The sequence below is a fragment of the Mycobacterium sp. 852014-52450_SCH5900713 genome, assembly GCF_001667075.1.
In the GTDB taxonomy this organism is placed as follows: domain Bacteria; phylum Actinomycetota; class Actinomycetes; order Mycobacteriales; family Mycobacteriaceae; genus Mycobacterium.
On record NZ_LZIL01000005.1, the window covers coordinates 112,824 to 155,282 of the forward strand.

45 protein-coding genes, 1 other RNA gene and 3 pseudogenes (1 of these 49 cut by a window edge) are annotated in these 42,459 nt (G+C 66.3%); 22 read left to right on the top strand and 27 right to left on the bottom strand.

Annotated features, from left to right (window positions below; all coding sequences use genetic code 11):
- Window positions 1-252, top strand: partial view of an HNH endonuclease signature motif containing protein gene (locus A5773_RS01410; RefSeq protein WP_067789068.1) — the 3' portion only. It extends 1,023 nt beyond the left edge of the window; 252 of the gene's 1,275 nt are visible here — the last part of the coding sequence; the start codon falls outside the window, past its left edge; it ends in the stop codon at window positions 250-252.
- Here A5773_RS01410 and A5773_RS01415 read toward each other — a convergent pair.
- The 3 genes from A5773_RS01415 to A5773_RS01425 form a co-directional block, all read right to left on the bottom strand.
- Window positions 249-947: a DsbA family protein gene (locus A5773_RS01415; protein WP_066952231.1), complete on the bottom strand. Its 699-nt coding sequence runs from the start codon at window positions 945-947 to the stop codon at window positions 249-251. The genes A5773_RS01410 and A5773_RS01415 overlap by 4 nt on opposite strands.
- 19 nt (window positions 948-966) lie before the next feature.
- Window positions 967-1,890, bottom strand: a complete 924-nt coding sequence (locus A5773_RS01420) for a CoA ester lyase (protein ID WP_066952229.1) — start codon at window positions 1,888-1,890, stop codon at window positions 967-969.
- A gap of 242 nt (window positions 1,891-2,132) precedes the next feature.
- A complete protein-coding gene (locus tag A5773_RS01425; RefSeq protein ID WP_066952228.1) occupies window positions 2,133-3,095 on the bottom strand; it encodes a hypothetical protein in 963 nt (320 codons plus the stop codon).
- 316 nt (window positions 3,096-3,411) lie between these two features.
- On the opposite strand from A5773_RS01425, the gene A5773_RS01430 reads away from it, so the two are divergent.
- The 3 genes from A5773_RS01430 (at window position 3,412) to A5773_RS01440 (ending at window position 5,957) form a co-directional block, all read left to right on the top strand.
- On the top strand, window positions 3,412-3,693 hold the full coding sequence (locus tag A5773_RS01430; RefSeq protein WP_066952226.1) for a WGxxGxxG family protein: 282 nt from the start codon (window positions 3,412-3,414) through the stop codon (window positions 3,691-3,693).
- Between the two features lie 209 nt (window positions 3,694-3,902).
- The gene (locus tag A5773_RS01435) at window positions 3,903-4,472 is read left to right on the top strand and encodes a hemerythrin domain-containing protein (protein WP_066952645.1); all 570 of its coding nucleotides are present in this window, start codon (window positions 3,903-3,905) and stop codon (window positions 4,470-4,472) included.
- Window positions 4,473-4,511: 39 nt separating this feature from the next.
- A complete protein-coding gene (locus A5773_RS01440; RefSeq protein WP_197507837.1) occupies window positions 4,512-5,957 on the top strand; it encodes a YdiU family protein in 1,446 nt (481 codons plus the stop codon).
- A 2-nt stretch (window positions 5,958-5,959) separates the two neighbouring features.
- Here the strand turns inward: A5773_RS01440 and A5773_RS01445 are convergent, their stop codons facing one another.
- From A5773_RS01445 to A5773_RS01465, 5 genes are read right to left on the bottom strand one after another with little or no spacing between them, the layout of a single operon-like run.
- Window positions 5,960-6,787 carry an LLM class F420-dependent oxidoreductase gene (locus tag A5773_RS01445; RefSeq protein WP_066952222.1) on the bottom strand — a complete coding sequence of 276 codons (828 nt, stop codon included), beginning with the start codon at window positions 6,785-6,787 and terminating at the stop codon, window positions 5,960-5,962.
- Between the two features lie 4 nt (window positions 6,788-6,791).
- Window positions 6,792-7,196: a DUF4267 domain-containing protein gene (locus A5773_RS01450; RefSeq protein WP_066952220.1), complete on the bottom strand. Its 405-nt coding sequence runs from the start codon at window positions 7,194-7,196 to the stop codon at window positions 6,792-6,794.
- A 57-nt stretch (window positions 7,197-7,253) separates the two neighbouring features.
- Entirely contained in the window at window positions 7,254-7,505 is a 252-nt protein-coding gene (locus A5773_RS01455) for a hypothetical protein (protein WP_066952218.1), read from the bottom strand.
- Between the two features lie 28 nt (window positions 7,506-7,533).
- Complete coding sequence (locus A5773_RS01460) at window positions 7,534-7,953, bottom strand: YkvA family protein (RefSeq protein WP_066952643.1); 420 nt, start codon at window positions 7,951-7,953, stop codon at window positions 7,534-7,536.
- A 51-nt stretch (window positions 7,954-8,004) separates the two neighbouring features.
- Complete coding sequence (locus A5773_RS01465) at window positions 8,005-8,388, bottom strand: DUF732 domain-containing protein (protein WP_082948034.1); 384 nt, start codon at window positions 8,386-8,388, stop codon at window positions 8,005-8,007.
- 96 nt (window positions 8,389-8,484) lie between these two features.
- On the opposite strand from A5773_RS01465, the gene A5773_RS01470 reads away from it, so the two are divergent.
- Window positions 8,485-9,342: a phytanoyl-CoA dioxygenase family protein gene (locus A5773_RS01470; protein ID WP_066952214.1), complete on the top strand. Its 858-nt coding sequence runs from the start codon at window positions 8,485-8,487 to the stop codon at window positions 9,340-9,342.
- A gap of 142 nt (window positions 9,343-9,484) precedes the next feature.
- Here A5773_RS01470 and A5773_RS25310 read toward each other — a convergent pair.
- Window positions 9,485-10,378 (bottom strand): annotated as a pseudogene (locus A5773_RS25310) (DMT family transporter); the annotation flags it as partial.
- A gap of 45 nt (window positions 10,379-10,423) precedes the next feature.
- Here A5773_RS25310 and A5773_RS01480 point away from each other — a divergent pair.
- Window positions 10,424-10,639, top strand: coding sequence for a hypothetical protein (locus tag A5773_RS01480; RefSeq protein WP_066952210.1), 216 nt, complete (start codon window positions 10,424-10,426; stop codon window positions 10,637-10,639).
- Between the two features lie 184 nt (window positions 10,640-10,823).
- Here the strand turns inward: A5773_RS01480 and A5773_RS01485 are convergent, their stop codons facing one another.
- The gene (locus tag A5773_RS01485; protein ID WP_231989280.1) at window positions 10,824-11,168 is read right to left on the bottom strand and encodes a hypothetical protein; all 345 of its coding nucleotides are present in this window, start codon (window positions 11,166-11,168) and stop codon (window positions 10,824-10,826) included.
- Between the two features lie 251 nt (window positions 11,169-11,419).
- On the opposite strand from A5773_RS01485, the gene A5773_RS01490 reads away from it, so the two are divergent.
- Together A5773_RS01490 and A5773_RS01495 are read left to right on the top strand one after the other, a co-directional pair.
- Window positions 11,420-12,391 carry a UDP-glucuronic acid decarboxylase family protein gene (locus A5773_RS01490; protein WP_066952208.1) on the top strand — a complete coding sequence of 324 codons (972 nt, stop codon included), beginning with the start codon at window positions 11,420-11,422 and terminating at the stop codon, window positions 12,389-12,391.
- Window positions 12,392-12,606: 215 nt separating this feature from the next.
- Window positions 12,607-13,836 carry a glycosyltransferase gene (locus A5773_RS01495; RefSeq protein ID WP_082948035.1) on the top strand — a complete coding sequence of 410 codons (1,230 nt, stop codon included), beginning with the start codon at window positions 12,607-12,609 and terminating at the stop codon, window positions 13,834-13,836.
- A gap of 57 nt (window positions 13,837-13,893) precedes the next feature.
- On the opposite strand, the pseudogene A5773_RS01500 reads toward A5773_RS01495, so the two are convergent.
- Window positions 13,894-14,665: pseudogene (locus A5773_RS01500) on the bottom strand (class I SAM-dependent methyltransferase).
- Window positions 14,666-14,851: 186 nt separating this feature from the next.
- Between A5773_RS01500 and A5773_RS01505 the strand changes: the two are divergent.
- Window positions 14,852-15,742, top strand: a complete 891-nt coding sequence (locus tag A5773_RS01505) for a universal stress protein (RefSeq protein ID WP_067789129.1) — start codon at window positions 14,852-14,854, stop codon at window positions 15,740-15,742.
- A 96-nt stretch (window positions 15,743-15,838) separates the two neighbouring features.
- On the top strand, window positions 15,839-16,519 hold the full coding sequence (locus A5773_RS01510; protein ID WP_082948036.1) for a M15 family metallopeptidase: 681 nt from the start codon (window positions 15,839-15,841) through the stop codon (window positions 16,517-16,519).
- Here A5773_RS01510 and A5773_RS01515 read toward each other — a convergent pair.
- On the bottom strand, window positions 16,516-18,066 hold the full coding sequence (locus A5773_RS01515; RefSeq protein ID WP_231989279.1) for a serine hydrolase: 1,551 nt from the start codon (window positions 18,064-18,066) through the stop codon (window positions 16,516-16,518). The genes A5773_RS01510 and A5773_RS01515 overlap by 4 nt on opposite strands.
- Window positions 18,067-18,347: 281 nt before the next feature.
- On the opposite strand from A5773_RS01515, the gene A5773_RS01520 reads away from it, so the two are divergent.
- Window positions 18,348-18,923 (top strand): N-acetylmuramoyl-L-alanine amidase, encoded by a 576-nt coding sequence (locus A5773_RS01520; RefSeq protein WP_255377445.1) that lies wholly within the window; start codon window positions 18,348-18,350, stop codon window positions 18,921-18,923.
- A gap of 334 nt (window positions 18,924-19,257) precedes the next feature.
- On the top strand, window positions 19,258-19,827 hold the full coding sequence (locus A5773_RS01525; RefSeq protein ID WP_231989278.1) for a C39 family peptidase: 570 nt from the start codon (window positions 19,258-19,260) through the stop codon (window positions 19,825-19,827).
- Here the strand turns inward: A5773_RS01525 and A5773_RS25880 are convergent.
- From A5773_RS25880 to prfB, 11 genes are all read right to left on the bottom strand, one after another.
- Window positions 19,824-20,063, bottom strand: a complete 240-nt coding sequence (locus tag A5773_RS25880) for a hypothetical protein (RefSeq protein ID WP_067265760.1) — start codon at window positions 20,061-20,063, stop codon at window positions 19,824-19,826. The two genes, A5773_RS01525 and A5773_RS25880, sit on opposite strands and share 4 nt — an antisense overlap.
- Before the next feature lie 305 nt (window positions 20,064-20,368).
- Entirely contained in the window at window positions 20,369-21,013 is a 645-nt protein-coding gene (locus tag A5773_RS01535) for a cutinase family protein (protein WP_066952637.1), read from the bottom strand.
- A gap of 348 nt (window positions 21,014-21,361) precedes the next feature.
- Window positions 21,362-21,729, bottom strand: a transfer-messenger RNA (tmRNA) gene (gene ssrA, locus A5773_RS01540).
- Window positions 21,730-21,819: 90 nt separating this feature from the next.
- The gene (locus A5773_RS01545; RefSeq protein WP_067789081.1) at window positions 21,820-22,665 is read right to left on the bottom strand and encodes a maleylpyruvate isomerase family mycothiol-dependent enzyme; all 846 of its coding nucleotides are present in this window, start codon (window positions 22,663-22,665) and stop codon (window positions 21,820-21,822) included.
- A 45-nt stretch (window positions 22,666-22,710) separates the two neighbouring features.
- Window positions 22,711-23,556: an EamA family transporter gene (locus A5773_RS01550; RefSeq protein ID WP_156664386.1), complete on the bottom strand. Its 846-nt coding sequence runs from the start codon at window positions 23,554-23,556 to the stop codon at window positions 22,711-22,713.
- Window positions 23,553-24,062 carry an SsrA-binding protein SmpB gene (gene smpB / locus A5773_RS01555; protein WP_066952192.1) on the bottom strand — a complete coding sequence of 170 codons (510 nt, stop codon included), beginning with the start codon at window positions 24,060-24,062 and terminating at the stop codon, window positions 23,553-23,555. The genes A5773_RS01550 and smpB overlap by 4 nt, the downstream gene beginning before the upstream one ends.
- 2 nt (window positions 24,063-24,064) lie before the next feature.
- Entirely contained in the window at window positions 24,065-24,958 is an 894-nt protein-coding gene (ftsX, locus tag A5773_RS01560; protein ID WP_066952190.1) for a permease-like cell division protein FtsX, read from the bottom strand.
- Window positions 24,959-25,648 carry a cell division ATP-binding protein FtsE gene (gene ftsE / locus A5773_RS01565; protein ID WP_066952188.1) on the bottom strand — a complete coding sequence of 230 codons (690 nt, stop codon included), beginning with the start codon at window positions 25,646-25,648 and terminating at the stop codon, window positions 24,959-24,961.
- A 43-nt stretch (window positions 25,649-25,691) separates the two neighbouring features.
- Window positions 25,692-26,177, bottom strand: a complete 486-nt coding sequence (locus tag A5773_RS01570) for a hypothetical protein (RefSeq protein ID WP_067789084.1) — start codon at window positions 26,175-26,177, stop codon at window positions 25,692-25,694.
- Window positions 26,174-27,169 (bottom strand): mechanosensitive ion channel family protein, encoded by a 996-nt coding sequence (locus A5773_RS01575; RefSeq protein ID WP_066946526.1) that lies wholly within the window; start codon window positions 27,167-27,169, stop codon window positions 26,174-26,176. Before A5773_RS01575 ends, A5773_RS01570 begins: the two co-directional genes overlap by 4 nt.
- Window positions 27,159-28,265, bottom strand: a complete 1,107-nt coding sequence (gene prfB / locus A5773_RS01580) for a peptide chain release factor 2 (protein ID WP_066946531.1) — start codon at window positions 28,263-28,265, stop codon at window positions 27,159-27,161. The genes A5773_RS01575 and prfB overlap by 11 nt, the downstream gene beginning before the upstream one ends.
- 163 nt (window positions 28,266-28,428) lie before the next feature.
- Here prfB and A5773_RS01585 point away from each other — a divergent pair, with 163 nt between their 5' ends.
- A complete protein-coding gene (locus A5773_RS01585; protein WP_066946534.1) occupies window positions 28,429-29,796 on the top strand; it encodes an FAD-dependent oxidoreductase in 1,368 nt (455 codons plus the stop codon).
- On the opposite strand, the gene A5773_RS01590 is transcribed toward A5773_RS01585, so the two are convergent.
- Together A5773_RS01590 and A5773_RS01595 are read right to left on the bottom strand one after the other, a co-directional pair.
- The gene (locus A5773_RS01590; RefSeq protein ID WP_066946538.1) at window positions 29,797-30,213 is read right to left on the bottom strand and encodes a group III truncated hemoglobin; all 417 of its coding nucleotides are present in this window, start codon (window positions 30,211-30,213) and stop codon (window positions 29,797-29,799) included. It lies immediately after the preceding gene.
- An 18-nt stretch (window positions 30,214-30,231) separates the two neighbouring features.
- Window positions 30,232-31,029: a universal stress protein gene (locus A5773_RS01595; RefSeq protein ID WP_066946779.1), complete on the bottom strand. Its 798-nt coding sequence runs from the start codon at window positions 31,027-31,029 to the stop codon at window positions 30,232-30,234.
- Window positions 31,030-31,224: 195 nt separating this feature from the next.
- Between A5773_RS01595 and A5773_RS01600 the strand changes: the two genes are divergently transcribed.
- Genes A5773_RS01600 through A5773_RS01610 form a run of 3 tightly spaced genes read left to right on the top strand, consistent with a single transcriptional unit; the run spans window position 31,225 to window position 34,970 of the window.
- Window positions 31,225-33,549, top strand: coding sequence for a nitric-oxide reductase large subunit (locus tag A5773_RS01600; RefSeq protein ID WP_067789087.1), 2,325 nt, complete (start codon window positions 31,225-31,227; stop codon window positions 33,547-33,549).
- A gap of 3 nt (window positions 33,550-33,552) precedes the next feature.
- Window positions 33,553-34,179: a hypothetical protein gene (locus tag A5773_RS01605; protein WP_067789090.1), complete on the top strand. Its 627-nt coding sequence runs from the start codon at window positions 33,553-33,555 to the stop codon at window positions 34,177-34,179.
- Window positions 34,176-34,970, top strand: a complete 795-nt coding sequence (locus A5773_RS01610; RefSeq protein ID WP_067789093.1) for a slipin family protein — start codon at window positions 34,176-34,178, stop codon at window positions 34,968-34,970. Before A5773_RS01605 ends, A5773_RS01610 begins: the two co-directional genes overlap by 4 nt.
- An 81-nt stretch (window positions 34,971-35,051) precedes the next feature.
- On the opposite strand, the gene A5773_RS01615 is transcribed toward A5773_RS01610, so the two are convergent.
- On the bottom strand, window positions 35,052-35,381 hold the full coding sequence (locus A5773_RS01615; RefSeq protein ID WP_066946551.1) for a hypothetical protein: 330 nt from the start codon (window positions 35,379-35,381) through the stop codon (window positions 35,052-35,054).
- 33 nt (window positions 35,382-35,414) lie between these two features.
- Here A5773_RS01615 and hisN point away from each other — a divergent pair, with 33 nt between their 5' ends.
- The 3 genes from hisN (at window position 35,415) to A5773_RS01630 (ending at window position 38,923) form a co-directional block, all read left to right on the top strand.
- The gene (gene hisN, locus A5773_RS01620) at window positions 35,415-36,203 is read left to right on the top strand and encodes a histidinol-phosphatase (RefSeq protein WP_067789096.1); all 789 of its coding nucleotides are present in this window, start codon (window positions 35,415-35,417) and stop codon (window positions 36,201-36,203) included.
- Between the two features lie 84 nt (window positions 36,204-36,287).
- A complete protein-coding gene (locus A5773_RS01625) occupies window positions 36,288-37,697 on the top strand; it encodes an acyl-CoA dehydrogenase family protein (RefSeq protein ID WP_067265741.1) in 1,410 nt (469 codons plus the stop codon).
- 20 nt (window positions 37,698-37,717) lie between these two features.
- Window positions 37,718-38,923 carry an acyl-CoA dehydrogenase family protein gene (locus A5773_RS01630; RefSeq protein ID WP_067789099.1) on the top strand — a complete coding sequence of 402 codons (1,206 nt, stop codon included), beginning with the start codon at window positions 37,718-37,720 and terminating at the stop codon, window positions 38,921-38,923.
- Here A5773_RS01630 and A5773_RS01635 read toward each other — a convergent pair.
- The gene (locus A5773_RS01635) at window positions 38,916-39,773 is read right to left on the bottom strand and encodes an oxidoreductase (RefSeq protein WP_067265735.1); all 858 of its coding nucleotides are present in this window, start codon (window positions 39,771-39,773) and stop codon (window positions 38,916-38,918) included. The genes A5773_RS01630 and A5773_RS01635 overlap by 8 nt on opposite strands.
- Before the next feature lie 22 nt (window positions 39,774-39,795).
- On the opposite strand from A5773_RS01635, the gene A5773_RS01640 reads away from it, so the two are divergent.
- The 3 genes and pseudogenes from A5773_RS01640 to A5773_RS01650 all read left to right on the top strand — a co-directional run.
- Window positions 39,796-40,794, top strand: coding sequence for an acryloyl-CoA reductase (locus tag A5773_RS01640; RefSeq protein WP_066946568.1), 999 nt, complete (start codon window positions 39,796-39,798; stop codon window positions 40,792-40,794).
- 22 nt (window positions 40,795-40,816) lie between these two features.
- A complete protein-coding gene (locus A5773_RS01645; RefSeq protein WP_066946571.1) occupies window positions 40,817-41,788 on the top strand; it encodes an NADPH:quinone oxidoreductase family protein in 972 nt (323 codons plus the stop codon).
- 162 nt (window positions 41,789-41,950) lie between these two features.
- Window positions 41,951-42,459 (top strand): annotated as a pseudogene (locus A5773_RS01650) (hypothetical protein); the annotation flags it as partial.

A 42,459-nucleotide genomic window follows, 5' to 3' on the forward strand; every position in this document is an offset into this window, starting at 1 on the left:
CAGCCGTGGGCCGACGGCGGCCCGACCACCGCGGACAACGGTCTGGGTCTGTGCGAAAGCTGCAACTACACAAAGGAAGCCGCGGGCTGGCGGGTCAGCACCGGTGTCGACGAAAACCACACCCATAGAGCACTATTCACGACGCCGACCGGCAAGAGCTACCGATCGACGGCCCCGCCGCGCGCCCCCGCGATCACGGTCAGCAAGGTGGAAATCCGCATCGGAGTGTCACTCGCGCGGCATGCGGCCTAGGTCCCTTGGTCGGTGAACCGCGAGACGTCGACGACTTCACCGCGATTGATGCTGACCCAGTCGCGCCCATCGAGGTAGGGACGCAGACTTCGACCGATCAGGTCGACATCGGCCGCGGACTTGGGCCGCTGCAGCTCGTAGACGTGGGGCAACTCGGCCATGCCGGTGACGACATTCCACAGCGTCAGGGCTTTCGGCCCGGTTGGCGGATCCACCAGGACCGGACCAAAGAGGCACTGTCCCAACAGGAACAGGGTCGGCACCCCGTAGCCGCCGGCATCGATCACCCGTTGATGGTCGCGGTGTATCTCGTCGTGGGTTGTCGGATCGCTCAACGCCGCATCGAAAACCGACGCCTCGGCGCCGATGTCACTCAGCAAGCGCCGGGCAACCGCGGGATCGTGCGGCTTGCCGCCTAGCGTGTGCAGTTCATGTCCGATGGCGGCGTACCAGCGATCCAGCAGCGACATGTCCGTTCGGCGCAGTAGCGCCCCGATGCGCATCAAAGACCATCCATACGACCACTCCCGCTCCCACGGGTGCTTCTGGCCCTCTGACCGGTTGACCTCCTCGAGGCTGAAGAATCGCCAGTCGACGGTGATGCCCAGTTGCTCGCGAACGTCGCGGATCCACAACGAGGTCTGGTAGGCGAAAGGGCACATCGGGTCGAAATGGAAGTCCACCACAATGCTCATCTCGGACCCGTTCCGCCGCTCAGTAGTGATAGGTGTCCGACGGCGCGGGGGAATGATCCCGTTCTTCGTCGTCGAATTCCGACGATTCTATGTCGTAGGCGCGAGCCAGCTCGAGGATCTTGGTGGCCCTGGCAATCCGCGGCAGGTCGGAGCCGTTGCGGATCTCTCCCCCATCGCGTTCGAATTCGGCGAAAAACTCCTTGGCCCAAGAGATTTCGTCCTGCGACGGCGACAGGCCCTCGTTCACCACGGCGCATTGATCCGGGGTCAGGCAGATTTTGCCCGTCATCCCGAACTCCACGGAGACGGCGGTGGCTTCGATGAGTTTCAAAGCGTTGGAGCCGATCGTGGGTCCGTCGATTGCGCTCGGCAGGCTGGCCGCCTTGGCGGCGATGGTGAAGCGCGACCGGGCGTAGGCCAGCGTGCTCGGGTCTTCCCCGAAACCGGTATCGCGGCGGAAATCGCCGATGCCGAAGGCGAGCCGGAAGGTGCCCTTCGCCGCGGCTATTTCGGTGATGCGTTCCAGCCCGCGGGCCGTTTCCACCAGCGCCACGATCGGCACGTTCGGCAGCCGTTGCGCGGTCTCGGTGACGTGGTCCACCGATTCGACCATCGCCAGCATCACCCCGCCCACCGGAGTGCCGGCCAGCGCGGCGAGGTCGTCCGCCCACCACGGGGTGCCGAAGCCGTTGACGCGGACCCAGTCGGTGTTGCCGGCGCCCAGCCAACTCACCACGTTGTCGCGGGCGGTGTGCTTGTCTTTCGGCGCGACGGCGTCCTCGATGTCGAGTACGACGATGTCGGCCCGGGAATGTGCCGCGGACTGGAACCGGTCGGCGTGGGCACCGTTCACCAGGAGCCAACTCCGGGCCAACACGGGATCGATGCGGTAGCCGATGACGTCGTCGGGCTCCGTCGCGCTGCTATTGACCTGGTCGTACATCTTTAGCTGATCAGCCGTCTTTCGTAATCGCCAACGTGGGGTTAGTGCCTTAACCGTAGCGATATCTCCAAACGGGCGGTCGGGCATGCCCCGGGAAAGCCAAGACGCCCGGGGCGCGCGGCACGCCCGACGACGCCCCGCGGCGGGGAACCCTTTGCTTTACTGCATCTTCGCCTCGACCGACGAAGGCCGCCCGGGCGGAGGGAACTCGCCCGGGCGGCCTTGCAGATTCGCCTGATCGACTAGTTGATGCCGACGACCTCTTGCGCGATCGCGGCGACACGCGTCTGTGCGGCCGACACGACCCGCTGGCGGTTCTTGTTCGCCTCTTCGTAGGCGATGATCGCCCGCACGTCGCTCGGGTTGGTGAGGTCCTTCACCTCGGCGACGGCCTCGCTGACGTTGAGCTCGTCGTAGTTGGCGATGGGCAGCTCGTCGGCGTCGAGCACCCCTACTGCGGCGCGTGCCGCGTGCAGCGCATCGGCCGTCTGCCGGGCCCCCTCGTTGCGGGTGACCCTTTCGGCCGCCTCGAGAGCGGCGTTCCGCGACGCCGCGAGGGCGCGGGTCGCCACGTCACCGGCGTAGGCGCCCCGGCTCACCAGCTCGTTGAAGGTCGGCCTGGCCGAACGCAGCGCGTCCGCGGCCCTGTCCACACCCCGGACCGACCACTCGACCGGCAGGTTCACCAGTTTGACCGCCGTACCGGCCGCCGCCTGCAGCGGTGTCCGGCGCAACGCGGCGGGGCCACCAAGCGCATCCTCGGCAAGCACGGTCGTCAGCCAATCGACGGTCGCCGAATGCGCCGTGATCAGCCGCGTCGCCAGGCTCTCGATTTCGGGAAGCTGCGCCGCGACGGCCAGGGCTTTGAGGTAGCGGGCGCGGTCCAGCAACTGGTCCTCCAGCGCCAGGTCACCCAGAAGCGCCTCGTCGAACGGCTGGGCCTGTTCGGTCAGTGCTTTGACCGCAGCGGCGGCGCGGCCCAGGAAGGGGCCGACGATGTCCGGGACACCGCCGAGCTCACGGATCGCCTTCTCTATGGCCTCGGAGCGCTCGCGCCCGTTCGACGCGTTCTGCGTCAGCTCGCGCTCGACCGCCTCGGTACGCGCTTGTGCGATGCGCGTTTCGGCGACCTGGATCTCCGTGTTGGTCAGCTGGTGAAGCGCACGCAACTGCGCCAGCACCGTCGTCTTGTCCGATGAAGTCATCAAAAATTCGCCTCCTGCGTTGATTGTTGGATCGGCACGAAAGCGCCTCTGTTGGGGCTACCCATTCCGGCGGCGGCAAATAACATGGCCTCCGCCATGTGATCCAGATCGCTTTTACGGCGAGGGCATCCCGGCGGAGCAAACAAGTCGATGCCCCTGCGAGAGTTTCACGCCTGCCCTCCGGGGTAGCCATGCTTTGCCACGCCGCCGCTTCGGTGGAGCGTCGCTTTCCGCGAGGACTAGAGCACCCTGGTCCTTCAAATGTGTCTCGGCACCCTTCAGGGCTTCGACCGAGGCAAACCCGCTAGGAGTACACATGCGTAGGACCATTGCGATCGTTTCGGCCACCGGGGCGCTGTTGTTCGGTGGGGCAGGCGTCGCCAACGCCGCCAGCTCAACCACTCCCGCACCGACGTCCACCACAACGACGTTGGCGGACAACGACAACAACAACAACGGCCAACACAACGACAACACCGGGCTGTGGGGCCTGCTCGGCCTCCTCGGCTTGGGCGGACTCGCCGGACTGAAGCGCCGCAAGGACGCCGTCACCGGCACCGGCGTCGGACCAGCCGCCACCGGCGACCGTCGCGTCTAGTTCCTCCGCTCGGCTTCAGATCCCCGTCAGGCGCCGCGCCTGGCGGGGATCTGGCTCGGCGCCCGAACAGAAATTGCTTGTGCTTCAAACGATTCCGCCCGCGCCCGCGAGGCCTCGTTTAGGGGTTTGTACAGCGGGTATGCCTCGTCAAGCCGCACACAGCCCATAGTGCGAGTCCCAATTCCCCGAGAGAACAGCGAGGTATGGCGATGGCCGACATGATTGTCCAATCGCCCGACGAAGTCGTCGCATTTCTGAAAGCGCAGCACAACCTCATCGAGGACATGTTCGACGAGGTGCTGCACGCGTCAGATCCGCAGGCGCGCGAGAAGCCGTTCTCGACGCTGCGTCAGCTGCTGGCCGTCCACGAGACAGCCGAAGAAATGGTGGTGCACCCGCGCGTGCGCCGCGAGGCCGACGCCGGTGACGAGATCGTCGACGCCCGGCTCAAGGAGGAGCACGACGCCAAAGAGCTGCTGTCGAGCATCGAGAAGCTCGACGTCACCTCGAAGGAGTTCATCGACGAGGTCACCAAGCTCCGGGAGGCCGTGCTCGACCACGCCAAGCAGGAGGAGAGCGAAGAGTTCCCCGTGCTGCAACGCGAGGTCGACGACGCCGACCTCAAGCGGATGGGTGCGGCGGTGCGGGCGGCCCAGGCCATCGCGCCTACCCACCCGCATCCCGGCGTGGAATCGGCCAAGCTGAACTTCGCTCTGGGCCCGTTCGCGTCGATGCTCGACCGCGCCCGCGACCTCATCGGACAGGCCCTGGGCTCGTAGGACTTCCGTAGGCTTGTTGAGGTGAGTGTCGCCCCGGATATGACCGTCGCTCTACAGGACCGGTTTTTCCGCGAATTGCCGGAGATGGCCGTCCGCTGGAAAGCTGAGGCGCCCGCCGACTTGCGGCTGCTTGCCCTCAACGAGCGGCTTGCCGCCGAACTCGGCCTGGACGCCGGCTGGCTGCGAAGTCCGGATGGGATGCGCTTCTTGGTGGGCGACCTGGTCCCCAGCACCGCCGTTCCGGTGGCCCAGGCCTATGCAGGGCATCAGTTCGGCGGCTTCGTCCCCCGGCTTGGTGACGGACGCGCGCTGCTGCTCGGCGAGCTCGTCGACGGCGACGGGCGGCTGCGCGACATCCACCTGAAAGGCTCGGGGCCGACGCCGTTCGCCCGCGGCGGGGACGGCCTGGCGGCCGTTGGGCCCATGCTGCGCGAGTACATCGTCAGCGAGGCGATGCATGCGCTCGGGGTGCCGACGACGCGATCGCTGGCCGTCGTGGGGACCGGCCGCCCGGTGCTGCGTGAGGCGGAGCTGCCCGGGGCCGTGCTGGCCCGCGTGGCCAGCAGCCACCTGCGGGTGGGCAGCTTTCAGTTCGCCGCGTCCACCGGTGACGCCGACCTGCTGCGCCGCCTCGCCGACCATGCGATCGCCCGCCACTACCCCGGCGCCGCGGACGCCGAACGCCCCTACCTCGCGTTGTTCGAAGGGGTGGTCGCCGTGCAGGCAGCGCTCATCGCGCGCTGGATGCTGGCCGGATTCGTCCACGGGGTGATGAATACCGACAACATGACGATCTCCGGCGAAACGATCGACTACGGACCGTGCGCCTTCATGGACGCCTACGACCCCGACACCGTCTTCAGCTCGATCGACTTCTGGGGGCGCTACGCGTACGGCAACCAGCCCCTCGTCGCCGGCTGGAATCTCGCCCGATTCGCCGAGACGCTGCTCCCGCTGGTGTCCGACGATGTCGAGGAGGGGGTCGCGCTCGTGGAGAATTCGTTCGGGGTCTTCCAGCGCGAATACGACGCCGTGTGGTCGTCCGGAATGCGTGCCAAATTGGGTTTGTCCGCGGACGTCGACGCCCAAGAGCTGAAGGCGCTTTGCGACGAGTTGCTCGCCCTGCTCAAGGCCAGCCACGTCGACTACACCTCGTTCTTCCGCCACCTCGGCCGCGCGGCACGAGGCGATGCCGAACCCGCGCGCGGCTTGTTCATCGACCTCGCCGGGTTCGACGCGTGGCTGTCGCGGTGGCACACCCTGCGCCCCGACGCCGACGCCATGGATCGGGTCAACCCGATCTACATTCCGCGCAACCATCTGGTCGAGGAAGCCCTGGCGGCCGCCACGGCGGGCGACCTCGGTCCACTTGACCAGCTCCTCACCGCGGTCACCGCACCCTATGAAGAGCGAGTGGGGCTGGAACGTTACGCCAATCCGGCCCCCGAGGACTTCGGTAAGTATCAAACGTTCTGCGGCACTTAGCGTTACGTGAGTTTCGCGAATTCAGCCTGCAGCTCATCGAGGCGGAGAAGGGTTTCGTCGCGAGGCTCGGTGGGCAGTTCAACCAGCAGGTGCTGCAACCCGAGAGCGCGGTAGCCCTCAAGCTCTTCCGCCGTCGGCGCGCCGCCGTGAAAGCTGATCACCGGCACGTCCCGACCGGCCATGTCGCGCAGTTGCTCCAATTGCGGCGCCAAAACCTGCGCCGATGGTGTCATCGACAGCCAGCCGGCATGCAGCCTGGCGATGCGTTTGAACCCCGCGGGTCCGCCGCCGAAGTACAGCGGCGGGTAGGGCTTCTGCACCGGCTTGGGCCAACTGTAGATCGGGTCGAAGTTTACGAATTCGCCGTGAAATTCCGCTTTTTCGTGCGTCCAAATCTCGACCATCGCGTCCAGTCGTTCGTCAACCACTCGTCCTCGGACCCCGGGATCGACGCCGTGGTTGGCGATCTCTTCGCGCAACCAGCCCACACCGACACCGAATCGGAACCGTCCTCGCGACACCAGATCCAGCGACGCCACTTCTTTGGCCGTGTGAATCGGATCGCGCTGGGGCACCAGCGCGATGCCGGTGCCCAGGACCAGCCGCTCGGTGACGGCGGCCGCGGCGGTCAACGCCACAAACGGATCCAGGGTGCGGTAGTACTTCGGCGGGATGGGACCGCCGGCCGGGTACGGGGTTACGTCGCCCGCCGGAATGTGGGTGTGCTCGGCGAGGAACAGCGACTCGAATCCACGCTGCTCGAGCGCCTGCCCCAGCTCCATCGGGCCAATGCCCTCATCGGTTACGAATGTCAGTACGCCTACGCCCATGGTCTCAGTCAACCGCATCGGGCGCGTTCCGGCGAACGCGTGACTGCGGTCGGGCCGCGCCCCAGAGCCCCACACCGATGCCGATGACGGCGCCGCCCAAGCCGATGATCCGTTGCGAGGGCTTCAGCTCGTCATGGACGCTGATGCCGCCGAGCAGGTCGGCCGCGTCGGCACCGCCGGATGCCAGGAACCAGCCGCGGGTGTTCTTGCCGCGCGACGCCGCCATCGCGAGCATGCCACCGATCAAGGCGTCGCGATATCCCATGGATCGCAACAACAGTCGCGCCGTCGGCGCCGGCTCGCCGGGATCTCCCCAGAACCGGTTCGCGGTCAAGGGGTCGACGAGGAACCAGACGCCGGAGGTGAGTCGGATGCTGCCCGCGAGAAGTGCCGCTCGGTCGATTGACATGCTCGGCAGCCTAGGAGCAAAACGCGCTCCCGCGCACGGCTTCGCCCCAGAAGCCCGTCAAGGCGCGGGGCACGCGTGGGCGATTTGTATGGAGGCCGGCCACAACGCCGTGGTCAGGCCGAATGCCACGGCGTCGGCTCCGGTGGGGAAGACGGCCTCCACCCGAGTCTGGATCAGTCGAGCCTCGTCGGCGTGAAAAAGGGTCCACACGAACCCGATACACAGGTATGGGATCGCCAGCCACAACGCCAGCTCGATCAGTGCGCCGACCCTGACCTGGTAGCGCATGGTGCGCCGAATTACGTCCATCACCGCACGCTCCTAGGTTCCGGTCCGGTCAGTCCAGCGCGGGGTCGGGCAGCCCGCACAGCTTGCACAGGGTGGCGAGGCCGTCGGGCGTCCCCGGCCAGTGCCTGGCAAGCACACCGGGTCCCGCCGTGCGGCTGATCCAGCGCAGCACCAGACCGACGATGATCACGTCGTCGGCGAATCCGATGACCGGGATGGCGTCGGGTATCAGGTCGATGGGCGACACGACAAAGGCGATCAGTGCGACCAACGCAACCCGGATCCGCCGCGGCAGCTCGGTATCGGCGGCGAGCCGTTTCAGCAGGCGGAGCACGTCGGGCAGGAGGCGCACGAGGTCCTGCATTTTGGCCTCGGGTCGCATCAGCCAGAAGGTGACAGCGAGGATCAGCCAGATCACCGCGAACGCAACCAGGATGCCCAACGCAACCATCCACCAGTCGGGCCACATCAGGTACATCTTGGTTGGTGGGGCGCAGGCACGCCAGCGCCGGCGGGTTTTCTAAGCGGCCCCCGGCGGCGGGAACGGAATCCAGGGGATCATCCCGGTGTCGGTCGGACGTGGCGGTGGCTCGGTGTTTGGTTCCCCAATGTGTTGGGGGCAGAAGGCATTCACCGCACTGGTCGCGAAACTCGTAGCTTCCGACACGGTGAATCCCGCGTTTTCCGAGGACACACTCTGGATGACCGCGGCTTTGGAGTGACCCTGGTCCATCAGCTCGCAGGCCTTCTTGCCGACCTGAATGGCAACGGCCCCGTTCTTGTAGGGAACGCCGGCCTGATCGAGGGCCGACAAGAAATTCGCATCGGGGTTGCCGGCCGGGTCGGCGTGCGCGGGCGCGGCCGCGCCAATGGCGGCGGCGAAGCTCGCAAGCACGAGAAGCATCCGCACCGCTTCATCCTTGTACAGATGACGCGAATTGTCCTGTCGGCCCCCGCGAACTCGGCTTAGTGTGGTTGGCGGGATGAAGGACAAGTGCCAATGAACATCGACGAAGAGTCCGTCACGACGCTGGAAGACCTCAGGGGCGATCTGGCGCAGCGGTACAAGCGAACGGCGAGCGGTGGAAGCTCCGTCGACAGCGCGGTCGTCAACGCCGACATGGCGGCCCTCGACCGCGACGGCTACGTCATTTGGAAGGACCTGCTCACACCGGAGCAGTGCCAGCAGATCCGCGAGGTCGTACGCCCGTGGCTCGGGCACACCGGACGCAACTCGTTCGAGGGGCGGCGCACCCAGCGCATCTACAGCCTGCTGAGCCGGACGCGGGTATGCGACGGCGTCGTCGACCATCCTCGGGTACTTGCGGTGCTCGATCGGCTGCTGATGCCCAACTACCTGCTTTCGGCGTTGCAGGCCATCAACATTCAGCCCGGAGAGGCCGCCCAGCTGGCTCACCACGACGACGGGTTCTACCCGGTCCCGCGGCCGCGAGAACCCTTGGCGGCGGCGACGATCTGGGCCATCGACGACTTCACCGCCGACAATGGGGCCACCGTCCTCTACCCCGGCAGCCACCGCTGGGGCAAGCGCCGGCCGGGTCCCGACGATCAGGCCATGCCGGTCGTCATGCCCGCCGGCTCGTGCGTCTTCTTCGTGGGCACCCTGTGGCACGGCGGGGGCGCCAACAACACCGGCCACGACCGCCTTGCCGTCACCGCCCAGTACTGCCAACCGTGGCTGCGGCCGATGGAAGCCTTCACGTTGTCGATATCGCGCGACATCGCCCGCTCGGTATCCGACGACATTCGCCGCATGCTCGGCTACAGCATCCACCCGCCGTTCGTCGGCGCGGTCGACGGCCTGCACCCGCTCCGGCTGTTGGAAGCCGATTCGTAGGTCCTACTCGCGTCTTCCGCTGACACCCGCCAACCGCGCGGCGTCGACCGGGCGTGGGCTGTTGCGGGCTGCCCACTTCGATCGCCTGGCTGCGGCTCAGCGCGACAGCGGCGGCCACCATGCCCCATACGGCCACTGCCAACGCCAGCGCCGCCGAGCGGCCCACGGCCAGGTGCTCACCCAGCACGCCAACGCCGAGCACGACCGCGACAACCGGCTCGCCGACCAACATGATCGGGACCGACGCCTGCAACGCGCCGGCATGAAAGGCCGAGTTCTGCACCAGCGTCACCGCGACCGCCAGGCCGACCAACAGGTACGGAGCGGGGACGGTGAGGAGCGCGTGCCAGCCGCCGGCGGCGTAGCGGTGCGTGCAGATCTTCGTCAGGACGGCGATCATGCCGAGCAGGACCGCCACGGCCACGCCCAGCAGCATGGCGCGCACACGACCAGCGGCGCGGCCGGCCGCCGTCACACACACCACCAGCAACGGCACCATCACCAACAACGCCAGTGTCCACGCCGGGACCGCAGGGCGGACACGGCCTTCGCGCGGCTGGCCGACAAGCACGAAGACCGTCAGTGCGCCCGTCAACAGCGTCGCCCAGCCCCACTGGACTGCACTGATGCGCTGGTGGCAGAGCCGCGCGCTCAAGGGCAACGCGAACAACAGCGACGAGACCAGCAGCGGCTGGATGAGCAGCAGGGATCCGTGCGCCAGCGCCACGGCCTGAAACACGTAGCCGGCGACGGCGGCGACGGTGCCCGCCCACCACAGCGGTCGCGTCGCCAGGGTCGTCACCATCGTTCCCGACATGCCCTCATCGGCCGGAACGTCCTGGGCGGCTCGCTGCCGAACGACGATGCCCACCGCGGCCCAGAACGCCGAGAGCAATGCCGAAAAGATTGCGACCGCGTGCGATTCCACCCACCCCATGACCGTGCGGATACCCGGGACGTCCGCATGGCTAACTGGGCTCCGCGCGAACGCGTGCAGCGGCGCAGCGCGGGAATTTGTTTGTGACTCACCGCACATTTATGCTGACGGTGTATTCCAGGTCACAACTCGGTAGGAGCTTGAATGGCCGCAGCCCATGGCTCGAGCAAGCACGTTGTCGTCGCGCCGCGTCCCAGCGGAGCGATCCATTCGCACCGGATACTGCTGGCCGTATTCGTGGTCATGGCCCTCATCGCGGCGATCACAGGCATCGTCGTCGCCGCGTCGACGGGGCACACCACCGCCGCGCTCGTCATCGCCCTGGTGGCGGGCGGGTGGTTTTCCGCCGCCCTCTGCTAGGGGTTGCACCGCCGGCAAGGAAGGTCGGCGCGGCGCTCGAAAACCTCCGGATGCCAACGGGTTTGACACCCCTAAGAGTCACCCATGATCTTTTACCCCGCCGTTGCGGGAAATGGCTACGCCTCCGCGCAAACGGGCCAGATCATGGGCGCGCCGCGTTCGACCGCTGGACGACGGCTAGGGATCAGTTGGCGACCGCGCCGGGGCAGTACTTGATTCGTCCCAGGTCGACCCACATGTTGGCGCGCTTGGCGGCTTGATCGGGGTTCAGCCCGGTCACACTCTGGTTGTTCGCCTGTTGCATCGCGCCGACGATCTGCGCGCGCGACCAGCCCTGCGCCATGGCATTGCACATGGTCTGTTCGGTTTGCATCTCGTAGAAGGGCCAATCCGGCGGGAAGCCGATCGGGTCGGCGTTCGCCGTCGCGAACGCGCCCGGCAGGGCAGCCGGAGCGATCAACGCGATGACGAACGCCAGGCCGAGAAGCAGCTTTCTGGTGACGGACAGGGGTGAAAGCGACTGCTGCACGGACACTTCTCCTCGGATTAGGCGCCTCGATGACCAGGAGGCCGAAAAAGCAATGACCCCACCCACCAATGGTAGGGCCTCGGCGTCGTTGGCCGATCGAGATGTGCGATCTGACTAGGTCTCGCCCTACGATTGCCGGGAACCCGACGTTCGATCAGGCAATACGGTAAGCCGACGACGGCCGTCTCCCGACGCGTCAAACGGGTCATGCGATCCGTCTGAGCTACTGGCCGAAACTAGGAGAACGAAAAGTGAGAGCCCTCGTTGCGGGCGCCGCCGGGTTCTTGGGGTCTCATCTCTGCGACCGTCTTCGCCGCGACGGCATCGAGGTTGTCGGGCTCGACAACTTCTGCACCGGTGGGCGCGACAACATCAGGCAGTTCGAGGGAGACCCGGGCTTTTCTTTTTTCGAGCACGACATAACCCGACCGGTAGACCCGGCTGCCGCTCGCCCGCTGGATCTCATCTTCAACATGGCCTGCCCCGGGTCGCCGCGCGCCTACCAGCGGGATCCCCTGTTCACCCTGGAGACCAACTACCTCGGTACGAGGAACCTTCTGGAACTGGCACGCGAGGAGCGGGCGACGATTCTCCAAGCTTCCACCAGCGAGGTCTACGGCGATCCCGTCATCCATCCTCAAGTCGAGAGCTACTGGGGCAACGTCAACTGCTTCGGCACGCGGAGCTGTTACGAAGAAGGCAAGCGGGTCTCGGAGACGCTGATGCTCGAGTACGCCCGCCGCTACGGCGTGCGGATAAAAGTCGTCCGCATCTTCAATACCTACGGCCCGAGGATGGACGTGGAGGACGGCCGAATCATCCCCTCGTTCATCGTCCAGGCGCTGCGGGGAGAACCGATCACCGTCTTCGGGGATGGCAGCCAGACCCGCTCTTTCTGCTATGTCGACGATCTCATCGAGGGTCTTGTGAGGATGGCCGCGAGCGAACCCTCGTTTACGGGGCCCGTCAATCTCGGCAGTCCGACCGAACTCACCGTCCTCGAAACAGCGAGCATTATCGGCGAGATGACCGGGTCGGCGTCGGAAACCGTGTTCAGGCCCCTGCCGCCGGACGACCCCAAGAGGCGCCAACCGGATATCAGTCTTGCCGAATCCAGGCTCGCCTGGCGTCCACGAGTCCCTTTTGGAGATGGCGTCGCGCGAACTATCGAATACTTCAGGGGAATCGTGGAGGTAGCTCCTGGGGAGCGCCGTGATCATTGACGCCAGCGGTCTTGTCTATCACCAACCTCATGGCCGTTCAGGCTGCTGGGTCGATGGCGTTAGCATCAGGGAGCCCCACGCGCAACGGACCACCCCCGCCGACCACGATCAACGAAGGGGAGGGTGATGGCTGATCAAGCCCATGACAGCCGCCGTTATCCCGTTGCCGCCGTTCGTTTCCGGTGTCCCTGGGCGCACGGCGATGGGCTCCGGCGATGAGATTTGTATTGGCAACCTTGGGAACTCGGGGTGATATCGAGCCATGCGCCGCCATCGGTCGGGAACTGCAGCTTAGGGGCCACGACGTCCAAATGGCGGTTCCACCGAACTACATTGGCTTCATCGAGTCGGCGGGTCTTGCCGCGGTCGCACACGGTCCCGACCAGGACCGGCAGAACGCCGAAATCGAACTCAAATACGGCACGACGCCGAGTCCTATGCTCATGGCGTGGGAGATTTTCCAGGGAATCACCAAACTCTGGCCGGAGCTGGGTACGGCGCTCACGTCACTGGCCGACGGGGCCGATCTGCTATTGACGGACGCAAGCCAGCAGGGGCTGGCCGCCAATGTTGCGGATTACTACGACATTCCGCAAGCTGCCGTGCACATCTACCCGATCACAGATAATGCGCATTCGCAGATAACCAAAGACGCTGAAGACGCCCTGCGCCGTGAATTGGGCCTGCCAGAGGAAACGGGACCGCCGACGCGACAACCGCTGGAAATCCAGGCCTACGACGAACTCTTCTTTCCCGGAATGGCAGCCGCATGGGCGGATCACGGCTTCCGGCGGCCTTTCGTTGGCGGGCTGACCCTGGAGCTGCCAACGGACGTCGACGACGACGTCTCGTCGTGGATTACCGCCGGAACGCCGCCGATCTATTTCGGATTTGGCAGCAGCGCACGAGTCGCATCGCCCCGCGATGTGATCGCCATGATCACTGCGGCTTGTGCACAGCTAGGCGAACGGGCATTGATTTGCAGCGGCGTGAGTGACCTAGCCGGCCTTCCGGATTCCGACCAGGTAAAGATTGTGAACGCGGTGAACCACGCAACCGTGTTTCCCGCTTGCCGCGCGGTCGTCCACCACGGTGGCCCGGGCACCACGTTCGCAGGCATCCGGGCCGGAATCCCCACGCTGGCCCTTGCCGTATCGGTCGATCAACCGATGTGGGCAGCCGCGGTCAACCAACTCGAAGTCGGCATCGGACGGCGCTTCATCGAAACCACCCTCGATTCGCTGATTGCGGATTTGCGGTCCATCCTCACTCCGCGCTGCGTCACTCGAACCCGTGAGGTCGCCGCCCAGATGGCGACGCCCGCGGAAAGCGCCGCCACCGCGGCCGATCTCTTGGAAGATGCCGTCCGTGTCGGCACGTTGGCTGATCGGCAAATGCCGCGGACCGCGAACCGACCGGTGCCCACTACTCAGGCACCTCGATGAGAAGTCGGTCAGCCCAACGGTTCTGACTAGCTCGTAGGCATTGACCCGACTGCTCCGCTATGCGCAGAGCATGGTTGGACTATTCGGCGGAATGCCTGTCATCCCTTGGCGATCGAGCGGCGAGTTGCGTAGCCGAGACGCTGCGATACGACGGCAAGTCAAAGTCGGGCAAGGCGCAGATGTCAGCACAATCCCGGACCCGCTCCAACCAGTAACTCTGATCAGCGGCCGATGTGCAGGCGTAGATCTTCATGAACGTCGCCGCGAAGGGGAACAAGAAGCCATTGCCGACAGCCTGCCAAACAGCCGCGGCTACCCCGGGAGTTTCGACGCCGCGATAGTCGTCGATCGCAATCACGCCTCGCTTGGCCGTGTGAGTCACGGCAAGATTGATGTCGTTGGCGACGCACCGGTAGCTGTGACAACCGTCGACGTGGATGAAGCGGAGTACCCGTTCGCCAAGATTGAGCTCTGATGATTCGCAGACTTCGAGCGTTGGCCGGCGAGGGTGGAAACGGTCCCAGTTGGCCAAGAACTGCTTCTGGTCCAGGCCCGAATACTGCTGGCGTGGGATCCGCGACATGTCCGCGTGATCCATTACGGCGTCGAACAAGTCGCAGATCACCAGTTCTTCATCGTCGCGGAGGCCGTAACCCATCAGGATTGCGGACTTGCCTTGATAGGTGCCGATCTCCAACATGTCGCCCTTGATGCCTTCGGCCGTCTGGCAAGCGAGCAGCTTGCTGAATAGTGAGACATCGGCCTCAAAGAACCAGCCGTCGACGTCGTCCATCTGCTCGGCATAGAGGGTCCAGGCGGCATCGGTCATGGCGCGCTCCTGCGCATCAAAGCCTCCAGAGAGGTACTGCCCGAATGTGTGGCGGCCTGCGTTTGAAGGGTATCAACCCGCGCTTCATCGGTGCCTTTGGTCCTTCGGCTTGCATCGCTTCGGCCCTGACAATCCCGGCCGCCATGAATGATCCTGCCGGGGGGCACCGATCAGAAACGAGCTGAAATGTGGGAGCCACCACGTGGCGCGATCTTGGTAGGCGTTGACGGCTCGGCAGCGGCACTGGGCGCCGTCCGGTGGGCGGCCCGTGATGCCGCGCTGCGGAAAGCGCCGCTGACCCTGGTGCATGTCGTCGACGCCCCCTTGCCGGGGTGGTTCCAGGTCACCGCGCGGACGCACTTCAGGCCACGGCACGGGCAGCGGGCACGCGGACTCATCAAATCGGCGATCAAGGTCGCCGAGGAGAGCGCTGGTGAGCGCGGCCCGGTGAAGATCGACAGCAAGGTGCTTTGTTCAACCGCCGTCCCGACGCTGGTCGCCCTCTCCAAAGAGCTGGAGATGGTCGTGGTGGGCGATCGGGGACATGGCGGTGCCTTGGCCCGCAGCTCGCTTGGCTCGGTGAGTTCGGGATTGGTTTACCACGCGCACTGCCCAGTCGCCGTGATCCCCGACGAGCAAGCGCAGGTCGGCAAGGCGGAGGCGCCGGTGCTGGTCGGCATCGACGGCTCGCCGGCCTCGGAAGCAGCGACCGCGATCGCGTTCGAGCAAGCATCACGACGGCAGGTAGGCCTAACGGCTTTACACGCCTGGGCTGATCCCCGGGCGTCCACGTCCAGAACGGTGTACCAGGACGCCAGTTGGGACGCCCAGCTGTCCGAGGAGGAAGAGGTGCTGGCCGAACGGCTGGCGGGTTGGCATGACCTCTATCCCGACGTGGAGGTCCATCGCAGGATCGAGATTGGCGAGCCGGTGCGCTGGCTGCTCGAGGCATCCGAAAAGGCGCAACTGCTGGTGGTCGGCAGCCACGGCCGGGGCGCATTAGCCGGCAGGGTGCTGGGCTCGGTCGGTGCGTCGGTGGTCAACCGGGCCAAGATTCCGGTGATCGTGGCGCGATAGACACTGGCAGTCTGACCAACCATTCTCAGTGGAGCGAGCGGTGAGGACTCATCCCAGTTGACGCCCTTCGAGCGGCGGCGTGCCGCGGTGGCCGGAATGCTCGCCGGGTGTCTTGTGCTGGTGCAGTGCACCGCGGCGCAGCCACCGCCGGCGGCGACACCCTCAGGGCCTGCGACACCGTCGCCATCGGCCGCGTCGCCCAGTGCGCCGCCGGCACCTCCAGGTGACAGCGTGGAGCCGGTCACCGCCGCCGAACTCGGCGAAAGCTGGCGGCCGGGTTGTCCAGTCGAGCCGGAGCAGCTGCGACGGGTCAACGTCGACCACATCGGTTTCGACGGCCAGGTGCACCGCGGTGAGCTGATCGTGCAGCAAGACCTGGCGCCGGCGGTCATCGCGATCTTCGAGCGGCTACACCGGCTTGGTTACCCGGTCGAGAAGATCCGCACGGTCGACCACTACCCGGGTGCCGACGACGAGTCATCCATGGAGGACAACAACACTTCGGCGTTCAACTGCCGACGCATCCCTGGAACCAACGAGTGGTCTCCGCACGCCTACGGTCGGGCTATCGACCTCAATCCGCTCATCAACCCCTGCCTTTACGCGAGCGGGTATTTCGAACCGCGAAACGCGGCCGCCTACCTGGACCGCAGCCGCAGCGACCCGGGACTCTTACACAACGGCGACCCAGCCGTGCGCGCCTTCACAGATCGTGGCTGGCGGTGGGGTGGCGAGTGGACCGGCCCCCTCGACTATCAACACTTCGAGCGGCCCTAAAGACGCAGCGCCTGTGCCGTCGCGGTTGCGACCTCACCTCGCAGATTCGACATCGGTGGACTGCCCCGGGTGTGAATCGAGTTCGAGAGCAGAACGACGTACGTATCTGAGCGCGGGTCCATCCAGACCGAGGTACCGGTGAAGCCGGTGTGGCCGAAGCTACCGATGGGGAAGATCGCGCCTCGCGGCGTGGACTGGCCCGTATCTATGTCCCAGCCAAAGCCGCGCAGGTTCTGGCCCGCGATCGCGGGATAGCGCGGAGCGAGCAGCGGATCTGTTTTGTTCGGCCGCTTTGCGACGGCTTCTTGGGCCGCATCGTTGGCCGCCTTGAGTTGCGCAGGCGTATGGCCCGGCTGCTGCGGACTCGTCATCAGCTCGAGAGTTGTTTGCGCCAAGGGGAATTGGCTGGGACGGCCCGCGAGCCGGTCCAGTAATGCCTGCGAAAACATGCTGACATCGTGGGCGGTCGAGAACACGCCGGCGTGCCCGGCCACTCCGCCCATGCGACGAGCCGTCGTGTCCTGCACGGTGCCCCGAAGCAGGTGATCGAGATCGGGATTCTTAACCGGGTCGGCTCGGCCCTCTTCGTCACGTGCTGTCGGTGCGATGCGCGGCAAGAGACCGGTGCTCCATGTACCCGCGGGGCAGGCGTCCGGCGTGCGGCCTTGCGGCGCAGGAGCCCAGGCGGTCGCGGCTCCCAACGTCGTGTGCGAACCGCACGCTTGCGCCGGGGGAAGGTAGTGGGTGTCTTCCATGCCAAGCGGCTCGAACACGTGCCGCTGAACGTATGCGTCCAGGGCCTCACCGGTAACCTTTTCGATCAGCGCGCCAAGCAGGATGAAGTTGATATCGGAGTAGCGGAATCCGCCACCGGGAGCGGACTCCAGCGGCGTGGCGAGCGCACGATGAATCCCCTCGCGTTTGTCGGCGTGGTCCAGTCCCCACGGGTCTCCGAGGTTGACGTCCCCCGTTTCGCCGGAGGTGTGCGTAAGCAGCATCCGGACGGTCACTGCCGCGCGGCGCGGATCGTTTGCGGTGTTGAACTCGGGGAGGTACTGCTGCACCAGATCGTCGAATGCAACCTTGCCCTGCTCGTAGAGCTGCATGACGGCTGTCGCCGTTGCGAGGCTCTTCGTTAACGACGCGAGGTCGAAGATCGTGTCCTCGGTCATCGGCTCCGCGGGGGCAGGCAAGCCGTCCAGCCCGGGTTCGCCGGCAAGCTTGCGCGAACCGTAGGCATGGTGGAACGCGACCTTGCCACCGTGCCCAATGACAACCACCGCGCCCGGCAGCTTGTTCGCCGCAATCGCATCGTTGATCAGCTTGGAGACCTTCGCGAAATCAACTGCGGGAACCGGGTCGGGCGGTTTGACGACCGTGGCGACGTCCGGTCTGGGGGCGGGCGTGCTGGCGCCCAACACCGGGCGTCCCGGATCGCCCCTCGAGCAAGCCGTGGCTATCGCGAGGAAGGCGGCTCCGGCGGCGACGGCGGTTCGCATCGCACCGCGGAAGCCCGCGGCGGCCGGTCGATTCATGGTGGAGCTCATCTCGTTACCTGCGATCTTGTTTTCGGATCTCGGCGGCGTCAAGAGAGGACGACGAAACGCGTCCCGCGCCCCCGCATCACGCCCGTATCGTGAGGGCGGTGTGCGAGCCTGCGCCCGGCCGGCCCCAGGAATCGCCGGCCGTTGTCAGCCGTCGCCAGCTTTTGGGGGTGGCCGGCAGCGTGGGGCTGGGGTCCCTGGTCGGCGGCAAGCGACCTTCGGCCCCACCTCCTTCCGCGACGTCGACGACCAGCGTCAGCCTGACCGCGACCACTTCGGCATTGTTGCTATGCCGAGACGCCTGGGGCGCTCGACCGGCGCGCTCTGGAGGGAAGCGCCACACCATCACGCGGATGACCCTGCACCACGAGGCTGTCGTCCTTGGCGACAACCGCAATGCCCCAGCGCACCTCCGGCAGGATCAGCGGTACCACCAGGATCAGCACGGGTGGATCGACATCGCCTACCACGTCGGCGTCGACCGCAACGGCAACATCTACGAACTCCGGAGCACCGAGATCGCGGGCGACACCGCGACGGACTACGACACAACGGGCCACTTCCTGGTCCTCTGCGAAGGAGACTTCGATCAAGAGCCCGTCCCAGAGGCCCAGCTTCAGGGAGCGGCTCGCGCGTTCGCATGGGCCGCCCAGAATTTTCGTGTAGCGAGCGCCACGTTGGCGGGCCATCGGGACCTGGCCCAGACGTCTTGCCCGGGTGGAAACCTGTACGCCCACCTCTCCTCGGGCGACCTGAAACGCCGCATCGACGATCTGCTGGCCGCGGGCGGAGTGGACCTCCAGCGCTTCTGCGGATCCGACGCGGCCGCACGCGTCGCCGCAATCGAGGCGGGCAACTGATCGGCGCCGGGTAGGCCTGCGCGGCAACCGCCGGTCACGCCTACTGGGATTGCGCCCAATTGGCCTACGCGTGTTTGCTGGGCATGCTACGTTGCTGATCAATCGATAGCCCGACTGGTATTTGCGAGGCAACATGGTCGACTTTCGGAAAGCGGCCGCTCTGCCCACCGCTCTAGCGGTCGCCTGCCTCGGTATAGCCAGCATATGGACACTATCTGGGTGCAGCGCGGCGTCACCGCCGATGCGTGCGGCGGTGACCTCAGCTACCGTAGGCGCCAGCAGGGCCGACGACCGACGGCCGACAGCAGCACCGGTCAAAACGATTGCTAGTGGCGTGTATGGCGACCCGGACGCGGCAGCCGAGTTCTGGCAGCAGCAGTCCTACGAGGACAACTGCGGGCTGGCTTCCGTGGCCGACGTGGTCGGGGAAGTCACCGGTCACTCCCCGACCGAGCAGCAAATCATCAAGCTGGCACAGCACACGCCCTCGTCCACCCGCAACGGCCCGATTTACGCGCCCACCGGCGACCCGGCTCACGACGGCCCGAACGGTGGCATCGACATGGCCGACACGGTGGTGCTGCTCGACCACTACGGCATCAAATCGCACATGACCTATGACAAGCACCCCGAAGAGGTGGGCCTGTCCTCGCTGGAGCAGTACCTGAGCGCGAACCGCAAGGTCATCGCATGGGTCAACTCCGGAACCATCCTGAACTCCAACGACCAGCGCACGTCGGCCGATCATTTGCTGGTGGTCACCGGGATTGATACCAACAAGGAAGTCGTCCACCTCAACGATCCCTACGCCGATCACGCCGACACGAAGGTCAGCATCGCCACGTTCATGACGGCCTGGAAAATCGGGCAGGAATCGATCGTCGTCACCGCGCCGGCGGGCTAACGCCTCGTCACTCGGTATTGCCCGGAGCCGGGCCCGCCGTCTTCATCGGGGTCGCGGAACTCGTCGGGCTCACGGGGCTCGTAGTGCTCGTCGGGCTGGTAGAACTCGTGGGCTTCGTCGGGCTCGTCGGGCTGGTCGGGCTGGTCGGGCTCGTGGGACTTGTCGGAGTCGTAGGAGTCGTAGGAGTCGTAGGAGTCGTAGGCGTTGTACTCGCAAGGCCTGGGCCTTCGCCACACCAGTCCGCCACATCTTTCGGGTACTGCTCGAGCGGTGGAGGACAACGCTGCCCCGGCGGGAAGTTGGCGCCGGCATTGAGCAGATCGCAGGGCACGTAGACCTGCTTGCCCTTGGGAGTGTTGGTCAGACACTTCGTCGGCGGCTCACCGTGGGCCTGGACGGGGATGGTGGCGGCCGCCACCACCGCGCCGAGCGCCCAAGCAAGACGGCGGTATGTCATGAGAGCTCCTTACTCGCTCACCTGATACACGTTCTGGTGATCCGGTGTCGGGCGTGCACAACGTGAGATCGCCGTCGTCTGACGCTACAACCGGCCCGCGGCGAACGTCGCCGCCTGGTTTGTCATTCCCGACTGAATGTACTGACCATGCGGTGCCATGCTCACACCGCGCGTGCAAATCGGATCCCCGGGCATACACATGTCAATCGTTTTCGCGGCGTATAGCGGGCCAATGGTGGGAAGCGAGCCGGCCGCCAGCGTCCGCGCGAATGTGCCCGATGCCGACGGATTTCCGAAGACAGCGACGGCGGCGACATGATTGGCGACATCGGGTGGCATCTGCGTGGTGATGACGTCGACCACGGCCGCACCTTGGGAGTATCCACCGAGGACCACCCTGGTGTTGGGACAGTTTGCCGCCATGGACTGGACATGAGCGCTCGCGTCATTGGCACCGGCAGCGATGGAGCTACGGAAATTGTTGGTGGCGGGGTAGTTGACCGGATAGACGCTGACAGTCCTGCGTCCTACTCGCGAACGCAGCGAATCAACAAATGACTGTCCGACCCCCCCGACGCCAGGGGGCTCGGTGGTGCCCCGGGCGAACACCACGTCGACGTCGGAGCAGGGAGCCGCGGTGGCAGATGGCAGGGACGAGGCGGCGGTCAGCGACGCCCACGCTGCAACGACAGCCGCGCCGAGCAGACCAGAAGTCGGACGTGCGGTCACGGCTTGCATGTCATGTTGTCGCTTCGGAACGACCCTGTGGGCCGCCGTGACAGCCCGGGCGCGCGGTCCGACGATGAAAGCTCATGGTGGTTGCCCTTGGTGTAGTCGCCGCTCGGTTGGCAGCTCTCACACTTAGGAGCAACGACGCCGCTCCTAGGGGACACTTTTTCCGCCGCCTACGTCGGACGTCGAAGATTTCTTGTCGTCCAGGCCCATACCGCAACAGCACGTAGGTGCTCCCATTCGTGCGCGTGACACGCCGAACCGACACCACAGGGTGAGCTCGGACGATCGATGTTGATGAAAAAGAAGCTGGCCAGGCCTTGCGGCGCTGACCAGCTAATTTCTCGGTGGAGCTGCCGGGAATCGAACCCGGGTCCTACGGCATTCCCTCAAGACTTCTCCGTGCGCAGTTCGCTATGCCTCTGCTCGGATCTCCTGGTCACGCGAACCAGCCAGGATGACGATCCCAGTCGCTGTTGGTGTCCCGATGAGTCCCGCGACCGAACTCATCGGTTGATCCCTCTAGCTGACGCCAGGGTCCGGGTCGAGGGCTTTCCCGGTCTGACGGACTAGCTGTCGCTTAGGCAGCGAGAGCGTAGTCGCGCTGATGTGAATCGGCGCTTATATGGTTGCAACGACGCTTACGGTGGTCTCTTGCCTGCACCGGCACGCTTCCCTTGATTCGATGCGCGAAGTCGAAACCGTTCAGCCCCTCGCACCCCCACCGATTTTCGGCAGGACAATCTATGGTACGCCGCTATCAACGCGCGGCAACGGAGTTGTGTTCCGGTCCGGCGCAGCGATCAGATCACGAAGTTCAGCCGCTCGACGATTTGCGCGGCCACGTCCTCGTCGCCGCCGAGCTCGATGTCCTGTGACCGGGAGGGGCACATCGGCCGCCCGCCGGCGAGCCGGGTGAACTGCACCCCGTCCAGCCGAATCGTCACCGTCGGCTCGTGGCCGCCGAAGTCGTCGACCAGCTGGGCCCGGCCATCGACGCCGATACGGATGCTGCGGGAAAGCGGACCGGTCAGCTCGAACAGGACCCGCGAACCCTCTGGCGCCTTGGCCCGCTTGCCCACCACGTAGCCCATCGTCCCGGCGATCTCGTCGAGGGAGAGCTCCGATGCGGCCCCGACAAGCTGGTCGTCCGACGCTGGCCGCCGCAGCGCCTCGCGGATGTCCTGCTCGTGCATCCAGCAGTCGAACACCCGGACCCGCATGAACCGCCCGTAGCTCTCCGGACCTACCGGCGTCAGCGTCACGGCGTCCCACTCCTCGGCCGACATGCCCGTCAGCACCTTGCGCCGGTCATCGGTGATGTCCTTGAACCGTTTGAGCACGTCCTCGCCGGATTCGGCGGCGAGGTGACGCACCCAGCACTCGTTCATCACGCCGATGTCGTTGTGGACATGCTCGAGCGCCGAGACGTCGATGTCGGGGTGGGGCGCGGGCACGCCGGCAAGGAACGACTCGGTGCCGATCATGTGCGCCACCAACGCCTTGACGTCCCAACCGGGCAGCGGGCTGGCGGCCTGCCATTGCTCTTCCGGCAGCCCGTCCAGCATCGCGGTGATGTCGTCCCACACCGCGAACAAACCGGCGAGCACTTCGGACTTGTCGAGCTTGGTGACGGGGCGATCGGCCATGGTCGGATAGTAGGCCGATGGGTTAGCTCAAGACAGGCGCAACCGTCAGCTGGCGGCGATCATGGCCACGGATCCCATGGCCATCACCATGCCGAACCCCTGCCAGCGGGTCAGTCGCTCGCGCAGCACGACCATGGCCAGCACGACCGTGGCCGCCGGGTAAAGCGAGATCATGATGCTGGCCAGCGACAGCAACCAGGTGTGCAGCGCCAGCAGCATGGTCACGTTGGCGCAGATGTCCAGCACCGCGACGGCCCAAGCCAGCTTCAGCGGCTTCCCGCGCGGCGCCCGCAGGTTCTTGCTGGCCGCGGCCATCACGAAGATCACGACGGTGGCCGACAGCCGGGCGAATACCAGCGGCCAAAGTTTGCAGGCATGCGGCGCCTGATGGAGAAAGACCAGGTTCAGCCCCATCGCCGAGCCGGCCAGCAGCGTGAGCCATGCCACCTTCGGGGTGAACCGATACGGAGTGACACCTTGGGCGGTGGCCTCCCGGCTCACCAGCATGACCGCGATGAGAGCCAGCACGACGCCCACCGAGGCCCCCGGGCCCGGCCGCTCCCCCAGCGCCACACCGACCGCCACCGGCACGGCGGCGTTGAGGACCGCCGCCAACGGTGAGACGACCGAGATGGGGCCGGCGCCCAGCGCGGCGAAGAACGCCCACATGCCGACGGCCATTCCGACGCCGTAGAGGCAGCCCCAGAAGACGGCGCCGGTCGAAATCGGCCCGCCCACGGCGAGCGCCAGCGCGCCCAGCAAGATTGTCTCGATCGGATAGACCACCAGCATCACGCGCAGCGCGGCTACCCGTCGAGCGGCTACACCGCCCACGAAGTCGCTGACGCCGTACGTAACGGCCGACAGCTGGGCGTAAGCGGCCCCGATCAGTTCATGCCCTTGGCTCGGCGACCCAATTCACGGACCACTTCGCGCTGGGCATCGCGGCGGGCCATGTCCTGACGTTTGTCGTGTGCTCGCTTGCCGCGCGCTAACGCGAGCTCGACCTTGACCTTTCCTTCGGAGAAATACAGAGACATCGGCACGAGGGCGAGGTTACCATCTCGTATCTTGCCGACCAGGCGGTCAATTTGTGCCCTATGTAACAACAACTTTCGATTGCGACGGGGCTCATGGTTGGTCCAGCTACCGTGCTGATACTCCGGAATGTGCAAGTTGCGCAACCACACTTCGCCGTCGTCGACGGTTGCGAACGCGTCGGCCAGGGAAGCATGGCCCTCGCGCAGGCTTTTCACCTCTGTGCCCTGCAAAGCCACTCCGGCCTCGAACTCCTCGAGGATCGAATAGTTATGCCGCGCTTTGCGATTGGTAGCAATGATCTGTTTGCTGCCGCGCTTGCCGCCCGCCGCCTTGGCCCGGCCGGGATCTTTGGCCACAGCTACCGCCGGATGTAGAGGCGCAGCGTCGCGTAGGAAGTCAGGCCGGCCATCGACACGCCGAGCAGGAACAACCACGGCGAGATGTAGAGGATGTCGGCATAATCGACCTTCGCGATCAAATGAGCTTGGTAGAACTGACTTAGCGCGTTGTCCAGGAACCACGCCCGCACCAGGACCAAGCCGACGACCGCGATGGCCACACCGATCGCCGCGGCCAGCATCGCCTCCACCAAGAAGGGCAACTGCGTGTACCAGCGGCTGGCGCCGACCAGCCGCATGATCCCGATTTCGGTGCGTCGGGTGTACGCGGCGACTTGGACCATGTTGGCAATCAGCAGGATTGCCCCGACTGCCTGCACCAGGGCGACGGCGAACGCGGCGTTCCGCAAACCGTCCAGAACGGCGAACAACCGGTCGATCAAATCCTTTTCGTTGAGGATGCTGCGCACGCCGGGCTGACCCTGCATCGCGGCATCGAACTCCGAATGTTGTTCGGGGTTGTTGAGCTTGACGATGAACGACGCCGGAAACGATTCCTTGCCGGCCACGTCCTTGAACTCCGGGAACTTCTTGATCGCGTCGTTGTAGGCGTCCGGCCGGTTGACAAAGCGCACCGACTTGACGTCTTGCCGAGCATCGATCTTGTCCCGCAGCGCTTTACACGGACCGGACGCGCACGTCGCGTCGTTGGCGGAGATGTCGTCGGTGAGAAACACCTGTGTCTCGACCCGGTCGAGATAGATCTCCCGCGAGTTGTCGGCCAACCGGACCACCAGCAGACCGCCGCCGAACAAGCCGATGGAGATGGCCGTCGTAAGGATCATGGCGGCCGTCATCGTGACGTTGCGGCGCAGCCCGGTCAGGACCTCGTTGAATAGGAAGCCAAAGCGCACTTAGCGGTCCATCCCGTAGATGCCGCGCTGCTCGTCGCGGACCAGCCGTCCCAGAGACAGCTCCACGACACGCTGACGCATCGAGTCGACGATGTGGTGGTCGTGGGTGGCCATCAGCACCGTCGTCCCCGTGCGGTTGATCCGCTCCAACAAATCCATGATGTCCTTACTGGTATCCGGGTCCAGATTGCCGGTCGGCTCGTCGGCCAGCAGAACCAGGGGCCGGTTGACGTAGGCGCGCGCGATCGCGACGCGTTGCTGCTCGCCACCAGACAACTCGTGTGGCAGTCGGTTGGCTTTGCCGGACAGGCCGACGGTTTCGAGCACCTCGGGCACCACACGGTTGATCGCGTCGGTCCGTTTGCCGATCACTTCCAGCGCGAAGGCGACGTTCTCGTAGACGGTCTTCTGCTGCAACAGGCGAAAGTCCTGGAAGACGGTTCCGATCACCTGACGCAGCTTCGGCACGTGACGACCGCGCAGCTTGTTGACGTGGAACTTCGACACCCGGATGTCGCCGGTGGTCGGGTTCTCCTCGCCGAGCAGCAGCCGCATGAACGTCGACTTGCCGGAGCCCGACGGACCGATCAGGAAGACGAATTCACCCTTGTCGATTTTGACGTTGACGTCCTCCAACGCCGGACGCGCCGACGCTTTGTACTTCTTACTGACATGGTCCAGGGTGATCATCACGGCACGCCAGTGTAGCCGTGAATTTCGCTGGCGAGCCAAGTCAACTGGCTGGCAGCGGTGAACTAGGCGCCGGCCCGGGCCCCGGCTGCGGTAGCTGAGGCGGCGATGTGGTGGCGCTCGTACTGGGTGGGCAGAAGGGCGGCGGCAGCAGGCAAGGCAGCTGCGGCAGCTGCACCGGCGGCGGCGTCGTGGTCGTCGTCACCGGGGGCGGGGGCGGTGGCGGCGGCGGTGTGCTCGTCGGGGTCGGCGTGTAGGTGGCGGTGGGCGGCGGCTGCTGCACGCGGCTGCGCGGCACCCAGGTGTAGTTGGGGTCGGGCACGAAACCCGGCGGCACCACTTGCTGCGCCGGTGGCTTGGGCGCCGGCTCCGGACGGTAGGTGTCGTAGACCCACCACACGACGAAAAAAGCGACGATCAACACCAAGGTCGACGTGCGAACTCGCCCGCCGAACATGTATTGCGGCCAGCGACGGTCCGCATCCGAGTCGTCGCTGCGCTTCTCGAAGATGCTCAGGGTGAACTTCAACGCTTCTGCACCGCACCTTGCACGTCATTGTCGATTCGCTCTTCGGCGGCCTGAGCGGCCGGGACCGACGGGTCATCCACCAGGCCCACCGTCGCGTCCGCCGCAGTCACGATGCCGACACGGGCCAGCGCCCGAATGACCAGGACACGCAGTTGCCGGCCCGCCTCGAACTGCTTGCCGGGCAGGGTCCGGGCCACCAATCGCAGGGTGACGGTGTCGACTTCGATGCTCTCCACGCCCATCACGGTGGGGGCGTCCAACAGCAAGTCCCCCAACACCGGGTTGTCCATGGCGCGATCGCATTCCTGGTGCAACACCTCGTTGACCCGGTTCAGGTCGGCGCTCGTGGACACCGGGATGTCCACCACCGCGCGCGCCCAGTCCTTGGACAGGTTGACCACCTTGACGATCTGCCCGTTCGGGATGGTCAACACTTCGCCGTCCGGCGAGCGCAGTCGGGTCACCCGCAGCGTCACGTTCTCGACGGTGCCGCTGGCCTCCGTCGCGGAAACGACGGTAAGCGTGACCAGGTCTCCGAATCCGTACTGCCTTTCGGCCAGGATGAAGAACCCGGACAGCAGGTCTCTCACCAGCTGCTGCGCACCGAAACCCAGCGCGGCGCCGACGACGGTGGCCGGCGCGACCAGTCCCCCCACCGAGAACTGCAGCACGTCGGCGATCTGCATCATCACCCAGATGCCGATGAGCACCACCGACACCCAGGAGATCACCGACGCCATAGCCTGGCGGTGTTTCGAGGCTTCCGACCGAACCAGCGCGTCGCTCTCGGCGAAGCCCAGGTTGAGCTGACGGGTCACCTGCTGCGCGACCCAGTTGACGAACCGGGCGGCCAACACCGCCACGATCAGCACCATCACGATCCGCAGACCGCGGGTGATGATCCATTGCCCGACGTCACCGCGCCAGAAGTCGTGCCAGCCCAGCGCCTTTATCGACGCGGTCGAGGCGAGAAGAGTTGTGTTAGTCGTCATCTTTTCGATTGCGCCACCGGATTCCCGCTTCCAGGAATCCGTCGATGTCTCCGTCCAGGACGGCCGCCGGATTGCCGACCTCGTACTCGGTCCGCAGATCCTTGACCATCTGATACGGGTGCAGGACGTAGGAGCGCATCTGGTTGCCCCACGAACTGCCGCCTTCGCCTTTCAATGCGTCCAGCTCCGCGCGTTCTTCGGAACGCTTGCGCTCCAACAACTTTGCCTGCAGCACGCGCATCGCCGAGATCTTGTTCTGCAGTTGCGATTTTTCGTTCTGGCAAGTCACGACGATACCCGTTGGGATGTGGGTTAAACGAACCGCCGAGTCGGTGGTGTTCACGGATTGGCCGCCGGGACCGCTGGAGCGGTAAACATCCACGCGCACATCGCCTTCCGGAATGTCGATGTGGTCGGTGGTATCCACCACGGGAAGAACCTCGACTTCGGCGAATGACGTCTGACGTCGACTTTGGTTGTCAAACGGGCTGATCCGCACCAACCGGTGGGTGCCCTGCTCGACGGACAACGTGCCGTAGGCAAACGGAGCGTGCACCGCGAAGGTCGCGCTCTTGATGCCCGCCTCCTCGGCATAAGAGGTGTCGAACACTTCGACGGGGTACTTGTGCTGCTCGGCCCACCGGATGTACATCCGCATCAGCATCTCGGCCCAGTCGGCGGCGTCCACCCCGCCGGCGCCCGATCGGATGGTGACCAGCGCCTCGCGCTCGTCGTACTCCCCCGAGAGCAGGGTGCGCACCTCGGTGGCCTCTATATCGGCGCGCAGCGCCTTGAGCTCGGCGTCCGCCTCGGCGAGCGCGTCCGCCGCGCCCTCCTCGGTCGCCAGCTCGTAGAGCACCGGCAGGTCGTCGAGGCGTCCCCGTAACTCCTCGATGCGCCGCAGCTCCCCCTGGGTGTGTGACAACTCACTGGTCACCCGCTGCGCACGGGCCTGGTCATCCCACAATTGGGGATCGGACGCCTCGTGCTCGAGCTTCTCGATCCGGCTGCGCAGACCGGCCACATCGAGCACCCGCTCCACCGTGGTCAGGGTGGAGTCAAGGGCGGCGATATCGGCTTGACGGTCGGGTTCCACAGCGGACAACGTTACCGGGAGCCGCCGAGCGCCTCGGCTCCCGGCGAGTGCTCAGGCCACGACCAGCGGTCATGCGTTTAGCATCGAGTCACGATCATGTGCGCCCCGCGCTGCGCGCCGACAGTCCACCGCGCGCTAACCGGGCACGAATAGAAGGTCGAGTATGCGCCCATACCACGTTGCAATCGTCGGCTCCGGACCGTCGGGATTCTTCGCCGCGTCATCCTTGCTGAAGGCGGCCGATGGGTCCGAGGACGTCGAGGTAGCCGTCGACATGCTGGAAATGCTGCCCACCCCGTGGGGGCTGGTGCGCTCCGGCGTGGCTCCCGACCACCCGAAGATCAAGTCGATCAGCAAGCAGTTCGAGAAGACCGCCGAAGATCCCCGCTTCCGGTTCTTCGGCAACGTGGTGGTCGGTGAGCACGTGCAATCCAGTGAGCTGGCCGAACGCTACGACGCCGTCGTCTATGCCGTCGGGGCGCAGTCCGACCGCGCGCTCAACATCCCTGGTGAGGACCTGCCGGGCAGTGTCGCCGCCGTCGACTTCGTCGGTTGGTACAACGCGCATCCCAACTTCGAGGAGGCGACGCCCGACCTCTCGGGCGCCCGCGCCGTGGTCGTCGGCAACGGCAATGTGGCGCTCGACGTGGCGCGCATCCTGGTCACCGATCCCGACGTGCTGGGCGTCACCGACATTGCCAATCACGCGCTCGAGTCGCTGCGGCCGTGCGGCGTCGAGGAAGTGGTGGTCCTCGGGCGGCGCGGGCCCCTGCAGACCGCCTTCACCACGCTCGAGCTGCGTGAGCTGGGAGACCTCGAAGGGGTTGACGTCATCGTCGACCCCGCCCAGCTGGAGGGCATCACCGACGAGGAGGCCGCCGCGGCCGGCAAAACGGCCAAGCAGAACATCAACGTGCTCCGGGGTTATGCACAGCGCGACCCGCGCCCCGGGCACCGCCGGATCGTGCTGCGATTCATGACCTCGCCGATCGAGATCAAGGGCGAGGACAGGGTGGAACGCATCGTGCTGGGCCGCAACGAACTGGTGACCGACGAGAACGGGCGGGTATCAGCCAAGGACACCGGCGACCGCGAGGAACTGCCGGTTCAGCTGGTGGTGCGGTCGGTCGGCTACCGCGGTGTGCCGACCCCGGGGCTGCCGTTCGACGAGAAGAGCGCCACGATCCCCAATACCGCGGGCCGGGTGGACGGCAGCCGCAACGAATACGTCGTCGGTTGGATCAAGCGCGGTCCGACCGGTGTCATCGGCACCAACAAAAAGGATTCCCAGGACACCGTCGACACCCTGCTCGCCGATCTGGACCGCGCGAAAGACGGAGGTCTGGCCGAGTTCCCCGAGGACCACGCCGACAAGTTGGCAGAATGGCTCGCTTCGCGCCAGCCCAAGCTGGTGACCTCGGCGCACTGGGAGATCATCGACCGCCATGAGCGTGCGGCCGGCGAGCCGCATGGGCGCCCCCGCGTCAAGCTGCCCAACCTGGCGGAGATGCTGCGGATCAGCCACGGTTGATCAGGAGGTGACGGTGGCGAGCAGCTCGGGCGCGTCGAGCCCGGTCAGCCGCCGGTGCATGGCCCAGGCAATCCTGGCGGCCTGAACCTTCGCCCGGTCCGCGGCCGGTCCGCGGTACATGTCGTCGACCGTGCCGTGCCAGATGGTGAGCCACCGCAGGAAGTGGCGGTTGGACAGCGGGGTCCGCCGGTGAATGTCCCGGTGCGCCTGCAGCGCACTACCCCGGTAGCGTCCCGCGCGAAAGAGCACCGTCTCCCAGAAATCGCACATCGTCGGAATGTGTGAGTCCAAGCCGACGGCCCGCAGTTCGGCAAACGGCTCCGCCAACACCTCGTCGTTGAGCGCCCTTCCATAAAAGCGGCGCAGCAACGCCTCCACGTCGGCGCGGTCGCTCAGATCCGCCCCCGTTTCAACCATCGCCAGCTCCTGGATTCGTCACAGGTTGCTGCACCGGATCGCCAGCACGGAATGCGTCGCGTTGCAGGCCGGCTCAGCGGTATGACAGTCGGTGACCAACAACTGGCCCGCTTCGGGGTGGGCGCCGATGTACTGCTCCGCACTGCCCCGCACGATCGCGGACTCCACCCGGATGTCGGGATACAGCCGCGTCCATCGCGCGAGCCGTCGACTCAATTGCGCTTGCGCCGAACGCGTTCCGTCGCCGGCATCGTGCGCGTCCGCACCCTGGCATACCCAGAGCGCGCGCAGTGTCGCCCCGCGCAGCCTCGCCTCTTCGAACGCGTACCGCAGCACCATGCCGTTGCCGGCGTCGACCACGACGCTGGCGACCTTCGGAGGCGCCGACCGTCTCGCCGGCTGATGGATCACGGCCACCGGGCACTGTGCCGAGCGGGCCAAGGAGGTTGCGACGGAGGTTTCGCCGTGACAGGCATGGTTGAGGCCAATCGAACCGATACACATCATGGCCGCCGACCTAGACTCCTCGGTCAGCTTGGTCAGCGGCCTCCCGCAAACAATCTCGGTTTCGACCTTGACGCGAACGCCGGTGGCGTCGACGGACCGATGGGCGTCGGCCAGCGCCGTCCGCGCGCCGGCCAGGCGCGTCTCGCAGGCCTGTGCGGTGGGGGCGTCCTGCGGATCGACGACGCACACCAACCGCATCGGGATATCCCGGCCGGCCGCCTCATCGACCGCCCACAGAGCCGCCTGCCTCGCCGCCCTCGACCCGTCCACCCCTACGACGATTGCCGGACCCGGATAGCTATTGCTCATCACGGTCTCCTCTGCTGAGCTGTACGCGGGGAACATTCACGTCGCTCAGCCACGACCGTATGACCGGGAATGCCTCTGTCCCAGGGGCATTGGTCCCGAAATCGAGGCCATTGGCCCCTAGGGAGCGGCGAGGGCGATGTTGGCTTTGCCCCGGCACGACAACCGAATTCAGGCTTGAAGACGGGAGACTCGCAGATGGCCGCTCAACAGGCCGCTCGACAAGCATCCTCGCAGCCCCTGGTCGGCAAAGGCTGGATCCAGGGCGTCGCCCTGGTGATGATTTTCGGCTTCCTGGTCATGGGCATCCTGGCCTACCGCACGTACTCGGCGTCGATGCCGATGCCGGACAAGGTCGTCAACGAGTCGGGCCAGCTGCTGTTCACCGGCGACGACATCACCCGTGGGCAGGAGCTCTACCAGACGCGCGGCCTCATGGAATACGGCTCGGTGCTGGGGCATGGCGCCTACCTGGGGCCCGACTACACCGCGGAATACCTGCGGATGGCGACGCAGGACGTCGGCGATCAGCTGCGGGCGCAGGGGGTGGCCGATCCGCGTGACCGGGTGGTCACCGAATTTCGCACCAACCGCTACAACGGCACCACCAAAACGTTGGTGTTCACCGACCGGCAGGCCGCGGCGTTCGACCACATGCAGCGCCACTACGCCGCCTTCTTCGGCGAGAACTCGACCAAATACGGGCTGCTCCCCCAGATGATCACAGATAAGGCGCAGATCCACGACCTGACCGCGTTCTTCGCGTGGACGGCCTGGGCGGGCGCGGCCGAACGCCCCGGCCACAAGTACAGCTACACCAACAACTGGCCGGCGGAATCCCGCGTCGACAACGGGCCCACCGCGGCGGTGATCGTGTGGTCGGCGCTGTCGCTGATTGCGTTGCTGGGCGGAATCGGCGTCATGTTCGCGGTCTACGGGCGCTGGAGCCAGAAGGTCGGCTGGCACGGCGCAGAGTCGTCCACGCTTTCCTTCCGCCAGCCGGGTGAGGTGAGCCTGACGCCCGCGCAGCGTGCCACGATCTGGTTCTTCGCGATCGTGTCCGTGTTGTTCTTGGCGCAGACGCTGCTCGGCGCGGCGGCCGAGCATTACCGGGCCGACTTGTCGAACTTTTTCGGGCTGGATCTGGCCCGGGTGCTGCCGTACAACCTGGCCCGCACCTGGCATGTGCAACTGTCACTGTTCTGGACCGCGGCGGCTTTCCTGGCCGGGGGCATCTTCCTGGTGCCGTTCATCGCGCGCCGCGAGCCGCGCCGTCAGGGCTTGCTGGCCTACGTGTTGCTGGGCGCGGTCGCGGTGGTGGTGTTCGGATCGCTGATCTGCGAGGCACTCTCCATCTACGGAGTGATCCCGCATGGGCTGCTGTCCCAGCAGTGGGAGTATCTCGATCTGCCGCGGCTGTTTCAGATCCTGCTGATCATCGGCCTGTTCGTGTGGATTGCGATCATCTTCCGGGGCATGCGTGCCCGGCTCAAAGGCGAATCGAAGATGAACATGCCGTGGTTGTTCTTCTTCTCCGGGCTGGCGATCCCGGCGTTCTACACCGTCGGGCTATTGGCAAGCAGCGGCACGCATTACACCGTCGCCGAATTCTGGCGGTTCTGGGTGGTGCACCTGTGGGTCGAGGACTTCCTCGAGTTGTTCACCACGGTGATGGTGGCCTACATGTTCGTGTTGCTCGGCGTGGTGCGCGAGCGAATCGCGCTGGGCGTGATCTTCCTTGACGTCATTCTGTACTCCGCGGGCGGGGTCATCGGCACCATGCACCACCTGTACTTCTCGGGCACGCCGGTGGAACACATGGCGCTGGGCGCGTTCTTCTCGGCGGCCGAGGTCATTCCGTTGACCTTTCTCACCGTCGAGGCGTGGGCATTCCTGCAGCTGGGTTCGCGGCAGCAGTCCGGCGACAGCAAGCCCTTCCCGCATCGCTGGGCGGTCATGTTTCTGGTCGCCGTCGGATTCTGGAACTTCTTGGGGGCCGGCATTTTCGGCTTCCTGATCAACCTGCCGATCGTGTCCTACTACCAGATCGGCACCGCGCTGACCGCCAACCATGCCCACGGCGCGATGATGGGCGTCTACGGCATGCTCGCCGTCGGCCTGGCCATGTTCGCGTTCCGCTACGTGATCCCGGCCGACAAGTGGCCGGAGAAGCTGGCGCGAACCTCCTTCTGGTGCATGAACATTGGTCTCGCGTGGATGGTGTTCGTGACTCTGCTGCCGCTGGGCGTCCTGCAGCTCTACCACTCGGTCAACGACGGCTACTTCGAGGCGCGCTCCCTGGGCTACATCACCAGGCCCGGCAACGCCGTCCTGGAATGGCTCCGGCTGCCCGGCGACGTCATCCTGATCGTCGGCGGTGTGCTGCCGTTCGTCTGGATCGCATGGACGGCCTTGCGGAACTTCCGGACGGGTTCAACGGTGCAGGAGTTGCCCGAACATCCGCTGTACGTCGAAGCCCCGACCGAGCCGGAGACCGGTGCCGCGGTGTCGGCGAGGGACTGACCGGTGACTCAGCCGGCCGCCTCCGTATGGCTGATCGCCGGGTATTCCCTTGGCCTGCTGGCCATCGGGTGGAGTTTCGACTCGATGGCCCGACGGGCGTCGGCGCGCGCGGCCCGTTGGCGCACAGGCCAATTCACCTACCGCCCCGACCATGACGCCTGGGTGTGTCCACAGGACCACTGGCTGTGGCCGACTTCGTTCGATCCGCGGCACCGGGTCATGCGATATCGCGCCCAACCGGTGGTGTGCAACAGCTGTCCCGTCAAGTCCAGCTGTACGACGTCCGATCACGGCCGGGAGATCAGCCGCGAGGTGGACCCGTGGCCGCACTCGGATGCTGGGCGGTTCCACCGCGGGATCGCCTGCTGCGTGGCCGCCTTCGGCATCGTGTTGCCGCTGGCCATGTTGGTCGCCAACCACTCGGGTGCCGACGTGTTGGTCTTGACCGGCACCATCGGGGTTGTCGCGCTGCTCGGCCAGCCGCTGGTCCGCCACTTGTGGAACACCCCGTCCAATGCGCCGGAGCACCTTCCGCACCGCACCGCGCTCGAGGACCAGGCGGCCGCGGCGATAGACAGGTATTCCACCCGCTGGGGCGGCTGGGAAAGCAAGGAGGGCAAGCCAACATGACCACCGTTGTGATCGTCGTTGTCGCCGGGATTGTCGCGCTTGCCGTGCTCGCGCAGTGGTCCCTGGCAGTGCTGCGCGAGTACGAACGCGGAGTCGTCTTCCGGATGGGGCATGTGCGCCCGCTCTACGGTGCCGGGCTTCGTCTCCTTATCCCCTTTCTGGACAAGATGATCCGCGTCGACCAGCGGCTGGTGACGCTGACCATCCCCCCTCAGGAGGTGATCACCCGCGACAACGTGCCGGCCCGGGTCAACGCGGTGGTCATGTTCCAGGTGATGGAGCCGCTGAAAGCGATTCTGGCGGTGGAGAACTACGCGGTGGCCACCTCCCAGATCGCCCAGACCACGCTGCGTTCGCTGCTCGGCCGGGTCGATTTGGACACCCTGCTGGCACACCGGGAGGACCTCAACAGCGATCTGCGCACGATCATCGAAAAGCAGACCGAGCCCTGGGGCGTGCAGGTCCGGGTCGTGGAGATCAAAGACGTCGAGATTCCCGAGTCGATGCAGCGGGCGATGGCGCGCGAGGCCGAGGCCGAACGGGAACGCCGCGCGAAAGTCATCAACGCCCGCGGGGAGCTGCAGGCCTCCGAGGAGCTGCGTGAAGCGGCGGAGACACTCTCGAAGAGCCCCGCCTCGCTGCAATTGCGTTACCTGCAAACGCTGTTGGAATTGGGCGCGGACCAGAATTCAACCGTCGTCTTCCCGCTGCCGGTAGACATCATCACGCCGTTCTTGCGGCATCCGGAGGCGCTGCGGGGCATCGTCGACAACTTCAACAATCGCGGGTGACAGGTAAGCGCCACATCTGGTCCCCAGCTATGGCGTTCGCATCGCGGTAATGGCGCACCCGCCCGCGGCCGGCTGACCGGGCTACACCGGGGGCGCCTCGGAGGGTGCGAACCTCCAGTTGTCCGGATTCTTCGGCGAGTACACCACCGGAATCAACTGGCCCATGGTCGGCCATTGGTCGACGTCGACGGCCATGCGCTGATACACGGCGTGCTCGCTGACGGTGGGCCCGTTGATCACACCGGCGATGGTGACGAACTGTTCACCGGTGGCCTCCGGGCGTGGACTCACGCCGGTGACCAGCAACGTACCGTTCAGCACCTCGCCGCGCGGGCCGCGTGGCAGGAACCGCTGGGCAAGAGCGACCGCCAAGACGGCCGCCAACAGGAACAGCACACCGAATTCCCACACGCCGCCATGGTAGGGCCGTGATAGGACTGCGTCATGAGCCGGGACGATCTGACGTTGGCGCTGACGCTGGCCGACCGCGCCGACGCGCTGACGGCGGCGCGGTTCGGGGCACTCGACCTGCGCGTTGACACCAAGCCGGACCTGACCCCGGTCACCGACGCCGATCGCGCGGTGGAGACCGAGCTGCGCGAGGCGCTGGACCGCGAGCGGCCGCACGACAGCATTGTCGGCGAGGAGTTCGGCGGAACCACCACCTTCACCGGACGCCAGTGGATCATCGACCCCATCGACGGCACCAAGAACTTCGTGCGCGGCGTGCCGGTCTGGGCCAGTCTCATCGCGCTGCTCGAAGACGGTGTGCCCACGGTCGGCGTCGTCAGCGCCCCCGCTCTGCAGCGTCGGTGGTGGGCGGCGGGCGGCGACGGCGCCTTCGTCGCGGTCGACGGCGCACCGCCCCGTCGGCTCTCGGTTTCCGCTGTGGCACAACTCGATTCGGCGAGCTTGTCGTTTTCCAGCTTGTCCGGCTGGGCGCAGCGCGGCCTACGGGAACGCTTCATCTCGCTGACCGACGCGGTGTGGCGGGTGCGCGCCTTCGGCGACTTTCTCTCCTATTGCCTGGTGGCCGAGGGGGCGATCGACATCGCCACCGAACCCGAGGTGTCCGTCTGGGACCTCGCGGCCCTCGACATCCTGGTGCGCGAGGCGGGCGGGACGTTCACCGGCCTGGACGGCGTCGCGGGACCGCACCGCGGCAGCGCGGTGGCGACCAACGGGCCGCTGCACGAACTCGTGCTTCGCGGCCTCGATGCCGGCGGTCTGTGAATTAGTTAACAACTGTTCTCTGTGATCTTACTCCGGAGTAAGATAGGTTTATCCGCACTGCCCCGACTACTACAGGCTGCCGACATGACCGACACTGGCTCCGGTTCAACACAGACTTCGAAATCCGCCCGCTCGCGTCGCAAACGAAAAGACCAGCAGAGCGGGATCGGGCTGCAACCCCACAAGCGCACCGGCGTCGACATCGCCATCGCGCTGCTCACTCCGCTGATGGGCCAGGAATTCCTGGACAAGTACCGCCTGCGCGATCCGGTCAACCGGGGGCTGCAGTACGGCACCAAGACCGTCTTCTCCACCGCCGCCACTGCCTCCCGCCAGTTCAAGCGGCTGCAGAATCTGCGCGGCGGACCGACCCGGCTGAAGTCGAGCGGCAAGGACTACTTCGACCTGACGCCCGACGACGACCAGAAGATGATCGTCGAGACCCTCAGCGAATTCGCCGAGGAGGTGTTGCGGCCGGCGGCGCACGACGCCGACGAGGCGGCGACCTACCCGCCCGACCTGATCGCCAAGGCCGCCGAGTTGGGCATCACCGCGATCAACATCCCGGAGGACTTCGACGGCATCGCCGCGCACCGCTCCAGCGTGACCAACGTGCTGGTGGCCGAGGCGCTCGCCTACGGCGACATGGGTCTCGCGCTGCCGATCCTGGCCCCCGGCGGCGTGGCCGCCGCGCTGACCCACTGGGGCAGCGCGGACCAGCAGGCCACCTATCTGCACGAGTTCGCCGGCGAGAATGTTCCCCAGGCCTGCGTCACGATCGCCGAGCCGCAACCGCTGTTCGACCCCACCCGTCTGACGACCACCGCGGCGCGCACACCGAGCGGCTACCGCATCGATGGCGTGAAGTCGTTGGTCCCGGCGGCGGCCGACGCCGAGTTGTTCATCGTCGGAGCGCAGCTCGACGGCAGGCCCGCCCTGTTCATCGTCGAGTCGTCGACGAAAGGCCTTACCGTCAGGGCGGATCCGAGCATGGGTATCCGCGCGGCCGCCCTGGGCCACGTCGAGCTGTCCGGCGTCACGGTCCCGCTGAGCGCCCGGCTGGGCGAGGACGAGGCGACCGATGACGACTACTCGGAGGCCATTGCGCTGTCCCGGTTGGGCTGGGCGGCGCTGGCGGTGGGCACCTCGCACGCGGTGCTCGACTACGTCGTGCCCTACGTGAAGGAGCGCGAGGCTTTCGGCGAGCCGATCGCGCATCGTCAGGCCGTCGCGTTCATGTGCGCCAACATCGCGATCGAGCTGGACGGACTCCGGCTGATCACCTGGCGTGGCGCCGCCCGCGCCGAGCAGGGCCTGCCCTTCGTCCGCGAGGCGGCGCTGGCCAAGCGGCTGGGCGCCGACAAGGGTATGCAGATCGGCCTGGACGGCGTGCAGCTGCTCGGCGGCCACGGCTTTACCAAAGAACACCCGGTCGAGCGCTGGTACCGCGACCTGCGGGCCATCGGCGTCGCCGAGGGCGTCGTAGTTATCTAACACGAGCTGAAAGTTCAACCATGGCAATCAATCTGGAACTGCCCCGCAAGCTGCAGGCGGTCGTCGTCAAGACACATCAGGGCGCCGCGGAGCTGATGCGACCGATCGCGCGCAAGTACGACCTCAAGGAGCACGCCTACCCGGTCGAACTCGACACGCTGTACAACCTGTTCGCTGGCGCCTCGGAATCAATCGAATTCGCCGGGGCCGACAACCTGGGCGATGAAAACAAAGACCGGGACCAAAACCACAACGGCGCCAACATGGCTGCGCTGCTGCAGACCCTGGAGGCCTGCTGGGGCGACGTCGCGATGATGCTCTCGGTCCCCTACCAGGGCTTGGGCAACGCCGCCATCTCCGCGGTGGCCACCGAAGAACAGCTGGAACGCCTGGGCAAGGTGTGGGCGGCGATGGCCATCACCGAGCCGGGTTTCGGCTCCGACTCGGCGGCGGTGTCGACCACCGCCAAGCTGGACGGCGACGAATACGTGATCAACGGCGAGAAGATCTATGTCACCGCCGGTTCGCGCGCCACGCACATCGTGGTGTGGGCCACGCTGGACAAGTCGCAGGGGCGCGCGGCGATCAAGTCGTTCATCGTCCCGCGCGAGCACCCCGGCGTCACCGTCGAGCGACTCGAACGCAAGCTTGGCATCAAGGGCTCCGACACCGCGGCGATCCGGTTCGACCACGTCCGCATCCCCAAGGAAAACCTGCTGGGAAACCCCGAAATTGAGGTCGGCAAGGGCTTTTCGGGCGTGATGGAGACCTTCGACAACACCCGGCCCATCGTCGCGGCCATGGCGATCGGCGTCGCCCGGGCCGCCCTCGAGGAAATTCGCAAGATCCTCACCGAGGCCGGCGTGGAGATCTCCTACGACAAACCGTCGCACGCGCAGAGCGCCGCTGCTGCCGAGTTCCTGCGGATGGAGGCCGACTGGGAGGCCGCTTACCTGCTGGCGCTGCGGGCGGCGTGGCAGGCCGACAACAAGATCCCCAACTCCAAAGAGGCGTCGATGAGCAAGGCCAAGGCCGGCCGGATGGCCAGCGACGTGACCCTCAAGTCCGTCGAATTGGCTGGTACGACAGGCTATTCCGAGCAATCGATGCTGGAGAAGTGGGCGCGCGACTCCAAGATCCTGGACATCTTCGAGGGCACCCAGCAGATCCAGCAGTTGGTGGTCGCCCGCCGCCTGCTCGGGCTGTCGTCGGCCGAGCTCAAATAGCGACCGCGTTCAGCTGCTCGCGCACGTCGCCGTCGAGTTCGATGGACGCGACGTCCAGGTTCTCCTCGAGGTGTCGCACCGACGACGTTCCCGGGATCAGCAGCACGTTGGGCGCCAGGCTCAGCGTCCACGCCAACGCGACCTGCGCCGGCGTGCGTCCCAGCCGCTCGGCGGCGTCGACCACGAGTTGGTGGGTGAGCACCGGGTTGGGCCGCATGAAGGCGGCCCCCAGGGGGAAGAACGGAACGAACGCGATCCCGCGCGCCGCGCACTCGGCAAGAACCGGCGCCGCCTCGCGCTCAACCAAATTGAACGCGTTTTGCACACAGGCGATTTCGGTGCGCTCGCACGCATGCCGTAGGTGTTCGCGGTTGACGTTGCTCAGCCCGATGCCGCCGATCAGGCCCTGGTCGCGGGCTTCGATCATGACCGAAAGCTGGTCGTCGAACAGCTGATCCGGCCCGTCGCTTTCGAACACGCGCAGGTTGACCGCGGCCAGCTGGTCGACACCGAGGGCACGCAGGTTCGTCTCGATGTCGCGGCGCAAGTCGGACGGCGCGTCGACCGGCAGCCAGCCGCCGCTGTCGTCGCGACGGCCGCCCACCTTGCTCACCAGTGCCAGGTTCTCCGGATAGGGATGCAACGCCTCGCGGATCAGCTCGTTAGCCACGTCGGGACCGTAGAACTGGGCGGTGTCGATGTGGTCGACGCCGAGTTCGACCGCCCGCCGCAGCACGGCCAGCGCCTCGTCGCGGTCCCGGGGCGGCCCGAACGCGTTCGGGCCCGGCAACTGCATGGCGCCGAAGCCCACCCGGGAGACCGAAAAGCGACCGAGTGGAAAGGAATCCATACCGTGAGGTTAGCGTCGAGGCATGGACACGTTTCAAGCGCTCGTCGCTCGCGAAGATGGTGACCGGATAACCGCGTCGGTCGAGACTTTGAGTCAGTCGGACCTGCCGGCGGGTGAGGTGACGATCCGGGTGCTCTATTCAAGCGTCAACTACAAGGACGCGCTCGCGCTGACCCCCGGCGGCGGCGTGGTGCGCAGCTACCCCGTGGTGCCGGGTATCGACCTGACCGGCGAGGTCGTCGAGTCGCAGTCACCCGACTTCAGCGTCGGCGAGAAGGTTTTGGCCCACGGGTACCAGATCGGCACCGGCCACCACGGCGGCTACGCCGAATACGCGAGACTGCCGGCCGACCAGGTCGTTGCCCTCGGCGCATTGAGCCCGCACGAGGGCGCCGCGATCGGCACCGCCGGCTTCACCGCCGCGATGAGCGTGCAGGCGCTGATCGACTGGGGCATCGAACCCGGCGCCGGTTCGGTGGTCGTCACCGGCGCCTCCGGCGGTGTCGGCTCCGTCAGCGTGGACCTGTTGGCCGCCAAGGGGTATCGGGTGGTCGCCTCGACCGGCAAGGAGGGGGCGGCCGAGCTGCTGAAAGAGCTTGGCGCCGCGGAGGTTATCGGCCGGCTGCCGGAAGACCCCGACGCCAAACCTCGGCCGTTGGCCAAGGCGCGCTGGGCGGCCGCGGTGGACTGCGTCGGCGGGGCGACCCTGGCCGACGTGCTGAGCACCGTCGACTACGGCGGTGCGGTGGCCTGTAGCGGCCTCACGGGTGGCCCGGGATTGAAGACCACGGTGATGCCGTTCATCCTGCGCGGCATCGCTCTGCTCGGGATGGATTCGGTGCAGATGCCGATCGGCCCGCGCCGCAAACTGTGGGCGCTGCTGGGCGATTCATTGCGGCCGCGTCATCTCGACGCACTCACCAGCGACGTTGACATCAAAGATGTGGTCGATGTGCTGGACCAGGTGCGGGCCGGCAAGTTCACCGGGCGGGCGGTGGTGCGGGTCGCGGGCGGATTCTGAGCCGGCAGTAGGCTGACCGACCATGCGAGCTGCACGGGTGATTCGGCTGGACGGTCCGGACGCGGTCGAGGTGGCGGAGATCGACGAACCGTCGGGTGACGGCGTGGTCGTCGATGTGTACGCCGCCGGTGCCGCCTTCCCCGACGCCCTACTGACCCGGGGCCTGTACCAGTACCGCCCCGAGCCGCCGTTCGTGCTGGGAGCCGAGATCGCCGGTGTCGTGCGTTCGGCGCCGGATGGCGCACACGTGCGGGCCGGCGACCGGGTCGTCGGACTGACGATGCTGTCCGGCGGCATGGCCGAGGTCGCGATCCTGCAACCCGACCGGGTGTTCAAGCTCCCCGACAACGTCAGTTTCGAGGCGGGCGCCGGCCTGCTGTTCAACGACCTCACGGTGTACTTCGCCCTGACCGTGCGCGGCCGGCTGGCCCAGGGCGAGACGGTGCTGGTGCACGGCGCCGCCGGCGGCATCGGGACCTCGACGCTGCGGCTGGCATCGTTGCTCGGGGCGTCGCGCACCATCGCGGTCGTCAGCACCGAACAGAAGGCGGACGTCGCGACCGCCGCCGGGGCCACCGATGTGGTGCTGGCCGACGGGTTCAAGGACGCGGTCAAGGAGCTCACCGGCGGCCGCGGCGTCGACGTCGTGCTCGACCCGGTCGGCGGCGACCGGTTCACCGACTCGCTACGCTCGCTCGCCCCGGGCGGCCGGCTGCTGGTCGTGGGTTTCACCGGCGGCGACATCCCCACCGTGAAGGTGAACCGGTTGCTGCTCAACAACATTGACGTGGTCGGCGTGGGCTGGGGCGCCTGGACGGCGACGCATCCGAACGCGCTGGCCGAGCAGTGGGCCGGACTGGAGAAGTTGCTCGCCTCGGGTCAGTTGGCTCCGCCCAACCCTGAGGTCTATCCCCTGGACGACGCCGCCGCGGCGGTCGCGTCCCTGGAGAACCGCACCGCCAAGGGCAAGGTCGTGGTGCGCGTCCGCGACTGACGCGATGGGCCGTTGATCGGCGACACATAAACGTCGGCGAAGACACGCCGAATCGGGTCGCAACGGATTATGTCTCGCGGACGGCGCCGGCCCTTGTGCGGCACGGAAACAAAAAGTAATGTCACTTTCAGTTTTATCCGTCGTCCGAGCCGGAGGTCAGCCATGGAATCCTTCGTCCACTTGCGAAAAGGGAAGACACCGCGCCGCCTGCACGCAGACCTCGACGGGCTCAAGGACGACGAGCTGGGCCGGGGCGGATTCACCGGACGCACGGCGAACCTCTACCGCCGCCACGACCCCACCGCCTACCGGTCGGTCGGCCCGCTGCGCCCCGTCGACGTGCTGGCCGGCCAGCTCAAGCCCAGCGACGCCACCGACGCCGGCGGCGGTCCCCTGCTGATGTTCAGCAACGCCGACTGCCGAATCCTGTTGAGCCGCCGCCACGAGCCGATGCCGTTCTACACCCGCCATGTCGACGGCGACCTGCTGTGCTTCGTCCACCAGGGCGCCGGCCTGATCGAAACGGAGTTCGGGCCACTGCGCTACTCCGACGGCGACTGGGTCTACATCCCGAAGGCGTGCCCCAGGCGCCCCGGGGCCGCCCGCGGCCCCCCCCGGGTGATGGGGGGGGCCGGCGGCCAGGTGGGGGGGGCGCCGGGCCCGCCGCGAAC

Excerpts from the sequence above, each read along its gene's own strand:
- A5773_RS01480 (WP_066952210.1), top strand. The coding sequence starts at position 10,424 with ATGGCCGCAGCCCATGGCTCGAGCAAGCACGTTGTCGTCGCGCCGCGT.
- A5773_RS01420 (WP_066952229.1), bottom strand. The coding sequence starts at position 1,890 with ATGTACGACCAGGTCAATAGCAGCGCGACGGAGCCCGACGACGTCATC.
- A5773_RS01510 (WP_082948036.1), top strand. The coding sequence starts at position 15,839 with ATGCTCGCCGGGTGTCTTGTGCTGGTGCAGTGCACCGCGGCGCAGCCA.
- A5773_RS01430 (WP_066952226.1), top strand. The coding sequence starts at position 3,412 with ATGCGTAGGACCATTGCGATCGTTTCGGCCACCGGGGCGCTGTTGTTC.
- A5773_RS01450 (WP_066952220.1), bottom strand. The coding sequence starts at position 7,196 with ATGTCAATCGACCGAGCGGCACTTCTCGCGGGCAGCATCCGACTCACC.
- A5773_RS01445 (WP_066952222.1), bottom strand. The coding sequence starts at position 6,787 with ATGGGCGTAGGCGTACTGACATTCGTAACCGATGAGGGCATTGGCCCG.
- A5773_RS01470 (WP_066952214.1), top strand. The coding sequence starts at position 8,485 with ATGAACATCGACGAAGAGTCCGTCACGACGCTGGAAGACCTCAGGGGC.
- A5773_RS01545 (WP_067789081.1), bottom strand. The coding sequence starts at position 22,665 with ATGGCCGATCGCCCCGTCACCAAGCTCGACAAGTCCGAAGTGCTCGCC.
- A5773_RS01425 (WP_066952228.1), bottom strand. The coding sequence starts at position 3,095 with ATGACTTCATCGGACAAGACGACGGTGCTGGCGCAGTTGCGTGCGCTT.
- A5773_RS01455 (WP_066952218.1), bottom strand. The coding sequence starts at position 7,505 with ATGGACGTAATTCGGCGCACCATGCGCTACCAGGTCAGGGTCGGCGCA.
- A5773_RS01610 (WP_067789093.1), top strand. The coding sequence starts at position 34,176 with ATGACCACCGTTGTGATCGTCGTTGTCGCCGGGATTGTCGCGCTTGCC.
- A5773_RS01465 (WP_082948034.1), bottom strand. The coding sequence starts at position 8,388 with ATGCTTCTCGTGCTTGCGAGCTTCGCCGCCGCCATTGGCGCGGCCGCG.
- A5773_RS01630 (WP_067789099.1), top strand. The coding sequence starts at position 37,718 with ATGGCAATCAATCTGGAACTGCCCCGCAAGCTGCAGGCGGTCGTCGTC.
- hisN (WP_067789096.1), top strand. The coding sequence starts at position 35,415 with ATGAGCCGGGACGATCTGACGTTGGCGCTGACGCTGGCCGACCGCGCC.
- A5773_RS01595 (WP_066946779.1), bottom strand. The coding sequence starts at position 31,029 with ATGAGCAATAGCTATCCGGGTCCGGCAATCGTCGTAGGGGTGGACGGG.
- A5773_RS01435 (WP_066952645.1), top strand. The coding sequence starts at position 3,903 with ATGGCCGACATGATTGTCCAATCGCCCGACGAAGTCGTCGCATTTCTG.
- A5773_RS01600 (WP_067789087.1), top strand. The coding sequence starts at position 31,225 with ATGGCCGCTCAACAGGCCGCTCGACAAGCATCCTCGCAGCCCCTGGTC.
- A5773_RS01590 (WP_066946538.1), bottom strand. The coding sequence starts at position 30,213 with ATGGTTGAAACGGGGGCGGATCTGAGCGACCGCGCCGACGTGGAGGCG.
- A5773_RS01415 (WP_066952231.1), bottom strand. The coding sequence starts at position 947 with ATGAGCATTGTGGTGGACTTCCATTTCGACCCGATGTGCCCTTTCGCC.
- A5773_RS01515 (WP_231989279.1), bottom strand. The coding sequence starts at position 18,066 with ATGAGCTCCACCATGAATCGACCGGCCGCCGCGGGCTTCCGCGGTGCG.
- A5773_RS01645 (WP_066946571.1), top strand. The coding sequence starts at position 40,817 with ATGCGAGCTGCACGGGTGATTCGGCTGGACGGTCCGGACGCGGTCGAG.
- A5773_RS01585 (WP_066946534.1), top strand. The coding sequence starts at position 28,429 with ATGCGCCCATACCACGTTGCAATCGTCGGCTCCGGACCGTCGGGATTC.
- A5773_RS01460 (WP_066952643.1), bottom strand. The coding sequence starts at position 7,953 with ATGTGGCCCGACTGGTGGATGGTTGCGTTGGGCATCCTGGTTGCGTTC.
- ftsE (WP_066952188.1), bottom strand. The coding sequence starts at position 25,648 with ATGATCACCCTGGACCATGTCAGTAAGAAGTACAAAGCGTCGGCGCGT.
- A5773_RS01440 (WP_197507837.1), top strand. The coding sequence starts at position 4,512 with ATGACCGTCGCTCTACAGGACCGGTTTTTCCGCGAATTGCCGGAGATG.
- A5773_RS01495 (WP_082948035.1), top strand. The coding sequence starts at position 12,607 with ATGAGATTTGTATTGGCAACCTTGGGAACTCGGGGTGATATCGAGCCA.
- A5773_RS01640 (WP_066946568.1), top strand. The coding sequence starts at position 39,796 with ATGGACACGTTTCAAGCGCTCGTCGCTCGCGAAGATGGTGACCGGATA.
- A5773_RS01635 (WP_067265735.1), bottom strand. The coding sequence starts at position 39,773 with ATGGATTCCTTTCCACTCGGTCGCTTTTCGGTCTCCCGGGTGGGCTTC.
- A5773_RS01505 (WP_067789129.1), top strand. The coding sequence starts at position 14,852 with ATGTGGGAGCCACCACGTGGCGCGATCTTGGTAGGCGTTGACGGCTCG.
- A5773_RS01625 (WP_067265741.1), top strand. The coding sequence starts at position 36,288 with ATGACCGACACTGGCTCCGGTTCAACACAGACTTCGAAATCCGCCCGC.
- A5773_RS01575 (WP_066946526.1), bottom strand. The coding sequence starts at position 27,169 with ATGACGACTAACACAACTCTTCTCGCCTCGACCGCGTCGATAAAGGCG.